Source organism: Kosakonia sp. LAM2021, assembly GCF_016620385.1.
GTDB lineage: Bacteria > Pseudomonadota > Gammaproteobacteria > Enterobacterales > Enterobacteriaceae > Kosakonia > Kosakonia sacchari.
The window spans coordinates 1-57,671 of record NZ_JAENHT010000005.1 but is presented as its reverse complement, the minus strand read 5'-3'; the positions used below and the strand labels follow the sequence as shown (position 1 = coordinate 57,671).

The following is a 57,671-nucleotide window of genomic DNA, read 5'->3' as shown; positions in this document are numbered from 1 at the left end:
ACAATGATCAAATCCGACGGCTGTAAACCCGCCGTTTTCTTATTAAGATCGTCATAGCCCGTATTCACACCGGTGACACCATCGTGCGGCTGCTGGAAAAGTTGTTCGATGCGCGAAACAGTCGCTTCAAGCACATCGGCGATGTTTTTTGGGCCTTCGTCTTTATTTGCGCGGCTTTCAGCGATTTTAAAAACGCGCGATTCGGCAAGATCGAGCAGATCTTCACTGCTGCGCCCCTGCGGATCAAAACCGGCGTTGGCGATTTCGTTCGCCACCGAAATCATTTCGCGCACTACCGCACGTTCGCGAACGATATCGGCATAAGCACTAATGTTTGCCGCACTTGGCGTATTTTTGGAAAGCTCCGCCAGGTAAGCAAAGCCGCCAACAATGTCCAGTTGCCCCTGGAGCTCCAGCGATTCTGCGAGCGTTATCAGATCGATGGGTTTGCCCATCTCCTGCAAGCGGTGCATCTCGGTAAAAATATGGCGGTGCGGGCGCGTATAAAAATCATCCGCCACGACGCGTTCGGCAACATCGTCCCAACGCTCGTTATCCAGCATTAAACCGCCCAACACCGACTGCTCCGCTTCAATAGAATGCGGAGGCACTTTCATCCCCTCGAGCTGCACGTCGCGGGTTTCAGTCTGTTTGTTGAAGGGTTTATTTCCTGCCATAGTGAATGGAGCTATCCGGGTAATGAATGGGTTGAGAGATTATCACATCAGGAGGAAGCATGGCGACGAGAATAGAATTTCAAAAGCATGGTGGGCCTGAGGTGCTTAAAGCGGTTGAGTTCACCCCCGCAGCGCCAGCGGAAAACGAAGTGCAGGTAGAAAATAAAGCCATCGGCATCAACTATATCGATACCTATATCCGTAGCGGGTTATATCCACCGCCAGCGTTACCCAGTGGACTGGGCACCGAAGCGGCAGGCGTGGTAAGCAAAGTGGGCAGCGGTGTTACGCAGGTGAAAGTGGGTGATCGCGTGGTGTATGCGCAATCGGGGCTGGGCGCGTACAGCTCGGTACACAACGTTTTAGCGGATAAAGTTGCGGTGCTACCGAACGCTATCTCCTTCGAGCAAGCGGCGGCGTCGTTCCTGAAGGGGCTGACGGTGTTTTATCTGCTGCGCAAAACCTACGAAATCAAGCCAGATGAAATGTTCCTGTTCCATGCTGCCGCCGGTGGTGTCGGGTTGATTGCCTGCCAGTGGGCAAAAGCGCTCGGCGCGAAGCTGATTGGTACCGTAGGTTCCGCGCAAAAAGCGCAGCGCGCATTACAGGCGGGCGCCTGGCAGGTGATCAACTACAGCGAAGAGAATGTGGTGGAACGTGTCAAAGAACTCACCGGCGGTAAAAAGGTGGCGGTGGTGTACGACTCTGTGGGGAAAGACACCTGGGAAACGTCGCTTGATTGTCTGCGACGTCGCGGATTGATGGTGAGCTTTGGCAACTCTTCCGGCCCGGTTACCGGTGTGAATCTGGGTATTCTTAACCAGAAAGGCTCGCTCTACGCCACACGCCCTTCCCTCAATGGCTATGTCACTAACCGGGAAGAGTTGCAGGAAGCCAGTAATGAGCTGTTTTCGCTGATTGCCAGTGGGGTTATTAAAGTGGATGTGGCCGACAGCCAGAAGTTCGCGCTGCAAGATGCACAGCGGGCGCATGAAGTACTGGAGAGCCGGGCGACGCAGGGCTCAAGCCTGTTGATCCCTTAAGCTAAATACCTGAAAGAATTAGGGCTTCCCGTGGGAAGCCCTTTCTTTTTTAGTTCGGCTGCATTGTAGGGTACAGCGCGATGAATTCGTTAACGTCGCGATAGTGACAGATTTAATAAGTAAATCCTATTCGGTTCTAAGCAATGTACCGGGAAAAGTCTTCGGTATGTGACGAACCACGCAATACTTTAGTAACGCCAACGGTTATTGCGTTGATAACGCGGGACCTTCGGTTCTTTCACGGCACGGATAATCCAGACAACGGCGACGGCCAGCAGCAGCCATGGCAATAGCTTGATCATCAATGCGAAAAGCCCGCCGAGAAACATGACAGCCGTTGCCACCAGCAGCGCCGCGATGATGCCGAGCAGCGAAACACCGGTCACCAGCAACATGATAAAAAAGCCCACGATAAACAGTAATTCCAGCATGATGGATCTCCCAAAGAGGTAACTCCGGCTGTTATTACAAGAATCATGCCAGGAAAAATCATCTTAGTTATCAATAAAAAAGCTCCGCAGCAGAAGGCGAAGCTTAGTGAATTTGACTACCTTTTGGTTAAATTTTAACGCCTTGACGCCACCAGATTGAGCGCGTGTTCCACCACCGCGATATCCGCACCGGCTTTATGCGCATTTTCACTCAGATAACGACGCCACTGGCGCGCGCCGGGAACGCCCTGAAACAGCCCCAGCATATGGCGTGTGATATGCCCGAGATACGCGCCCTGACTCAGCTCGCGCTCAATGTAGGGATACATGGCGCGCACCACGGCGACCGGATCGGCATCCGCCACGTCGGTGCCAAAGATCTCGCGGTCAACAGACGCCAGCATGCCAGGGTTCTGATACGCTTCGCGACCGACCATCACGCCATCCATATGCTCCAGATGCGCTTTGGCTTCTTCCAGCGATTTGATACCGCCGTTAATGGCCATTGTCAGGTGCGGAAAATCACGTTTCAGCTGATAAACGCGAGGGTAATCCAGCGGTGGAATTTCGCGGTTCTCTTTCGGGCTTAATCCTGAAAGCCACGCTTTGCGCGCATGGATGATAAAACTTTCACATTCGCCTTTTCCGGCCACGGTGCCAATAAAGTCGCAGAGAAATTCGTAGCTGTCCTGATCGTCAATGCCAATACGCGTTTTGACAGTGACCGGAATTGACACCACATCACGCATCGCTTTGATGCAATCCGCCACCAGTTGCGCTTCGCCCATCAGGCATGCGCCGAAACGGCCATTCTGCACGCGATCGGACGGACACCCGACGTTGAGGTTAATTTCATCATACCCGCGCGCTTCGGCCAGCTTCGCACAATGGGCAAGCTGCGCCGGATCGCTACCACCGAGCTGCAACGCCACCGGATGTTCTTCTTCGCTAAACGCCAGGTAATCGCCCTTGCCATGAATGATGGCACCGGTGGTGACCATTTCGGTGTAGAGCAACGTCTGGCGCGACAGCTGGCGCAAGAAGTAGCGGCAATGTCGGTCCGTCCAGTCGAGCATCGGCGCAATGGAGAAACGATGGGCAGGAAAAGTAGCGGACTGATTGTGTGGCAGCATGGCGAATATTTAAGCATCGAATGAAAAAGGGGCGCTACTATAGCACAGGCAAAACCGGAGGCGCAGCGCCTCCGGCTAAACCTTAAAATGTGACGCTCAGCTGCGCGCCTGCACCCCAGGTTTCATCTTCACCGACCAGCCCCATCAAATCGACATGGACACGGTTAAACGGTGCAAAACCGACACCGCCAGTGAAGACGTTTTTATCATCGCCTTTCACATCCGCACGGTAACCGGCACGCACCGCCAGCCAGCTAAGCGGGCGAACTTCCGCACCAACGCCCACGTACTGGGAGTTTTTCTCGCTCTTAAAGCCTTTGGTCTCGGTTAAATCCCCGTCGGCGCTTAATGTCACCAGATCGTTGTGCCAGGCCGCGCCAGCCGTCACCACCGGGCTGATCTGGTAGGTGTCTTTGTAATTGGTGACATCACCGGTTCTGCCATTGCGAATACGAATGTCCTGAGTATCGATATCGCGAGAGATCAGGTTGGTGCCGGTTAAGCCAACAGTAATGTTTTCACCAAAGTCTGCGGCGGCACCGACATCGATGTTAAAGCCAGTGTCATCGGTACGATAACGACTGTCTTTCAGGTCGCTGCTCTTATAGTCATAAATAGACGCGGTGTAGTTGTAGACCCACGTTTTTTGCAGCTTCGGCGTCACGCCAAGGGACAACGGCACGCCAGCGACTTCAAACTGGCGCGCCATGGCGATACCAAAGTCGGAGACAATTGCCGCACGGCCCGCTGCGGTAGAGTTAAGGTTTTTGGTGATCTCTTCGCTACCGTTTGGCGAAACCACCGCGCCTAACGCTTCGCCTACGGCAAAACCGGTGTTGTTCTGAATATTGCGCAGGTAATCAATATCCTGTTGATCGATATTCGAGCTTACGCGGGCGTGCGCATACGCTTTGGTAACGAAAGCCAGCGAGAGCACATCATTTGGAATGCTGACCGCAATGCCTGCGGCAGCTTTGGCCTGAGCGGTTTTGCCTTTCAGAAACACCAGTTCGTCGGCCAGATCTTTCGCCGCATTCTGGAACTGATTGACCGTGCCAATCGGGTTGGCAATGATCTGCGCAGCGGTCAGGTTATCGACCACATCCTTGTAACCATCAATTTTGTCATTGATGTTATCGATTTCATCGCGAAGGTTATCTTTGTCGGTAATTTGCGCCTGAACGCTCGGCAGGATAATCGTGACGTTATCTTCCGGCTTGGCTTTCGCCAGCAACGCCGGGTTGATGAGCGCCCCACTACCATAATTTGCCGATGCAACACCCGTTCCTCCCATTGCATCGTTACGTGCTTCTGCCCAGGTATTGGCTGCTCCTGCTTGATTTGCTGCAAAGAAGGAGACAGCGATAGCGACCACTGAAAGTTTACGTTTTTTATTCACAATATGTGTCTCGTAGCCAGATGAGTTTTTTTAAGCCTGTTTATTTTAAAAGAAACAGGAATTCACTATTGCTGCGAACAACGACCAAAAAAGAAGCTAAATCAAGTGAACGTACAGGATATATATGAACGTTATCGTTATTGAGGAAACTCTCAATATTTATAGAAGAGGAAATTCGTTTCGGGAAGGAAAGTGAGAAAAGGAGTTTACGGGCGGCGATCTCGGTGTTTTGGACAGGACATGGTAAAGTGTGCGTTTCTATTTCCCCGACCAGAGAGCGCAAATGGATAAGACCACTTCGCAAGAGATGTTAGTGCAGGCTGAAAAGCTGTGCGCGCAGCGCAATGTGCGCCTGACTCCCCAGCGCCTTGAAGTATTGCGATTGCTGAGCCTGCAACAAGGGGCAATTAGCGCCTATGATTTGCTTGATCTGCTGCGCGAAAGCGAGCCACAAGCAAAACCACCGACAGTTTATCGCGCGCTTGATTTTCTGCTGGAGCAAGGGTTCGTTCACAAAGTGGAGTCCACGAACAGTTATGTGCTGTGCCACCTTTTTGATCAGCCGACGCACACGTCAGCAATGTTTATTTGTGACCGCTGTGGTTCAGTGAAAGAAGAACAAGCCGAAGGCGTGGAAGATATTATGCATGCGCTGGCAGCGAAAATGGGTTTTGCCCTGCGCCATAATGTCATTGAAGCGCATGGCCTGTGTGCGGCTTGTGTGGAAGTGGAAGCCTGCCGCCATCACGGTCACTGCCAGCATGACCATAGCGTCCCGCTAAAGAAAAAACCGCGATAATAGTCTCTCGTTTTTTATCGGCTATTTATTACCTACGCCACAACCTGCCAGGTATCGCATTTTAACGGCGGCGAGCAAGCACATACTGCGGCAGTCCTAAGTCAGGCAAACCGTTGGTAAAACGAGATAGATAGAAAGAGGGATGCGATAAGAACGCAAAATTTGGAAGCTTGTAAGCCAAATCAATGCGTTTCGAGCTCATAAATGTGGAATCTGGAGGGGTGGTACATCCTTGTACCTTCGGGCAGGGTAGCCTTTCAGAGGGTTAACACATTTGAGGGGATGTGTTGGCTACCAACGGTAATCATTACGCGTTTCCCAGTCCGTCACTTCTTTTTCCGCCTGATCTTTCGCGTAACCGTAACGTTCCTGGATTTTACCCACCAACTGATCACGTTTACCTTCAATGATCGTCATATCGTCATCGGTGAGCTTGCCCCACTTCTCTTTCACAGTACCTTTAAACTGTTTCCAGTTACCGCCGACTTCGTCTTTATTCATCATGGACTCCTTATCGTTCGGTTTAAAATGACGTTCTCGCCGTGCTGAACGTAATGATTATTGTAGTCAGGGATTCCGCATTATGAATTTTATTCGGAATCTTTAACCATCTAAAAAGATAAAAGCAGCGTAAACGAGACGAGAAAAATCGTACACAACGATGAGGAATAAAGCGGGATCAACAATCTGTAGCAGCAAACCAACTGTTGTTGCGCCAGTGACGACGCCATATCAGCGCCAGCGTCAGCCCACGCAGAGCAAGGAACACAGCGAGCGACAACCACAAACCATGATTACCCAAAACAGGCACGGTGAGTAGCGTAACGGCAAACCCTGCTGCCGCCACCGCCATGCTGTTACGCATTTCGGTCGCGCGCGTTGCACCCACAAACATTCCGTCCAGCAGATAACACCACACTCCCACTAACGGTAAGATGACCTGCCAAATCAGATAATGCCCGGCAAGCTGTTGCAGGGCGGGTAGCGACGTTAACAACGCGATAATTTGCTGACCCGCCAGCGCATACACAACGGCAAAGAACAGCGCCACCAGACCGGCCTGCCGGCAAGCAGCCCGCCAGATATGCATCAATTGACTGCCGTCTCTGGCACCGTAAGCCTGCCCGGAGTGCGCCTCAACCGCGTAGGCGAAACCATCGAGCGCATAGGCGGTAAAGGTCAAAAACATCATCAGCACCGCGTTTGCCGCCACCGTCTCATCCCCGAGTCGGGCACCAAACACCGTTATCGAACCAAAGCAAAGTTGTAGCAGCAGCGAACGCAGCATGATATCGCGGTTCAGCGCCAGCAAACGCCGCACGCCGCCGCGCCATGCATTTTTCAGTGTCAGTAATGGAATGCCGCGCATCACCAGTACGTGTCGCACCATCCATAAACCAATGGCGAAAGTGGCATATTCCGCGATGACTGTGGCAAGCGCCGCACCTTGCACATTCATATGCAGCCCCATGACCAACCACAGATCGAGCATAATGTTGAGCAGATTCCCCACCACCAGCAAGATCACTGGTGCACGCGCATACTGCACGCCGAGCAACCAACCGAGCAACACCAGATTCCCCAGCGAAGCGGGTGCGCTCAACCAGCGAATATCCAGGAACCGTCGCGCCTGTTCCAGCACCGCCTCGCTACCGCCAGTGATATGCAGTGCCAGATCGATAAGTGGCGTGCGCAGCAGGGCAATCAACACACCGGCTCCAAGCGCCAGCAGCAAAGGCTGGACTAATGCACGTGCCAGCGCGGGCGCATTTTTCGCGCCGAACGCCTGAGCGGTCAGGCCGGTGGTGCTCATGCGCAAAAAAAGCAACAGCATAAAGAGGAAACTGGTCGCCGTTGCGCCAATCGCTACGCCGCCCAGGTAAACCGGGCTGTCCAGATGCCCCACTACCGCCGTATCCACCAGCCCCAGCAACGGGACGGTGATATTCGAGAAGATCATCGGCAGCGCAAGCCGCCAGAGCGCTTTGTCGGATGCGGTTAGCAGTGGCATGGTATGAATGTGAAAGTTAGTGAGGGAAAAGTAGAGATCGCTGCGGAACCTGACTCAGCCCCGCAGCAGAGCGAATGTGCGTTACAGCCATGCGCCATTACGAATGACACCGACCGCCAACCCTTCGATTGTGAAGTTTTGATCGCGCAAATCGACGACGATCGGCGAAAACTCGCTATTTTCCGGCAACAGTTCGACGGTATTCCCCTGTTTTTTCAAACGCTTGACCGTCACTTCATCTTCAATACGCGCAACAACAACCTGGCCGTTACGTACATCCTGCGTTTTGTGCACCGCCAGCAGATCGCCATCCATAATGCCGATGTCACGCATCGACATGCCACTAACGCGCAGCAGGAAATCTGCATGAGGTTTAAAGAGGCTCGGATCGACCTGGTAATGGCCTTCGATATGCTGCTGCGCCAGCAGCGGCTCACCCGCAGCGACGCGACCAATCAGCGGCAAGCCAATATCGTCCTCTTCTTCTTCAAGCAGCAGGCGAAGACCGCGTGATGCGCCAGATACGATTTCGATAACCCCTTTGCGCGCCAGCGCCTTGAGGTGTTCTTCCGCCGCATTTGGGGAACGGAACCCCAATTGCTGTGCGATTTCCGCACGCGTTGGTGGCATACCGGTTTGAGTGATGCGATCGCGAATAAGATCGAACACCTCTTGCTGCCTGGCCGTTAATGCTTTCATCCCGCCCCCTGGGTGTATATACAGTTATGCTGTGAGTATATACAGCTAAAGGCGATTTTGGAACCAAATTTAAGCAAAAAACCAGGGCGTTATCGAATTCTGGAAGCGTTATCGAAAATGTGACCAGAGTAATGCGATCCAGGTAAACATCGCCAGCAGGATGGACATCAGCACCGCCGCCGACCCCATATCCTTCGCCCGCCCGGAAAGTTCATGGAATTCTGCACCAATACGGTCTACCACGGCTTCGATGGCGCTGTTCAGAATTTCGACAATCATTACCAGCGTCACAGAACCAATCAGCATTACGCGCGTCATGGTGTCAATATCGAGCCAGCAAGCGATTATAATTGCCAGGATAACCGCAACGGCTTCCTGACGAAATGCCGCTTCATTAACCCAGGCGGCGCGAACGCCTTTCCAGGAATATCCAGCGGCTTTAATGATCCGGGTGAAACCGGTGGTATTATTAGCCATTTAAAAGAACCTTTTTATTAAATTGGCGTCAATGTCTCAGCAAGCACGCAGCGGTACAACAGAAATTATGTGCGCTTTCTGATATTCTTGCGGCGCAATGGCACTATTAACCAGAGGCTTTACATCCTTTATGTCCGGCTGGCCACGAATTTACTACAAATTACTGAATTTACCATTAAGCGTGCTGGTAAAAAGTAAATCGATCCCCGCAGAACCTGCACAGGAACTGGGTCTCGATACATCACGCCCCATCATGTACGTGCTGCCTTATAACTCAAAGGCAGACTTACTGACTTTACGTGCGCAGTGTCTGGCGCATGAGCTGCCTGATCCCCTTGAACCGCTGGAAATCGACGGCGCGTTGCTGCCGCGTTTCGTGTTTATCCACGGCGGCCCGCGCGTCTTCACCTATTACGCGCCGAAAGAAGAGTCGATCAAGCTGTTCCACGACTACCTGGATTTACACCGCAGCCATCCCGATTTGGATGTGCAAATGGTGCCGGTATCGGTGATGTTTGGCCGTTCTCCCGGACGAGAAAAAGGCGAAATTAACCCACCGCTGCGCATGCTGAACGGCATCCAGAAATTCTTTGCTGTTTCCTGGCTTGGCCGCGACAGCTTTGTGCGTTTCTCACCGCCGGTTTCGCTGCGCCGTATGGCGACGGAGCACGGCACCGATAAAATTATCGCGCAGAAACTGGCGCGCGTGGCGCGTATGCACTTTGCCCGCCAGCGTCTGGCCGCAGTAGGCCCACGCCTGCCGGCGCGTCAGGATTTGTTTAACAAATTGCTCTCTTCTAAAGCGATTGCCCGCGCCGTTGAAGATGAAGCGCGCAGCAAAAAAATCTCCCATGATAAGGCGCAGCAAAACGCCATCGCGCTGATGGAAGAGATTGCCGCGAACTTCTCCTACGAGATGATCCGCCTGACTGACCGCATTCTGGGTTTTACCTGGAACCGTCTCTACCAGGGCATTAATGTGCATAATGCCGAGCGCGTACGCCAGTTGGCGCACGACGGCCACGAAATTGTCTATGTGCCCTGCCATCGCAGCCATATGGACTACCTGCTGCTCTCCTATGTGCTCTATCACCAGGGGCTGGTGCCGCCGCATATCGCCGCCGGTATCAACCTGAATTTCTGGCCTGCCGGGCCGATTTTCCGCCGCCTGGGCGCTTTCTTTATTCGCCGGACATTTAAAGGCAACAAGCTTTATTCCACCGTGTTCCGCGAATATCTGGGAGAGCTGTTTAGCCGTGGTTATTCGGTGGAGTACTTCGTTGAAGGTGGACGTTCGCGCACCGGGCGTTTGCTGGATCCGAAAACCGGTACGCTGTCGATGACCATCCAGGCGATGCTGCGCGGCGGCACGCGTCCAATCACGCTGGTGCCGATTTACATCGGGTATGAACACGTGATGGAAGTGGGTACTTACGCCAAAGAGCTGCGTGGCGCGACGAAAGAGAAAGAGAGCTTGTTGCAGATGGTGCGTGGCTTAAGCAAGCTGCGTAACCTCGGTGAGGGTTATGTTAACTTCGGCGAACCGATCCCGCTGATGAACTACCTGAATCACCATGTTCCGGAGTGGCGCGAAGCCATCGATCCGATTGAATCTATCCGCCCGGCGTGGTTAACACCAACGGTGAACACCATTGCCGCTGACCTGATGGTGCGCATCAACAACGCCGGTGCGGCTAACGCCATGAACCTGTGCTGTACGGCGCTGCTGGCTTCCCGCCAGCGTTCGCTGACCCGCGAGCAACTGACCGAGCAGTTAAGCTGTTATCTTGAGCTGATGCGCAACGTGCCTTATTCCCCGGATTCGACCACGCCGTCGGCCAGCGCTAGCGAGCTTATCGACCACGCGCTGCAGATGAACAAGTTCGAAGTCGAGAAAGACACCATCGGCGATATCATCATTCTGCCGCGTGAGCAGGCGGTGTTGATGACGTACTACCGCAACAACATTGCGCATATGCTGATGCTGCCGTCGCTGCTGGCGGCGATTGTCACCCAGCACCGCGCGATCTCCCGTAGCGAGATCCTGCGCCACGTCGAGTTACTCTACCCGATGCTGAAAGCCGAGCTGTTCCTGCGCTGGGAAAAATCGGAGCTGGCACAAGTGCTGGAGAACCTGACGCAAGAACTGCTGCGCCAGGGCTTATTGACGGTAAAAGACGATCGTCTGAGCATCAATCCGGCGCACTCCCGCACCTTGCAACTGCTGGCGGCAGGCGCGCGCGAAACCTTACAGCGTTACGCCATTACTTTCTGGCTGCTGAGCGCCAATCCGGCGATGAACCGCAGCACGCTGGAAAAAGAGAGCCGCACGCTGGCGCAGCGCCTGTCGGTGCTGCACGGCATCAACGCGCCGGAGTTCTTCGATAAAGCGGTATTCAGTACGCTGGTGCTGACGCTGCGCGATGAAGGTTATATCAGCGATACCGGCGATGCGGATCCGGCACGTACCTTAAACGTGTACCAGATGCTGGCGGACTTGATAACGTCGGATGTGCGTCTGACGATTGAGAGCGCGACGCAAGCGGAAGCGTGACAGGAAATTTTCCCCTCTCTTCACGGAGAGGGGAAAAACTCAAGGCAAATGCAGATAACTCAACGCCAGCCCTAAAAACAGCACCAGCCCCACATAGTTATTGTTCATAAATGCTTTAAAACAGGCATCGCGGTCGCGACCAGCAATCAACGTTTGCTGGTAAACAAACAGCACACCGGCAATCAGCACCGTCCCGTAGTACGTCCAGCCCAGCCCATTCAGCCAGCCAATAGGCGTCATCAGCACCAGCACAGCCACCTGCAAAATCCCGATAATTAGCTTGTCGAAACGACCAAACAAGATAGCCGTCGACTTAATCCCAATCTTCACATCGTCATCACGGTCAACCATCGCATACTGCGTGTCATACGCGACCGCCCACAGGATATTGGCGAGAAACATAATCCAGCAGCTCAGCGGTACAGATTCACTCACAGCGGCAAACGCCATCGGAATCGACCAGCCGAACGCCGCGCCGAGCACCACCTGCGGCAGGTGCGTATAGCGCTTCATAAACGGGTAAACCCACGCCAGCGCCAGCGCCGCGACGGAGAGCAAAATGGTCATGACATTCAGCGTCAGCACCAGCGCGAAGGCCAACAGCACCAGCACCACAAACAGCACGCGCGCTTCGTTTTCCGTGACCGCGCCGCTTGGCAACGGGCGATTCGCCGTGCGTTTAACATGACCGTCGAATTTACGATCCGCATAATCATTGACGACACAACCGGCAGCGCGCATCAGCCAGACGCCCGCGACAAAAACCAGCAAAATCCACAGCGGTGGCACGCCCGGCGTCGCCACCCACAGCGCCCACAGCGTTGGCCACAGCAGCAGCAAAGCGCCAATTGGTTTGTCCGTACGCATAAGCCTGTGAAAGGCCAACAGCTTAGTCTGCGTGAGACTCCACTCCATTTTCTTTTCCTCTTAGTACAGCGGCGATGCAGGCAAAAACAGTTCGGTCAGCATCAGCGGTTTTCCGCCCAGGCGCAGACGGGAACGGCGTCCCCAGAGCTGCTCATGACGACCAATTTCAATAAAGTCACGCGTAAGCGTAGATGAGGTAAAGAGATATCGCCCAAGCGGCGTTTTACCCAGGGTTTGCAGCGCCAGTTCCGGGCCGCTCAGCGTAGATTCGGGCACCACGGTGCGTCCGGCGAGCCAGGGTTCCCCGTCGGCGCAGAGAATAATTTCCCGCAACCAGTAACGATCCTCCTTCGGCAGACTGCCGCGTTCTTCGGCGATCTCATCCACCGTCACAAAGCCTTCCCGAATCAGCGTAACGCTGACCGTCTTGCCTTGTTGCTCAAAACGTTTGGTCATCGAATCTTCCAGCAACAGCCACTCGAGCAGTTGCGGTTCAAGCGCGGGAATTGCGTCTACGTAGCGCAGCGCTCGCAGTTGCGTAAGCGCAGGGTGTGACATGCCTTACTCTCCGGTACATAACGTAGCGTTATTGTATCGCAGAACCGGCGCACGGGGCGGGGAAACTTCATTCAGTTTTCATCAGCGCAACAGATGCGCAACAGCGCGCATCTGCGCCGGAAAAAAAGGTGCGTCAGGCGACGCACCAGTTGCTGCAAATATCAGCATTGTGGGGAGAGATTACCCCTTGCCTTTTACACTGCTGATAAAAGTGGCACGGGCGGATTTCGACCCGAGGCGTTCTGCTTCATTCAATAATTTCAGCGCCTTATCAATATCACCTTTAGCAGCGGCTTGTTTGATGGCCTGGTTAAAGTAGCTCTCTGTATCGTTGAGCATCGGCTCGCTTTTCGCCACTGGCGCAGGAGCCGCAGCGGGCGCGGCGGCAGGCGCCGGTTGCGTGTTGTAAGCCGGTGCGGCGGTGTTGCCCACGGTAACGGAAGCCGGGCCAGAAGAGCCAAACAGCGGGCCGACTAATACACTGGAACCACTGCTATTTTTCACTTTCAGGTTTACCACTCCGTCGGCAATATGACGGGCAATCGGATCGGGGATATCAGGGATCGCGTTGCCCACGCCTTTAGCATAGGCTTTGGCCGGATCGAGCAGCGTGGTGGTTTTCTGCAAATCATTTTCGGTCGTAAACGCAAGGATATAAAGCTTCTGCTGGCCCAGCGCAGGTGTCAGGCGCATAACCCCTTCCAGTCGGTCAGCATTTAGAACTCCCGGTTCCTGGTAGGTAAAATAGCTACTGGGAAAATAGGCTGCAGGCGACATATTCTGATCAAATACCAGCACGTTTGGCGCAAAAACCCCGGTATTTTTATTAACATCGCTGGAAAGCGTTAGCGTGAGTTCACCAATATTGGCAGGCACGCTAAACGCCGCGACAGGGCCGGTTATGCCCGCGACGTTCAGATGCTGCCCGCCAGTTGCAAGCCGAACCGTCTGGCTTTTGGACGTATCGACAGGTGTCCAGGTGAGTTGTTGAAGTGCAGAGTTCGGAATCGACGGCGCTGCCGCGGTGTTCTGTGGGACGATATTCACATCAGCAAAACTGACACCCGGAGCGCCCGCCAGCAAACCCGCGGAGAGACACAGGGCGATGAGACTTTTTTTCATTTTCATTGTTATCACCTTCAGGATGCGAAACAGCGGTGGCCAGGCAATAGCGCGCTGTTTATCAGGAGTAGAGGGGCTTTCGCCCCTCTTTTGGTCATTACATGAGGGAAAAACTTACCACCAGATTTCCATCTGGGCACCGAAGCTCCATTCGTCGCTATCGCCACGACCGAAGCTTGAGCCGCCCGTACCATTGCGGGTTGCCAGGCCATAATTGGCATTCGTGCCTGGATTACCGCTGGTGTTGTAACCCCATTTTTCATCCCATTTCGCATAGGTTGCGAATACGCGGATTGCCGGACGAGACCAGATGCTGTCGCCTGCCTGCCACTGTTGCGCAAGGGTGATTTTGTACTGATTGTTGGTGTCGTTAGTGCGCTGGGATTTGACGTTGTCGTAACCGACTTCCAGCAAGGTGCTCATGATTGGTGTCCATTTGTACATTGGGCGCACGCCGACGGTCCACCATTTGGTACCATTCTGGTTATCCCAATCAATGTCCTGATACATACCGACGTACATCAGATCCCAATTATCACCCAGAGAAATTGCACCGTGGTCGAGGATACGCAGCAGGGAACCGTTGTTGTTGGCGCTATAAGGCAGTTTACTATTGCTCTCGATGCCAATACCGGAGCCTTGCGACAACCCTTTGCCCTGTGATGTCAGCGCATCGGTCGCGTATTGCACGACAAATTTGTTATAGCCTTTCAGCATGCTCTGAACGTGTTCAGCGGTGAACATCCAGCCATCTTTCGTTTCGGTATTATCGTATAAATGGTAACCGTCACGGGTATTGGCGCGGCCATAGTCAACGCCGAACTCTAATGTACCGCCCGGGTTGACTGCCATTTGTGCCAGACGCACGTCGAACACATCGTTAGCCGTTTTTTCGGTGTAATCATAAATACTGTTGCTGGCGAAGGTAGCGGAGCCGCCTGCTTCCGTCGAACGGGTCGCGGCCAGAGAGAGTTTACCAAAGCCGAGATCGACGTTTTCCAGACCAGCGCCCGGGCCGGAGATATCCCAGTAATAGAAGTCGATCATATGTACGTCATGACGCTGATAGAAGCGTTTACCTGCCCAGATCGTGGAGCCCGGCAGCGCATCAATCAGGTTTTTACCTTGTACGTTGGCTTCACGAAATGCTGGGTCAGTAGCTTCCCAGTCATTTTGCTGCGCGACTGAGTACGCAACGTTCGTGTCGAAGTAGAAGCTTTTATCGCCTTCTTTCCACACTTCCTGACCGAGTTTTAATTCTGCATAGGTTTCACATTCGTTACCGAGACGGTATTTGGAACCAGCACCGGTGGCCTGGAAGCATTGCTGCTCGCCGCCGCTGCCGGTCCAGCCAATCCCCGAACGGGCGTAACCTTTGAAATCAACAGCACCCGCCTGTGCAGACAGTACGCCTGCCGCGATGGCGAGAGCCAGTGGAAGTTTGCGCAGAGTAATCATCGTTCTATCTCCTGAGCTTGCTTTGCTTTTCTTTTTTTTACACATCCCCCTTCGCGCTATCTCTTTATTGGCTGCCGTCATGAATCCCGGCCTGGTACTGTTGTACGCTGCTGGAGAGTCATTACGTTGCCGCCTCGACATAATGCGAATGGCTTTGTGTAAACGCTTTGTGGGGTACGCTTAAACGCCCGGCTCTTTATGTAACCGGCGGCAGGCGGTGCCATCTTCACGGAACAGATGGCAACGCTCCGGCGGTAAGCCGATGGCGAATGTGGCACCCTCTTCTACCAGCACCACGTCAGTCTGGCGGTAGACCAGGTTCTGGCGTATTGCAGGGATCTGGATATGAATTTGTGTTTCGTGACCAAGCTGTTCGACGACCTGAACTTCGCCCTCCAGCGTGACATCGGCGATGTCGCTGGGCAGCAGATGTTCCGGGCGGATGCCCAAAGACATATTCGCGCCGACTTGCACATTGGCACTGTCCACCGGCAGCCACACGCGCTGGCGGTTAGGCAGCTCAACCTGCACCTGTTCAATGGCGGTGGCGGTCACTTTTACCGGCAGGAAGTTCATCTTCGGCGAGCCGATAAAACCGGCGACAAAACGGTCTGCCGGGTAGTGATACAGCTCCAGCGGTTTGCCCACTTGCGCTACGCGCCCGGCATCGAGTACCACGATTTTGTCGGCCAGCGTCATCGCTTCCACTTGATCGTGGGTGACGTAAATCATCGTGCGGCCAAGACGTTTGTGCAGACGGGAGATCTCAATACGCATCTGCACACGCAGGGCGGCATCAAGGTTGGAGAGAGGTTCATCAAGCAAGAAGACGCGGGGTTCAGCCACCAGCGTACGACCAATCGCCACGCGCTGACGCTGACCGCCAGAGAGCGCTTTCGGTTTGCGATCCAGTAAATGCGCCAGTTGCAGCACTTCCGCGACTTGCGTGACGCGCGATTTGATCATCTCTTTTTTCGCGCCCGCTAACTTCAGGCCGAAAGACATATTTTCCGCAACCGACAAATGTGGATAGAGCGCGTAGGACTGAAACACCATGCCAACGCCGCGTTCTGCGGGAGGAACCTCATTCATGCGGGTATCGCCAATCAGCAAATCCCCGCTGGTGATGGTTTCCAGCCCGGCAATCATGCGCAGCAGCGTCGATTTACCACAGCCTGACGGGCCGACAAACACCACGAATTCTCCTTCGTGGATGTCGAGACTGATGTCTTTCGACACCACCACATCGCCCCAGGCTTTCGTTACATTACGCAGCTGTACGCTCGCCATGCCCTTCTCCCTTCGTTACAACCTGTCACCAACAGAAACATTCAACGTGGGCTGACTATGGAGCATCGATTCAGCGGGCGAATCCTCCACCCCCTTGGTTTTTTATGGGGGAGGAGACGGGAGGATGAGAACAACGGCTCTGCCCCCTGGATGGGGGGGCGGTGGGCATTTTCGTGATGGACTCTGCAAAAATCGGCGCTTTTTTATGTGCGCTCACACACATAATGCAAATCTCTGTAACAGAGATCACACAAATCACCGCAGGGGCGTAGGGTCAAGGAGGATGAGAAGCGCTTGTCAAAAAAGGAGACTAATCCCGTCGAACTACCTTGAGCGTATCCACGAGCACATCACCTAAAGGACGGGATATATGAAAATCAAAACAGGCGCACGCATCCTCGCTTTGTCCGCAGTGGCGACGATGATGTTTTCCGCCTCTGCCCTCGCCAAAATCGAAGAAGGTAAGCTGGTCATTTGGATCAACGGCGATAAAGGCTATAACGGCCTTGCCGAAGTGGGTAAGAAATTTGAGAAAGACACCGGCATTAAAGTTACCGTAGAACACCCGGATAAGCTGGAAGAGAAATTCCCGCAGGTTGCGGCAACCGGCGACGGCCCGGACATTATTTTCTGGGCGCACGACCGCTTTGGCGGCTATGCGCAATCCGGTCTTCTGGCGGAAGTCACCCCGGATAAAGCCTTCCAGGACAAGCTGTTCCCCTTCACCTGGGACGCGGTGCGTTATAACGGCAAGCTGATTGCCTACCCAATTGCTGTCGAATCTTTATCACTGATTTACAACAAAGACCTCGTGCCGAACCCGCCAAAAACCTGGGAAGAGATCCCGGCGCTGGATAAACAGCTGAAAGCGAAAGGTAAGAGCGCGTTGATGTTCAACCTGCAAGAACCGTACTTCACCTGGCCGCTGATTGCCGCCGACGGCGGTTACGCCTTCAAGTTTGAAAACGGCAAATATGACGTGAAAGATGTCGGCGTCGATAACGCAGGCGCGAAAGCCGGTCTTAGCTTCCTTGTGAAGCTGATTAAAGACAAACACATGAATGCCGACACGGATTACTCGATTGCAGAAGCGGCGTTCAACAAAGGTGAAACCGCGATGACCATCAATGGTCCGTGGGCGTGGGCCAACATTGATAAGAGTAAAATCAACTACGGCGTCGCGCTGCTGCCAACCTTTAAAGGCAAGCCTTCTAAACCATTCGTTGGCGTGCTGAGCGCAGGCATCAACGCCGCCAGCCCGAACAAAGAGCTGGCGAAAGAGTTCCTCGAAAACTACCTGCTGACCGATCAAGGTCTGGCAGACGTTAACAAGGACAAACCGCTGGGTGCGGTCGCGCTGAAATCCTATCAGGATCAGTTAGCGAAAGACCCGCGCATCGCCGCGACCATGGATAACGCGAAAACCGGTGAAATCATGCCGAACATCCCGCAAATGGCCGCCTTCTGGTACGCCACACGCACCGCGGTTATCAATGCCGTTAGCGATCGCCAGACCGTCGACGCCGCGCTGAAAGACGCCCAGGGTCGTATTACCAAGTAAAAATGTGAATGCCTTATCCCCGGATGGGGATAAGGCGAATTGGATATGTTGTATACGCGGCATCCTTCGCGTGCATCACGGCGGCAACGATGTGTACCCCGGAGCGCTTACAAATGTAAGCGACCAGCGTGCGGAACCGCGGCCAACAAAGCGGCAGCGTGAAGGGTGTCGAGTAGAGAGGAAATCCCCATGGATGTAAGAAGAAAACGCCACTGGTGGCAAAGCCCGCAACTCGCATGGGCGGCCATCACCGTTGTTGGCCTGTTGGTGGCTTACCTTGTCGTTATGATGTATGCCCAGGGGGAATACCTTTTCGCCATTACCACGCTCGTCCTCAGCTCGGCGGGCCTCTATATTTTCGCCAATCGCAAGGCATACGCCTGGCGCTATGTTTACCCCGGCGTGGCCGGTATGGGGCTGTTTGTCCTGTTCCCGCTGATTTGTACCATCGCCATCGCGTTTACCAACTACAGCAGCACCAACCAGCTCACTCAGGAGCGTGCGCAGCAGGTGCTGCTCGATCGTTCCTACCAGGCAGGCAAAGCGTATAACTTTGGGCTTTACCCGGAAGGTGACGCGTGGCGACTGGCGCTGACCGACGGCGACAGCGGCAAAAATTACGTTTCCGATGCGTTCAAACCCGGCGGCGAGCAACAACTGACATTAAAAGAGGCTGACGCCGTGCCCGCTGGCGAGCGCGCCAATCTGCGCATCATCACGCAAAACCGCCAGGCGCTGAACCAACTGACTGCCCTCCTGCCGGATGGCAGCAAAGTGGCAATGAGTTCGCTGCGTCAGTTCTCCGGTACGCGCCCGCTGTATCAGCTTGAACAGGACGGCACGCTGCTCAACAACCAGAGCGGCGTGAAATACCGCCCGAACAACGATATCGGCTACTTCCAGGCGATTAACGCCGACGGCAGTTGGGGTAGCGAAAAGCTCAGCCCCGGTTATACCGTGACCATCGGCTGGGATAACTTCACTCGCGTCTTTACCGATGAAGGCATTCAAAAACCGTTCATTGAGATCTTTATCTGGACGGTGGTGTTCTCGGTGCTGACCGTGGTTCTGACCGTTGCCGTAGGCATGGTGCTGGCCTGCGTCGTGCAGTGGGAATCCCTCAAAGGCAAAGCGATTTATCGCGTGCTGTTAATTCTGCCGTATGCCGTACCGTCGTTTATCTCCATTTTGATCTTCAAGGGGCTGTTTAATCAGAGCTTTGGTGAGATCAACATGATGCTGAGCGCGCTGTTTGGCATTAAACCGGCGTGGTTTAGCGATCCCGCAACCGCTCGCTCGATGATCGTGATCGTCAACACCTGGCTCGGTTACCCGTACATGATGATCCTGTGCATGGGGCTGTTGAAAGCGATCCCCGACGATCTGTATGAAGCATCGGCCATGGACGGTGCCGGGCCGCTGCAAAACTTTTTCCGCATCACCTTCCCGCTGCTGATCAAGCCGCTGACGCCGCTGATGATTGCCAGTTTTGCGTTTAACTTTAACAACTTCGTGCTGATCCAACTGCTGACCAACGGCGGCCCGGATCGCATCGGCACCACCACGCCTGCCGGTTATACCGATTTGCTGGTGAGCTACACCTATCGCATCGCCTTTGAAGGCGGCGGTGGTCAGGACTTTGGGCTCGCTGCCGCTATCGCCACGCTGATTTTCCTGCTGGTGGGTGCGTTGGCTATCGTCAACCTGAAAGCTACGCGCATGAAATTCGATTAAGGAGGACGAAAATTATGGCTATGGTGCAGGCGAAATCGCAAAAGCTGCGGCTGTTTATCACCCATTTGTTATTGCTGGTGTTTATTGCCGCGATTATGTTCCCGCTGCTGATGGTGGTCGCCATTTCGCTGCGTGAAGGTAACTTCGCCACCGGCAGTTTAATTCCGGAAAATATCTCGTGGGAGCACTGGCGCCTCGCGCTGGGCTTTAGCGTCGAACACGCCGATGGCCGCGTCACGCCGCCGCCGTTCCCGGTGCTGCTGTGGCTGTGGAACTCGGTGAAAATCGCCGTGATCACCGCGATCGGCATTGTGGCGCTCTCCACCACTTCTGCGTACGCCTTTGCCCGCATGCGCTTTCGCGGCAAAGCGACATTGCTGAAAGGGATGCTGATTTTCCAGATGTTCCCGGCGGTGCTGTCGCTGGTGGCGCTGTACGCGTTGTTTGACCGGCTCGGCCAGTACGTGCCGTTTATCGGCCTGAATACTCACGGCGGGGTGATCTTCGCTTACATGGGCGGGATCGCGCTGCATGTGTGGACGATCAAAGGTTATTTCGAAACGATCGACGGTTCGCTGGAAGAGGCCGCCTCGCTGGATGGCGCAACACCGTGGCAGGCGTTCCGCCTGGTGCTGCTGCCGCTTTCGGTGCCGATTCTGGCGGTGGTGTTTATTCTGTCGTTTATCGCCGCCATTACCGAAGTACCGGTTGCCTCGCTGCTGCTGCGCGATGTCAACAGTTACACGCTGGCGGTCGGGATGCAGCAATATCTCAACCCGCAAAACTACCTGTGGGGCGATTTTGCCGCGGCGGCGGTGCTGTCCGCGATCCCCATTACGGTTGTCTTCCTGCTTGCGCAGCGTTGGCTGGTTAACGGCCTGACCGCAGGCGGTGTGAAAGGTTAATTTTCATTGTTGTTATTACGCCCTAAATAGTTCGGATGAGAGCACGGCGGCAACTATATGAATCCCCGGGAGCTGACTGACGTCAGTGACCGGGGTGAGTAAAGGAAGCCAACGCAGCGATCACCTGAAAGATGACCGGCGTTGCCACTGCACCCTCAACTTGTATCACCCAACTTGTGAAGACATTGGCGATCCTCGGATCGCCCTTTTTTTATTCGCGCCTCAGTCGTTGCGAGTTACACAACCACAGTGTGATCACCAGCAACAGGATCGCCGCCGAGTAGATCAACACATCCATTGGCGACTGGTGATCGACAATGATCAACCGCACAATCGCGGTAATGCCGATGTAGATAAAGTAGCGCAGCGGGAAGTGAAACCCGGACTGAAAGTACTTCACAATCAGGGCGATAAATTCGAAATAGAGAAAGTAAACCACCAGCCCTTCCACCAGCTCATATTTGCTGGTTTGCACCGGCGCGAACAGCACATCCGCCAGATGCAGTGTCTCTTTGCCCAGAAAGACAATCAAAATCAGACCGAGGCTCAACAGACCAAGATTCAGCACGGTCTGCAATATGGTCGAAATAAACTCAACGCGAGGACGAGTTAACGATGTCATAGCGGCACCTCATTGCTGGTGAACAACACTTTGTATATCGCAAAAATGTGATCTGGATCTACATTATTTGCTTATATTTTGTGACACCGCGTGATGACATGTTGCACAGACATGTCCACGCAGGAGACGAAAAAGAGCATGCTTATCGTACGTAAGGCTGAAATCGCGGACGCCGCGTTATTGAGTGAAATGGGCTACGCCAGTTATCGTCATCATTTTGCCCCTCTGTGGCGCGAACCGGCCGAACTGGAGGCATTTCTTCGCCAGGAGTATTCCCCGGCAGTAATCGAGCAGAGCCTGCAAAGCGAAGCGGGCGGCTGGTTTATCGCGCAGAATGCCGCGCCTGTCGGTTTCGCCAAAGTCTCCTGGCACAGCGAGGTTGACGAACATGGCCCGGCGGGTACGCTGCTGCATAAACTCTATCTTCTTCCGGGCGAAACGCGTAAAGGCTACGGCGAGCAACTGCTGGCAGAAATAGAACGCCTGGCGCAACAGCGCGGAGAGAGGTTTATCTGGCTGGAAGTGCTGGACGCCAACCCGAACGCGCAGCGCTTTTATCTCCGGCAGGGATTCACGCATCTCAAGGACACAATATTCAGTACCGCGTCGCAGCAAAGTACGCTGCATATTCTGGGCAAATCGCTTTAAGGAGGGATGATGACAAGCGCTTCTTTGCGCCAAACCGCCGTACGCAATGTAACCTGCGGCGACAACGTGGTGATTTATGAACCCGCCAATTTATACGACTGCACGCTGGCGGACGATGTGTTTGTCGGCCCGTTTGTCGAAATTCAGGGGCATACCCAGATCGGTAAAGGTTCGAAAATCCAGTCACATAGCTTTATTTGCGAATATGTCACCATCGGTGAGCGCTGCTTTATCGGTCACGGCGTGATGTTTGCCAACGATATGTTTCGCGATGGCAAACCGGACCCGGACAGCAACAACTGGGGGCGCATCGTGATTGGTAATGACGTGTCGATTGGCAGCGGCGCGACGATTCTGGCAGTGACCATTACTGATGGCTGCGTGATAGGCGCGGGCAGCGTGGTGACCAAATCGATCCGCGAGAAAGGGGTGTATGCGGGAAATCCGGCGCGGCTGCTGCGCCGGTTGTGAATGCAACTTTCTCTCCCCACACGAGGAGAGAAATATGACTGATGGTGAAAACAGACAGGCCTTGCGGCAATTCTCTCCCCAAACGGGGGAGAGCAATATGGCTGATGGTAAAAACAGACAGGACTTGCAGCAGTTCTCTCCCCACACAAAGAGAAATGTGGCCGATGGTGAAAACAGGCAGACCTTGCAGCAGTTCTCTCCCCAGACGGGGAGAGAAAAGGTTTACTGGAAGTTGACCGTCTTATCGTTGGTCATGTTGTAAAGCTCAAACTTACGGCCCAGTTTCTGGCCACCGTCACGCGTCAGCGGCGTCCAGCCAATGCCAGCGCGGCTGCGGGTCGGACCGGTGCTGAACAGATCCAGCGGAACCGAAATGTAGACCCCTTTGGTGAAGTCCCCTTCCCCGTACTGCGCAGCTGAAACGTTGGTTTTGGTGGCATACGCGCCCACCACAATCCCGCTGTCAAAGTGCTTCGACACATCCAGCGTGACACCTTTATCGCCCGCCAGATATTGACCAACACTGGCTTTCACCAACACATTTTCGGCGAACCACGGCGTCCAGTAAGCGGTGAAGTGGCCGGTTTTCACGCTGTAATCGGTGAATTTCATCATGTCCTGCGCACTGCGCCAGTCACGCTGTTTCACGTAGTTGCCATCAATACCAAACGCCCAGTGGCTATCAACCGGACGCCACAACAGCTCGGCACCGGCACCGCCGTACATGGTTTCCAGATACCCGGCATACACCTGGCCATAGAAGTTATTGCCCAGATACTGGAAGTAGTTCGCCTGCATGTTGTTGACGTAAATATCGTTCTGCACATATTCACGCACACGGGTACGCACACGCGGCAGGGCGGTGTCTTTCGGCGGGTTGGTGTAGTTAAACTTGTCGTAGTTATTGGTCAGGTTGCCAAACAGGCTACCGGTGGTCAGCAGGTGATCCGTTAGCCACCAGTCGGCAGTCGCCATCACACCAAGCTGGTACATGTAGAAAGCTTCCGGCCCGCCGAATGACTGGTTAAGCACCGGATCGATGTGGAAATCGAACGAGGATTTATCGATATACCAACCCTGCTCCGGTTTGTCCGGCACGATAGGCGTTTCGCGTTTTTGCACCAGTTCCGTATCCTGCCCCAGCGGCTCGCCTTCAAGGTGGCGCTTCAGGCTGGCAACATCCGTCTCGGTGGTGACGACCGGCATATTGAGACGGTTTTCCGTCACGCGGATAGTGCGAATGCCGTCCGGCAAGTCATTCATCACAATGCGATTCGCGCGCTCAACCCCTTCCTGGGTATTGCGGTATTTCACCTGCTCGCCGGTGACATACAGCGTGTCACCTTTCACCTGAATTTGCGGATCGGTAAGCCCGGCGTTGTATTTCAGTAAGGTCAGCTGATTCGCCACCACCGAATGCTGGAGGATCGCATCTTGCGGCTGTGGCTGATATTTTGGCCGCGCGTTGTCGTTATACGACGGGCGCAAGTCGTTGAAGTTGTTACGCAGGGTAAAGCCGAACATCCAGGTATTCCCGCGCTCATAGCTCAGGTTGATGTCCGCCCAGTCGGTGACGCGGTAAATCGCGCCAACGTTGACCTTGCTGCGCTGCGGCAGTTTACCGGCGAAGTCCTGCTGGTAGTTGTTCCCTTCATACTCAAGCTTCAGGCGCAGCGGGTTCCACGGCGTCTGGTATTCCACCCCGCCAAACAACGCGGTCGGGCCACGGAACATCTGGCTGGTATCCGTGGAGCCTGCGGCTTTGTAACTGGTATCACGCGTACAATATTTCTCGTCATAGGAGCAGAGCGGGTTTTTGATATTGCCGCTGGTGCCAAGGTAGCCCCAACCGATACCCAGCGAGAAATCGAACGGCCCCCAGGCTTTGCTCGCCACCAGATATTCGCCGTCAAACAACCCGGTACCGCCAATATCGCGCGCGCCCACGGAAACTTCCGGCAGCCAGTAACCTTCTTGCCACAGGCGCAGTTTTAAATCGAAGGCTTTATCTTTGTAGGACTGATTGCCCGAGAAGGCTTCTACCGAACTGTATTTCCGCGTCCGCACATCGGTGTAGCGCAGCGTTGTTTCCAGCCATGGGAAAAGCTGCACCGAACCGGAGTAGTAGCGGTACTGATTGTTATCGCGGTAGTTGAAACTCAGTTCACCCTCACGCGACATACGCGCAGTGGGCGTTTGCAGCAGGCCGACGCCGCCGAAGTCCGACTGCGATGGGCCAATCGGTTCCGGGTACGATTCTGCGTGACAGGCGGCGCTAATCCCCAGCGCCAACAGGCTAATGACAAACGATTTTTTCATTATTATTCCGGTATCCGATGCGTCAGGGACTGAAGAATGTCGGCATTCAGCTCGTCATACTCGTTGCTCCACAAACCCGGTGCGAAACCGACAAAAATCACGCTGCCGGGCATCGGCTCCACATGGCGTCGGTTCCAGTAGCCAACCGGTACCTTTTGGATTTTGCCGTTGGGGTAAATCACCCAGGCATAGCTGCGTTCCGCGCCACTCAGCAGGCTCATCTCATCCAGGTAGCTCACCACATCGCGTCCCGGCGTGAACACTTTTTTGCCCGGGCTGCTGATAAGACCAACCACGGTGATGGTGGTCGGCTGCGAGCCAACCCATAAAGTGTATTGCCCTTCTAAAGGTCGGTTGGCGAGGCGGTGGGTACGCAGGTAATCCGGATCCAGCTCAACGATTTGTCGGCCGGTGACCTTTATCGCCTGCAACTGCTGACGCAGCGCGTTGATCGCCGCAGCGCTGTTGCCGCTCTCGTCGGCGGCAAGCGCGGCAAGCCGCGCAAGAAGTGCCTGATGGCGTGCCTGCTCCGCAACCGTCGCCTGACGTTCGCTGACCACAGCACCAGGCCACCAGCTATTCGCCAGACGGGGCTGCCCGACCAGATCCACCAGGTGTTCGGCGTTGGTTAAGGTTTTCGGCTTGCTATCGCCCTCGGTGTAGACATCAACCGTGCCGACGGCGAACGCCAGCGGGGAAGCGAGGCTGGCTAACAGCGGAAGAAGAGCGCGTTTTTTCATTATTTCGCCGCCTTAATCAGGGTGGTTTTCACCGGGAACCAGTCCGCGCCAAGATACTGCTCGGATTGCCGGATAACCCCTTGTTCATCCACCCAATAGCGGTTGCGCCAGCGTTTCTGATCGGTAGTGACCTCTTCATCGAGAATACGTACTGCGGTTTCGTCGCTCGCCAGTTTCACCGTGTCGGTGCCATTCCAGTGGAAGACAGAACGGGCGGTGGCGTAGCGCACCTGTTTGTGTTCCGTCCAGCCCATTAAGCGTGTCCAGCTCGCACCCTCCACCACCTGGCTCGGTTTGGCCAGCGGATCTGCCGCCAGGTTATTAACATCCAGCAGGTTGTCGCCAGGCAAATGCGTTTTCACAATGCGATAGTTTTGCGTGACGATCGTGGACTGATCCTGCGTCACCCATTTCTGCTGCCCGTTTTCGGCGAAAGCGAGCACCACAAACAGTTGTGGGCCGTTGTTGAGCTGCATGTACTGGCTGGCGTACGGCATATTGAGGATGTCTTCATCCGTGAGCTGCACGCCCGGCGTGCCAAATACGCTGTTCCAGAGTGAATTCCCGAGGCCTTTGATGGGGCCTGAACATGCCTGAAGGAGCAGGCAAATCAAGATGATACCAGGTCGCTTCACGACTCTTCTCCGAAAGGGGCGGAATAACCACACCGAAGTGTGGTTATAGTTAATGTACCCGCTATTACTGGGTACTTGTGGTCGTGGTGGTCGTGGTTCCCGTGTTGGAGCCATCACCGCCACCGGTTGCCGCCAGCGCGACACCCACCGCAGACCCTACGGTGCTAACGCTCGTTGCTGCGGAGCTACCCGCAGAAACAGAGGTCGCTGCCGACCCTGCCGCTTCACCAATTTGCACCGGTGCAGCAAAAGCAGAAGTCGCCGCAAGCGCGGATATGGCAAAAATGCCATACAGGACTTTTTTCATATCAATTTCCCTTCATTGAATGAATGGAGATTTACCTGAAAGAATTCAGGCGATATCGAGTATACACAACTAAAGCAGAGGGTTTACGCATCGGGAAATAGCGGGGAACGTTTTCGGAAAATTGGTATCAGGCATTTAAAAAAAGAAGGTAAAACTAAAAAATTAGATATATTTCAAATAATTAAATAATTGAAAAATATTGACACAATAAGGCTAGTCCTAAAATTTATAGCAACCGCTTATCCGCCTGTCGCGTTTTTCAGATAAACCTGATGATAGATATAGAAACAGCGAACCAGGAATAATCCCCGTAATTTAGCTTTAAAATATCGATATCGGAATTGCTTATATATATCGGGCGAAACCCTCGCGCAATATATGCATACTGGAATAAATATAATCGGTAAAAAAAAGCGCCGCCGAAGCGACGCTTATGTGGCTTAACCGCGCCAGGATTTGTAGCGGTTGATCAGACCATTAGTTGAGCTGTCGTGGCTGGAGATGGATTTGTCATCGCCTAGTTCCGGCAGAATGCGGTTCGCCAGCTGTTTACCCAGCTCCACGCCCCACTGATCGAAAGTGAAGATGTTAAGGATTGCGCCCTGGGTGAAGATTTTGTGCTCGTACAGCGCAATCAGCGCGCCCAGGCTAAACGGGGTGATTTCGCGCAGCAGAATAGAGTTAGTCGGGCGGTTGCCTTCAAACACTTTGAACGGCACAACATGGTTAAGCGTTGCCGGGTCTTTACCCTGATCGCGATATTCCTGCTCGACCACCTCGCGGGATTTACCGAACGCCAGCGCTTCAGTTTGCGCAAAGAAGTTCGACAGCAGTTTCTGGTGGTGATCGGAAAGCGCGTTATGGGTGATAGCCGGCGCGATGAAATCACACGGAACCATTTTGGTACCCTGGTGAATCAGCTGGTAGAACGCGTGCTGACCGTTGGTGCCCGGCTCACCCCAGATGATCGGGCCAGTCTGGTAATCCACCGCGTTGCCGTTACGGTCAACGTATTTACCGTTGGACTCCATGTTGCCCTGCTGGAAGTAAGCGGCAAAACGGTGCATGTACTGGTCGTACGGCAGAATCGCTTCGGTTTCAGCGCCGAAGAAGTTGTTGTACCAGATACCGATCAGCGCCAGCAGCACCGGCAGGTTTTTATCAAGCTCGGTGGTGGAGAAGTGCTTGTCCATCGCGTGCGCGCCGGAGAGCAGCTCAACAAAGTTGTCGTAACCGACGGAGAGGATGATAGACAGGCCAATCGCCGACCACAGCGAGTAGCGGCCGCCAACCCAATCCCAGAACTCAAACATGTTAGCGGTGTCGATGCCGAACTCGCCCACCGCTTTCGCGTTGGTAGAGAGCGCCGCGAAGTGTTTCGCCACGTGTTTGTTGTCACCGGCGGTTTTCAGGAACCAGTCGCGCGCGCTGTGGGCGTTGGTCATGGTTTCCTGGGTGGTGAAGGTTTTGGATGCCACGAGGAACAGCGTGGTTTCCGGGTTCACTTTTTTCAGCACTTCGGCGATGTGCGTACCATCGACGTTAGAGACGAAATGCATGTTCAGATGGTTTTTGTACGGACGCAGCGCTTCAGTCACCATAAACGGGCCGAGGTCGGAACCGCCGATACCGATGTTCACCACGTCGGTAATCGGTTTTCCGGTGTACCCTTTCCAGCTACCTGAGATGATCGCTTCAGAGAAGGCTTTCATCTTCTCCAGCACCGCATTGACTTCCGGCATCACATCTTTGCCATCCACCACAATCGGCGTATTGCTACGGTTACGCAGCGCGACATGCAGCACGGCGCGATCTTCGGTACGGTTGATTTTTTCGCCAGAGAACATGGATTTGATCGCACCCGCCAGATCGGTCTCTTTGGCCAGCGCCAGCAGTTTGTCCAGCGTCTCTTGCGTGATGCGGTTTTTGGAGAAGTCCACCAGCATCAGGTCGTCGAAGGTTGCGGAGAATTTGCTAAAGCGGTCGCCCTCTTTCGCGAACAGTTCCGCGATAGTGACGTCCTTCATGTCAGCGTAGTGTTTCTGTAATGCCTGCCAGGCAGATGTCTGCGTTGGATTGATGTTTTTCATAGCAATACTCTTCTGATTTGAGAATTGTGACTGCCGTCGATTGTAGCGCCTGCCGGCGAAAATTGTGATGGTTTTTGTGCCGGCTCGCCGTACACGCGGGCGAATAACGACCAAAAATCGCCGAATTTGAGCACAACATAAGTCATTTTACTGACGACCAATGCAGCATGAAAAATCCGCATAATCCCGGCGTTGACAGCATGCCCGCTAACCCTTTATTTATAAACGCACTACCCGCGCATGCGCGGGTTTGATTACCAGAGCTTTTCGCGTTGCAGCAAGGCGGCAACTGAGCGCATCCCCGGGAGCTTACACAAGTAAGTGACCGGGGTAAGTGAAGGCAGCCAACACCGCTGCAGCGTGAAAGGCGAAGGTAAACATTGCCAGAAGAGGCGCGTTACCCAGGCACACGGTGTTCGAAGCGCCAGGCTGATGAAAACACCTGAGGGGGAGTAACGCCGAGATAACAAAACGCCTGGCAGCGTGCGTTATCGGCTACAGGGGCTGAATCCCCTGGGTTGTCACCAGAAGCGTTCGCAGTCGAACGTTTCATGTCCGCAGACGTTACGCAAAGCGGGCAGACAAGGTGGAGCACTTCTGGGGAAATCGTAGCTGTTTATTGCTCTGCGCCCACCCCGTTTTTCGCTCTTTCCTTGTGCCATGGCTGAATAGAGAATCCCCTGACACGAGGTTGTTATGACTAGTTTCGTTGTCGCCAAATTTGGCGGCACCAGCGTTGCCGATTTTGATGCCATGAACCGCAGTGCGGACGTGGTGCTTTCCGATACCAGCGTCCGTCTGGTGGTGCTTTCCGCTTCCGCAGGGGTAACCAATTTGCTGGTTGCGCTGGCCGAAGGGCTGGAAGCCAGCGAGCGTTTCGTCAAGCTCGACGCTATCCGCAAAATTCAGTTCGATATTCTGGAACGCCTGGCGAACCCGGCGGTGATCCGCGAAGAAATTGAACGCCTGCTGGAAAATATCACCACGCTTGCCGAAGCCGCATCGCTGGCGACATCCACTGCGCTGACCGACGAACTGGTCAGCCACGGCGAGCTGATGTCGACGCTGCTGTTTGTGGAAGTGCTGCGCGAACGCAGCGTACAGGCGCAGTGGTTTGATGTGCGCAAAGTGATGCGCACCAGTGACCGTTTTGGCCGCGCTGAGCCGGATGTCGCCGCGCTGGCGGAACTTGCCGGGCAGCAACTCGCGCCGCGCCTGAATGAAGGGTTAGTGATAACCCAGGGTTTTATCGGTAGCGAAGCCAAAGGCCGCACCACCACGCTTGGCCGCGGCGGCAGCGATTATACCGCCGCGCTGCTGGGCGAAGCGCTGCACGCTTCCCGCGTGGATATCTGGACCGATGTTCCGGGCATTTACACCACCGACCCGCGCGTGGTGCCCGCCGCGAAACGCATTGATGAGATAGCCTTTGAAGAAGCGGCAGAGATGGCGACATTCGGCGCGAAAGTGCTGCACCCCGCCACGCTGTTGCCCGCAGTACGCAGCGACATTCCGGTTTTTGTCGGCTCCAGCAAAGATCCGAAAGCCGGTGGCACGCTGGTGTGCAATAACACCAGCAATCCGCCACTGTTCCGCGCACTGGCGCTGCGCCGCAAGCAGACCCTGCTCACGCTGCACAGCCTGAACATGCTGCACTCACGCGGTTTTCTTGCGGAAGTGTTTGGCATCCTGGCACGTCACAGTATCTCGGTTGATTTGATCACCACCTCAGAAGTGAGCGTGGCGCTGACGCTGGACACCACCGGTTCAACGTCAACCGGCGACACCTTATTAACCCAGGCACTGCTGACCGAGCTTTCTTCTCTGTGCCGGGTGGAAGTGGAAGAAGATTTAGCGCTGGTGGCGATTATCGGCAACGATTTGTCGAAAGCCTGCGGCGTGGGTAAAGAGGTGTTTGGCGTGCTGGATCCATTTAACATCCGCATGATTTGTTACGGCGCATCCAGCCATAACCTCTGCTTCCTTGTACCCGGAAAAGAGGCCGAACAGGTGGTGCAAAAACTGCATCACAACTTGTTTGAGTAATCCTCCCCTTTTACGGATGAAAGCAAAAAGCCCGGTGAATTACCGGGCTTTTTTTATGACATCACCGTCTGGAACAGCAACGCGTCGAGATCGCTGACCTTGCCGCTGCGGCTTTCCGGCAGCGCATCCGCGATTTCGCCGCGCGCCAGTTCATCACCGATAAACGCGTGCAGCAGCGGACGTTGCGCACCGTACTGTGCTTCGCCGGCACGCTGTTTTAACATCAGCAGTTCATCGATTTCTGCCCGTAATGGCGCGTCGAGATCGCTGCCTGCCAGCAACGTAGCGAAACGCATTGGCGGCATCCCTTTGCCCGCCTCTATCCAGCGCACCGCCAGCAGCGGACGTAGCACGTAAAAGTACTTTTTCAGCCGTACCTGTTCACCCTGCAAATAGCCGCGAAAGTTCTTTTTCGCCATCGAATAGTAGTGCCAGCGCGCTCTGACCGGCGAAAACCAGTGCGGCACCTGCACGCGCAACGCGGCGAGCGTGGCGTCATCCTGCTGGTAAACGATCGGGGAATCTAACCATTCGATTAAGGCCGGGTTAGCGCTTTTCAGCAACCCCAGCGCTTTGCGCCACTCCCACCCGCAAACGTCCAGCTCATCGTCTATCGGCAGTTCTATCACATCACGCTGCGGCTCGACGCGCAGATACCAGTCCGGTTGATGCACATACAGAAAGCGCACATCGTAATCGCTGTCCGGTGAAGCGAAACCCCAGCCGCGACTGCCGGACTCGCAGGCGTAAAGCACTTTCACGCCGTAGGTTTGTTCCACATCGTATAACACCTGCCGCACACGCCCACGCATGGCGACATCAACGCCTAAAGATTCCATTATGACTATCCTTCTTATCCTTTCACACACACCACCTGGCGCAGGGTATGCACCACTTCTACCAGCGAGTCCTGCGCGGCCATCACCGCATCGATATCTTTGTAAGCCATCGGGATCTCATCGATCCCTTCGCTGTCTTTTCGGCACTCCACATGCGCGGTAGCGCGAATTTGATCTTCCACGGTAAAGCGTTTTTTCGCCGCCGTACGGCTCATGGTTCGCCCTGCTCCGTGGCTACATGAGCAGAAGCTCTCTTCATTTCCCAGCCCACGCACGATAAAACTTTTCGCGCCCATCGAGCCGGGAATAATCCCCATCTGCCCTTTTTGCGCGGAAACCGCGCCTTTACGCGTCACCAGCACCTCTTCACCAAAGTGCGTCTCTTTTTGCACATAGTTATGATGGCAATTCACCGCTTCCTGCTGGGTGATAAACGGTTTGGTCACAATGCGCGACAGCGCCGCCAGTACGCGCGACATCATCACTTCACGGTTATGGCGGGCGAAATCCTGCGCCCACTCGACCGCTTCCAGATAGTCGTCGTAGTGCTTGCTGCCTTCCCGGAAGTAGGCCAGGTTTCGGTCCGGCAAATTGGCGATATGCTGCCGCATATCCTGCTGCGCCAGGGTGATAAACACGTTACCGATGGCGTTACCCACGCCGCGCGAACCGCTGTGCAACATCACCCACACGCGCTGCTGCTCATCCAGACACACTTCAATAAAGTGGTTGCCGGTTCCCAACGTTCCCAAATGTTGATGGTTGTTGGTTTGCAACAAGCGCGGGTATTTATCCGTCAGACGCTTAAAGCGCGGCACAAGCAATGCCCAGTGGCTATCCACCTCTTGCGGCGGGTTTTCCCACGCGCCCTTATCACGTTTCGACCGGTTCACCGAACGTCCGTGCGGCACCGCCTGCTCAATGGCATTGCGCAGCCCACCGAGGTTATCCGGCAAATCTGCCGCCAGCAGCGAGGTGCGCACGGCAATCATGCCGCAGCCGATATCCACGCCAACCGCCGCCGGGATAATCGCCCCTTTGGTTGGGATCACGCTGCCGATGGTTGAGCCTTTCCCCAGATGGACATCTGGCATCACCGCCAGGTGCCTGAAGATAAACGGCATTTTTGCTGTGTTCAGCAACTGCTCACGCGCTTCGGGTTCCACCGGCACGCCGTGCGTCCACATTTTCACCGGCGCGCTGTTCTCCTGCGCCAGCAGTTGATAGTCGTTATGCTGCATCATGACTTCCTTTGATGTTAACAAGGCCGTGCAATACCTGGTCGAGGCCACCAAAGACCGAGATCTTATCGATGCGCTCCGCCACACGCTCCAGCGTTTCTAACTCTTTAAGCCGCAACGCCACCGGGTTGCTCTCCATCACTTTTGCCGTGTTCAGCAACGAACGGGTCGCGGCGGTCTCTTCACGACGGCGGATGACATTGGCCTGCGCCGATTTTTCCGCTTCCACTAAGCGCGACAGAATGGTTTTCATCTCACCCGGCAAAATGATGTCTTTCACCCCCAGCGACGCCACTTCAATACCAAACGCCGCCATGCGATTCGCCACCTGCACGCTCACTAACTCATCAATAACCTGTTTCTCTTCCAGCAGCTCATCCAGCGTGCGCGTCCCCACCGCTTCGCGCAGGGCAAACTGCAATTCGCGGTAGAGGTGATCCAGCGGTTTGCTCAGTTGGGCAAAGGCGCTTAACACATCGGTGTAACGCCAGTTTGCCGCAAGGTTCAGCCGCAAGGTGACTTTATCTTTGGTCAGGATCTCCTGGCCGCTTACTTCCAGCACTTGCAGGCGTAAGTCCACCACTTCGGCTTCCACCAGATGGTTTACTTTCCAGTAGCCGCTCAATCCTGCCGGTAACAGCGCCTGCGTCACGCCATCCACTTTTAAAACACCCGCGTGCCAGGCCGGAACCTGCACCGCCAGAATCGCGTCGCGACCTTTTACCGCCACGCCGCGTTTGGGTTGCGCCACGGCGTTCAGGATCTCCGTGGGAACCCGCACATCGCGAGTGTCCATGCGTACCAGTTTCAGTGCGTCATCCGCTTGCCAGTACAGGCGGCGAGTTGAAGGCGCCAGGATCTCCAGCAGCATGCCGTTGAGATAAAGCGCACCGGCTTCGTTATCTGACATATCGGCCACCAGGCAATAACGCTCCACCCACTCTGGCTGGAAGCGGCGCAAATACTCCGCCAGACCGGCAGCCACTTCGCTGCCATCAGTATTCACCATCAGCACGTCGGGTTTGTTGAACCACGGCAGACGGTGCTCACCGGTTTCCAGAACCTGGAAGTAATCACCCTCTTTTGCCAGTAAACCTAATTGACCTTTACGTATTGTGATTTTGTTGGTCATGACTTTCTCCTTAAATTGTTAGCCTTAACGACCGCGGATGCAGGGGCGAAACCGCAGGGGAAACACCGTTTTGCCTGCCGTCCGGCGCCGTTACCGGCGGTCGTTGGGAGGTAATCGTCAACAGCCCGACTACCGGGGTACTGCCTGTTTATCTCCATAGATAAGGTGGCGAATCCGGGATTCGAACCCGAAAAAGAACCGACTTTTCGCAAATGTCTTTCCACTGACGGAACGCCCCCCGGAAAACGTCTCGTGCCGTTCCTGGTGCGCCGGCGGGGTGCGTAACCCCTGCTAACTCAGCGTGCTGACGTAATAGTTATTGCCAGAAGCGTGCCAGAATCAGAAACAAGCAAATAAAATTCTTATTTATCTGAAAAATAACAATTTTATTTTTAAAGCGATCGATGGCGTTGCGGCGGCGATGATTATTTTTTATCTTTTAATATCGATATTTATCTTATGGGATAAACATGAAGCGTCGGGTGGTGATTGGTGTACTGGGAACGGTGCTGGATAAACGTGGTAAACGGCAAAACCGCTTTCGCAAATGGCGGCCCACCGTAGGGTTGTGCCAGCAACCGGATTTCGCTGTCGACAGGCTTGAACTGCTGCACCAGCCACGCGATGAAGGTCTAGCGCAACAGACGGCGGAGGACATTGCCCTCGTCTCGCCACATACCGAGGTACGCAAACATGCAGTGACGATTAAAGATCCGTGGGATTTTGAAGAGGTGTATGCCGCGTTTCTCGATTTCGCTACCCGTTACCCGTTCGATACGGAAAATGAAGAGTACCTGGTGCATATCACCACCGGGACGCACGTCGCGCAGATCTGCTGGTTCCTGCTGACCGAAGCCCGTTATCTGCCCGCCAGCCTGTTGCAGACCGGCCCAGCGGCGAAAGGCGCTGCTGACGAAGCAATAGCTGCCGGCGTCTGTTCGGTTATCGATCTGGATTTAAGCCGTTACGCCACGCTGACCAGCCGTTTTCAGCGCGAACAGCAGCAGTCGGTGTCGTTTCTGAAATCCGGCATTGATACGCGTAATGCCACCTTTAACCGCTTAATCGAGCAAATCGAACGCGTATCGCTGCGCTCGACTGCGCCCATTCTGCTGACCGGGCCAACCGGTGCGGGAAAATCGTTTCTGGCAAAACGCATCTTTCAGTTACGCCAGTCCCGACATCTGGTGCAGGGGCGTCTGGTGGCGGTGAACTGCGCCACGCTGCGCGGTGATAATGCCATGTCGACACTATTTGGCCATGTGAAAGGTGCATTCACCGGCGCACAACAGGCGCGTACCGGACTGCTGCGCGAAGCCGATGGCGGCGTGCTGTTCCTCGATGAGATTGCCGAGCTGGGGCTGGATGAGCAGGCGATGCTGCTGAAAGCGATTGAAGAGAAGACTTTTTTCCCCTTTGGCTCCGATAAAGAAGTGCACAGTGATTTTCAACTGATTGCGGGCACGCACCGGAATATGCAGCAGTGGGTGGCGGAAGGACGTTTCAGGGAAGATCTCTTTGCGCGTATCAATATGTGGACGTTCACACTGCCGGGTCTGGCGGAGCGGCGGGAAGATATCGCCCCGAACATTGAATATGAACTCCAGCGTTTTTCACAGCAGCAGCAGACGCAAATCCGCTTTGATAAGGGCGCACGCGAGCGCTATCTGGCCTTCGCCTGTTCTCCCCACGCGGCGTGGCGCGGCAACTTTCGCGAACTGAGCACGTCAATCGCGCGAATGGCAACGCTGGCGGAACAGGGGCGGATTAACGACGCGTTAGTCGAAGAGGAGGTGCAGCGTTTAGCGCATCACTGGCGTGGGGAATCAGCATTGCCTGACCTGCCGGTGGATATCAGCAAGCTGGATCTGTTCGATCAACGCCAGTTAGAAACAGTGATTGCCGTCTGTCGGCGCAGCCAGACACTTTCGGAAGCGGGGCGTGAATTGTTCGCCATTTCCCGGCAGAAAAAGGCCAACCCGAATGATGCGGATCGCCTGCGTAAATACCTGGCCCGCTTCGGGCTGAACTGGGAAAGCGTACGCGGCGCAACATAAAAGATCTTCATCATAATTTGTTTGAATAATATTCCTTAGCGCGATAAACAATACCAATGGTCGGGCTCGATCCCCTCCTTAAATACCCTCATTCATTCGGGTTGCAGAACCGTTGCGAACAGCGCTCATCCCTGCGGTGAGACTGCCGGGTTACCGGCGCAGAAATTACGGACGCTATTAGCCAGGGCCAGCGCACCTGTAGCCTGAAGAGTGAAGGGTAATAAAAACACAACACAACAATCGCAAGGAATCCCCACATGCTCGCAATTTTCACGCGGCTTTTCCCGTTATGGGCGCTGCTGCTCTCGGTATTCGCCTATTATTTCCCGCCAACGTTTATCGCCATTGGCCCATGGGTCACCACGCTGCTGATGCTGATTATGTTTGGCATGGGCGTGCACTTAAAAATTGATGACTTCAAACGCGTCCTGTCTCGCCCGGCTCCGGTTGCCGCCGGTATTTTCCTGCACTATCTGGTGATGCCGCTGGCGGCATGGCTACTGGCGCTAATTTTTAAGATGCCGCCGGATCTCTCCGCCGGAATGGTATTGGTGGGCAGCGTCGCCAGCGGAACGGCATCAAACGTGATGATTTATCTGGCAAAAGGTGATGTCGCGCTGTCGGTCACCATCTCCTCGGTTTCTACGCTGGTGGGCGTTATCGCCACGCCGCTGCTGACGCGTTTGTATGTCGATGCGCATATTCAGGTCGATGTGATGGGCATGCTACTCAGTATTCTGCAAATTGTGGTGATCCCGATTGCGTTGGGGCTGGTTGTGCACCACCTGTTCCCGCGCGTAGTTAACGCGCTGGAGCCCTGGCTGCCCGCGTTTTCCATGGTTTGTATTCTGGCGATCATTAGCGCCGTGGTCGCCGGTTCCGCGAACTATATCGCCTCTGTTGGCCTGGTGGTGATTATCGCGGTGATCCTGCACAACAGCATTGGTCTGCTCGGTGGTTACTGGGGCGGTCGTCTGTTCGGCTTTGATGAATCCACCTGCCGTACGCTGGCGATTGAAGTGGGTATGCAGAACTCCGGCCTTGCCGCGGCGTTGGGTAAAATCTACTTCTCGCCGCTCGCCGCGCTGCCGGGCGCACTGTTCTCCGTGTGGCACAACCTTTCCGGTTCGCTGCTGGCGGGCTACTGGTCGGGCAAACCGGTCGACGGAAGCAAAACGCAAGCGGTGAAAGAGGGTTAACTTTACAAGAAATGGCTGCCGCCACAGCCATTTCACTCACCCCGCGATGTGATGGGCTGGCTCAATAAACACGTCGGTCGACACATTAAAGCGTTTCGCCAGCGCCCGGATATGGTCGACAGTCAGATTGCGCTCGCCATTAAGAATGCGGCTCACCAGCGAGCGCTGGCCGATTTCATCCCGAAACGAGGACTGATTTAACCCGTGCTGATCCATCAAAACCCGTAAGGCGGCAACGCCGCGTGGCAGTGCCGCGATACGCGCGTTAAATGCTGCCAGTTCCGGGTCGTTATTTTCATAGTGCTCTATCTGTGCGGTAAGCAGCGCGACCAGTGAGCTATCCGGCGCATGCATGAGCAATCGTTCAATCATCTCCAGCGCTTGCTCATAATCCTCTTTGCCGGGGTTATTTCCCAAAAAAGGCACCAGTTTCACCAGCTCGTCAGCGGCCTTGATCGCATCCTCAATCATTCTTTGGTCTCCCGGTAATGTCTTATCAGCTTGTCATATTCGGCATGGGTCACGATATGTTTGACAAATATCTTTGCTAATTCAAAATCTGCGAAAAACAGCACTCTCAAATGGTTGCCACCGACATTGATGACCCACCATTTATCCCTGTGTTTCATCTTATCCAGGCTTGGGAACTCTTCTCGCAACTCGTCTGGATTCTTGTAAACAGTGCTTTTCAGGATTTTGTAAACCGCGTCCAGCGCCAGCGTATGGTTTGGAAAATCTTTAGCCGCGTTATCGAACGGCCTCCTTGATATAACGTGCATCGCTCCCTCACACGTTCCATTATGGAAACATCATAACTGTTGTTGATAATCTTGACAAGATGGAAACACTCGTCGTTTTTACCGACTTAAACCTCTTACCGTAAGTGCGTCACCCTACAGGGCAGTACAGGAAAGTCATCCGCTCAAAAACAAATCTGCGAAGCGCCTTCCGGGGTTTATGCATCACCACGCAGACATGCCCCTTTACATCGCGTAGACTCGATGCACTTCCCAAGGAGAACGCTTTATGGCCCTGACCAGACTGACGCAAAAAGAGATGACGGAGAGTGAACAGCGGGAGCTGAAAACGCTGCTGGATCGCGCCCGTATCGCGCACGGACGCCCGCTCAGCAACGCTGAAGCTAATCATGTGAAGAAGGAGTACATCGATAAACTGATGGCGCAGCGCGAAGCGGCAGCGAAAAAAGCCCGCCAGATGAAGAAACAGCAGGCTTATAAACCGGATGAGAATGCCACGTTTTCCTGGTCGGCAAACACCTCAACGCGTGGCAAGCGCTAACTAGCGTCCTTTCTTTTTCCTGCCCGGCTGGGTAAAGCGTTTTCCCGCCGGTTTCGCCCGGCTTTTCTCTTCGGGCTTCGCCACTTTTACTGCGGGCTTTTTCACCGCTTGCGGTTTCGCTTTTGCTTTCGGCTTCGCTTCTGACGATGAGTTCTCAATCAGCTTAAACAGCGCAATCAGCTCGTCGTCGGTCAGGTCACGCCACTCCCCCGGCGGCAAGCCAGTGAGACTGACGTTCATAATACGCGTGCGTTCAAGTTTGGTGACTTCATAACCAAAGTACTCGCACATACGGCGGATTTGGCGGTTCAGCCCCTGAACCAGCGTAATGCGGAAGGTAAACGGCGCTTCTCTTTTTACTTTGCACTTTTTGGTTTTGGTGCCGAGGATCGGCACGCCCGCGCTCATACCCTGCACGAATTCGTCGGTGACAGGCTTATTGACGGTCACCAGATACTCTTTCTCGTGATCGTTGCCGGCACGCAGGATTTTATTCACTAAATCGCCATGATTAGTGAGAAAAATCAGCCCCTGCGAATCTTTGTCCAGACGACCGATGGGAAAGATACGGCTGCTGTGATTAACGAAATCAACAATATTGTCTTTTTCACCATCTTCGGTGGTACTGACAATACCAACGGGTTTATTCAACGCGATAAACACCAGATCTTCGTCGTTTCTCGGCTCGATAAGTTGACCGTTCACTTTCACAACGTCTCCGGCAACCACCTGATCGCCTATCCCGGCGCGCTTGCCGTTGATAAAGACGTTGCCTTGCTCAATGTAACGGTCAGCCTCGCGGCGTGAGCAAATCCCGCTTTCGCTGATGTATTTGTTTAAACGTGTTGATTGGGCTGGCAGCATAAATTCTCCTGTAAAAGCGGAATATAACTGGCTTCGCCGGGAGAGAAAACCGGATTTTCGCCGCACCAAATCGAATTTGTGCAGTTACGCAGTAAAAGTGGGGGTTTTAGCTACCGTGCCCGCAGGCACGGTACGGGTTAAGCGTCGTCGCGCTCGTCGTCTTCATCCGGCTGCTCCAGCACGCTGTAGGCTACCGAGCAGAACAGGGAGTTAAGACGTTTCATGTCGCCCAGCAAACCGAGGTGCAGCGAGCTGGTTTCAATGCTTTGCACGTTTTGTTGATGCAGGCGGTCAACGTGCGCATGTGAATAACGACGGTTCATTATGCGGAAACGGTGCTTGCTGCGGCGTAAACGCCGGGCGCTGGTCACGTCACTGGAGAAAAATACCGACATCGCCAGCTTCAGATTCCCCACCAGCCGTTCATGCAGCGCATCAAGTTCCTGCAAGCCTTCAACAGAGAAAGCGCGTCGCGCCGCCAGGGATTTATCGGCGATTTCGCTGCCCATGCGCTCGACAATATCGGAGGCCTGCTCCAGGTTCAGCGACATCTCGATAATTTCTGCCCAGCGTTTCGACTCCTCTTCCGCCAGTTCCTCTTTCGGCATCCGCGCCAGATAGAGCTTAATGGCCGTGTACAGCACGTTGATATCATCGGCTTGTTTGCGCAGTTCCTTCTCCTGACGAGGCTGGCCGTGCATCACTTTATGTAGCCCTTCGAGCATCAACTCCATCGCATCGCCCATGCGCAAGGTTTCCCGTGCAGCATTGGCCAGCGCCAGCGTTGGCGTATCCAGGGCTGAACTGTCGAGATGCTTTGGCTTCAGCCGCGTATCCAGCTCTGGCTCTTCACGAATGATCCGCTTACAAAACTGCGCCATTGGCCCGGCAAACGGCACCATCGCCAGGCAGCGGATCAGGTTGTAGAACACATGGAAATAGATAACCAGTTCCGCTTCCGGCAGGGGAAGTTTCTGCATTGACGTGGCAAGCACATGCACAAACGGCAGGATAATCAGGCTGCCCACCAGCTTGAACAGCAAACTGCCAAGCGCCACACGACGGGCGGCAGCATTAGCGGCGCTGTTATTGAGCATTGCCAACAGGCCAGAACCGAGGTTGGCACCAATCACCAGACACAGCGCGACCGGGAAAGAGATAATCCCTGCCGTCACCAGCGTTGCTGTCAGCAGCACTGCCGCCAGGCTGGAGTAACTGATAATGGCGAACACCGCGCCAATCAGCGCATCGAGCATAATGTCGCCGGTCAGCGAGGCGAAAATCACCTGCACGCCATTGGCCTGGGTGATCGGCGTAACCGCCTGCACAATCAGCTCCAGCGCCAGAAGAATCAACCCAAGGCCGATGCTGACGCGCCCAAGCTGGCCTTCGCGCGTCTGTTTACGCCCGAGGAAGAAAATGACACCAAGAAAAATCAGCAGCGGCGATAACCAGGAGAGATCGAACGTCAAAATGCGCGCCATCAGTGCTGTTCCGACATCTGCACCCAGCACAATCACCAACGCCGGGGTGAGCGCCACTAAATCCTGGGCGACAAACGAGGTCACCAGCATGGTGGTGGCGTTACTGCTTTGCACCAGCGCAGTCACGCCGATACCCGCGCAGAAGGCGAGCGGTTTCCTTTCGACGCTACGGCTAAGAACGGTACGCAAACGTGCGCCAAAAACACGCATCACACCGGTACGTACAATGTGTGTGCCCCACACCAGCAGAGCCACGGCAGAAAGCAGATGAAGCAAAGTCAGCACAGAATCAGGTTCTCCTTATCGTTATGCGTTGCTCGTTACCAGGAAGGTAACGTCAACATTATGAAGTAAGTATAAGGCGTCAATGCGAAGAAAAGCGCAGGGTGCCGGTTAAGCCCCCTGAGAGTTGTAAACAAAAATGACGGTTTTGTGACAGAAGCGAGGGTTTGTCGGTTAGCGGGAAACGGCAGGCGCCGTTTGCGGGTTGCCCTGGCGTTTAGCCCACACAACCGAAGCAATTTTGAGCACTTCCGAGAGGATAAACAGCAAAATTGCCCCCCACGCAGCGGTAAAACCAGCGAAATGCATAAACAGTGGAATCAACGCCACTGAGCATTTTAGCGACAGCACGCGGGCTATTTCCTGCACAATAAAGAAAATAGTATGGATGTCTTTTTTAACGAAAAAAGACCAGGCAGAAAAAACCAGCGAGATAATCAACGCGATATTAATAAAGAACATCGTCTGGATAATTACGCCCATCAATCCATTCACACCCAGCCGTGAATAATTGGTATAAAAGCCGCTAATGTCGGAATAAAAAGGAACGTTACCGCCTTGCAGCGAAAAAAATAAATAACTGGCCAGCGCCAGTACGTCCATAATACCCCAAAAAGCAAAAATCTTATTTCTTAAATTCATAATCCTCATCCCTTACGCCTGGAATCCATTGCCATGATTTCCCCGATTGCGTCCAGGCATCATCACCCTCAAGGTATTTCTGATAAACGGTACGCTTTTCACCATAACGCCGGATCACCGAGCGATTATAGAGGATTTCTCGGGTATCCGACGAGACGCTTTCCGGTATTGGCGTCCATAGCTGAATTTTGTCTCGCGAGGTGTTCATATAATCTTTACCGTCGGAGCCAAATACACGCCCTTGATCGCCCATACTGGTCGCCCGGTTGAGCATCATTACCGCGGCATTTTTGACGCCGTGGAAGTCTGTTTCGCTGGTTTTCCAGTAACCTGGACCAAACTCAGGCGTCACCGGTACAAAGGTGCTTCGGGTCGGGGCGGGTCGACCATGCATCGCCACGCTGTCTTTAAACCCGTTCAAAATAGTTCTGATAAACACCGCGTTAAACGACAAGCCTTGCACGCAAAACAGTTCGGCGTTTTCCGCGATAAAGAACGGGTAATAGAAGCGGTTACGCGTGCTAACGTTCGGGCGCACGACTACCACCACGCCTTTATCCACCAGGCTATCAATATGTTTTTCTTTTTGATGACCAAGCGGATCGTGCGGTAAGCCATATTTAAAACCGTGATGCCGCTTAATCGTGTAACCATCGATGCTGCCCAAAATATTATTCGGGCTGTTCTCGATGAAATATTCCTTTTTAATAATATTCTTCGCGATATCTGGCGCCAGGATATTCTCGTAATCCTTCGGCAATAGATTTCTTTTTCTTATATCATAAATATCCATTTCATAATACCTAAGTTAAATTTATGACAATTAAATGAACCGCAAAAGAGTAAGCAATCTTGCCGTATAGTCGGTGTCCATCATACGCATGAAGGGGAAGAAGGGTCTAAGAAAATATCCACTTTTAAGAATGTTCTTAGTTTCAATCTGTATTATGTCTGCTTCACGATAGTTTCGCGAAAATGAAATGGCAAAAAACCAGGGCATTTAAAAAATGCCCTGTTGCCATTAATCTGCGTCGTAACCTAAATTAGATGCCAGCCAGCGCTCAACTTCCGCCACCGACATGCCTTTTCGCCGCGCGTAATCTTCCACCTGGTCGCGCTGAATTTGCGCTACCGCGAAATATTTACTGTCCGGGTGGCTGAAATACCAACCTGAAACCGATGCCCCTGGCCACATCGCGTAGGATTCGGTCAGTTTCATCCCGGTATGTTTTTCAACGTCCAGCAACTGCCAGATGGTGCCTTTTTCCGTGTGCTCCGGGCAGGCCGGGTAACCCGGTGCCGGGCGAATGCCCTGATAATTTTCGCGGATCAACTCATCGTTGCTGAGGTTCTCGTTCGGCGCGTAACCCCAGTACACTTTGCGCACCCGCTCATGCAGGTATTCCGCAAAGGCTTCCGCCAGGCGGTCGGCTACCGCTTTCACCATGATTTTATTGTAATCATCGTGCGCGGCGTCATACGCTTGTGCTAACGCGTCCTCTTCAAGACCGCCCGTCACTGCGAATGCGCCGATGTAGTCCGCTTTACCGCTCTGTTTGGGGGCGACAAAATCCGCCAGGCAGTAGTTGGCAAAACCGACTTTTTCCGTTTGCTGGCGCAGATGGCAACCTACTGTCAGCACTTGCGTGCGGGTTTCGTCACGGTAGATCTCTACATCGTCGCCAACGCGGTTAGCCGGGAAAAGCCCGACCACACCGCGCGGGTTGAGCAGCTTTTCCGCGCTCAATTTATCCAGCATCTCGTTGGCATCGGCAAACAGACGTTTCGCCTCTTCTCCCACCACCTCATCTTCAAGGATGCGCGGATATTTCCCGGCCAGCGACCAGGTCATAAAGAATGGCGTCCAGTCGATGTAATTGCGCAGCGTCTCGATGCTGGCAGTAACTTCCTGCACGCCCAGGCGATGTGCGACCGGCGGAGTATAACTTTCCCAGTCAAAGGCGAGATCGTTTTCCCGTGCGGCCTGCAACGTGACTGGCGGGGTACGCGGTTTTTTACGCGCATGCTGGATACGCACGGTTTCATACTCTTTGCGGGTACGGGCAACGAACTCATCGTGCTGCGTATCCGAAAGCAGGGCCGACACCACACCCACGGTACGCGAGGCGTTTTGCACGTATACCGTCGGCCCGCTGTAGTTCTGCTCAATTTTCACCGCAGTGTGCGCTTTCGATGTGGTCGCACCGCCAATCAACAGCGGAATGGTGAACCCCTGGCGTTCCATCTCTTTTGCCACGTTGACCATTTCGTCAAGCGACGGCGTAATCAATCCGGAAAGACCAATCAGGTCAGCATTCACTTCGCGGGCAGTTTTCAGGATCTTATCGGCGGGCACCATCACGCCGAGATCGATAATTTCGTAGTTGTTACACTGAAGTACCACGCCAACGATATTTTTGCCGATATCGTGGACATCGCCTTTCACGGTGGCGATCACCATTTTACCGTTGCTGCTGCCCTTCTCTTTGCTGGCCTCGATATACGGTTCCAGATAAGCCACGGCCTGTTTCATCACGCGGGCCGATTTCACCACCTGCGGCAGGAACATTTTGCCTTCGCCAAACAGATCGCCAACCACGTTCATGCCGTCCATTAACGGCCCTTCAATCACTTCAATCGGGCGTGCGGCCTGCTGACGCGCCTCTTCGGTATCGAATTCGATAAATTCGGTGATACCTTTTACCAGCGAATATTCGAGACGTTTTTTCACATCCCAGTTGCGCCACTCCGCCTGCTGCGCGTTCGCCCCTTCATCGGCGGCTTTGCTGCCGCGGTATTTTTCCGCCAGATCCAGCATGCGCTCGGTCGCATCATCGCGGCGGTTAAGGATCACGTCTTCAACGCCGTCGCGCAACTCAGCAGGCAAATCATCGTAAATAGCCAGTTGCCCGGCGTTAACGATGCCCATGTCCATGCCGTTACGAATGGCGTAATAAAGGAACACGGCGTGGATCGCTTCACGCACCGGGTCGTTACCGCGAAACGAGAACGAGACATTGGAAACACCACCAGAAATCAGCGCATGCGGCAGTTCGCGTTTGATATCTTCACACGCGCCGATAAAGTCCTGCGCGTAGTTGTTGTGCTCTTCAATACCCGTTGCTACGGCGAAGATGTTCGGATCGAAGATAATGTCTTCCGGCGGGAAACCCACCTCTTCGGTAAGAATCTTATAAGCGCGGCGGCAAATTTCGATTTTCCGCGCGCGCGTATCTGCCTGACCGATTTCGTCAAAGGCCATTACCACCACGGCTGCGCCATAACGACGCACCAGCTTCGCGTGGTGAATAAATGGCTCAACGCCCTCTTTCATCGAAATCGAGTTGACGATGCCTTTGCCCTGGATACATTTCAGCCCCTTTTCGATCACCTCCCATTTTGAGGAGTCGATCATGATAGGCACACGGGCAATGTCTGGTTCACCGGCAATCAGGTTGAGGAAACGCACCATCGCCGCTTCGGCATCGAGCATCCCTTCATCCATATTGATGTCGATAATCTGCGCGCCGCTTTCTACCTGCTGGCGCGCTACGTCCAGCGCTTCGGCGTACTTCTCTTCTTTGATCAGGCGTTTAAATTTGGCGGAACCGGTGACGTTGGTACGTTCGCCGACGTTCACAAACAGGCTGTCATCGCCGATGTTGAGCGGCTCCAGACCCGCGAGGCGGCAAGCAACCGGTACATCCGGCAACTGACGCGGCGGCACGCCGTCGACCGCGCGGCTCATGGCGGCGATATGTTCTGGCGTGGTACCACAGCAGCCGCCGACAATATTCAGGAAACCGGCTTGCGCCCATTCGCCGATTTGCGCCGCCATGGTGTCGGCATCGAGATCATATTCCCCAAAAGCGTTGGGCAGACCGGCGTTCGGGTGCGCAGTGACATAGCATTCGGCGATACGGGAAAGTTCCTGCACATACTGACGCAGTTCATCCGGCCCCAGCGCACAGTTCAGGCCGAAGGTGAGCGCATCGGCGTGGCGCAGGGAGTTATAAAACGCTTCGGTGGTCTGCCCGGAGAGCGTACGCCCGGAGGCGTCGGTAATGGTGCCGGAAATCATGATCGGCAGCTCAACGCCCAGCGCGTCAAACTCCGCTTTTACCGCAAAGATCGCCGCTTTGGCGTTAAGCGTATCGAACACGGTTTCGATCAGGATCAGATCCGATCCGCCTTCCACCAGCGCTTTGGTGGATTCGCGATAAGCGGTGACCAGTTGATCGAAAGTGATATTGCGAAACGCCGGGTCGTTAACGTCCGGGGAGATTGAGGCAGTGCGGTTGGTCGGGCCGAGCACACCCGCGACATAACGCGGTTTATCCGGCGTTTGCGCCGTCCATTTGTCGGCGCTGGCACGCGCCAGTTTGGCAGCAGCGAAGTTGATTTCCGCCGACAGGGATTCCATCTGGTAATCCGCCATGGCGATTGTCGTTGAGTTAAAGGTGTTGGTTTCGATGATATCCGCGCCCGCCGCAAAGTAGGCGTCATGGATCGCGCTTATCACCTCCGGCTTGCTGAGCACCAGCAAGTCGTTGTTGCCTTTAAGATCGCAGGGCCAGTCGGCGAAACGTTCGCCGCGAAAATCCTGCTCACTCAGACGATAGCTCTGGATCATGGTGCCCATGCCCCCATCCAGAACCAGAATTCTTTTGCTTAACTGCTGCTTCAGTTGCTCAACTTTGCTGCTCACACGTGCTCCCGACAATGCTCAACCAGGCCAAAAGGCCAGCAGGACATACTGGCATAAAGTGACAGAGCGGAAAAGCGACGCGGGGTGAACATGAGAGATGCTCACGTAACGCCCGTAAGACTGATGGCTGCGCCAACTCGTTACCTTTTCAGGGCGATGACTTTTCAAGTTTTCAGGCCAGCGTGCCGATGTACGCTGAAACCTTCTGCCCTCTTACAGGCGCACCTACTTACGGAACGGATTATGTCGTTTTTGACGTCTCTTTTTGGTCATAAGAAGCCTCGCCTCACCGACCTGCAACTCAACATTGCCGGGTGGCAACTGCATGAGAGCCATGACACCAGCATGGCATGGTCCACTCCGGAACAAAGCGCGGTGCGCCTTCAGCTCCACGCCCCTGTGCAGTGGCCCTTTGCCTTACACGATATTGCCGCCGCCACACATTATTGGCGGCAAGAAACGGCAAAGATTGGCGGCGCGTTACTGGAGCTCACCGCGCTCAATATTCAGGGAATGGCGGCGTTGCAGGGCACGTTTAAATATCGCGATCCCACACCGGGTTCGCTCGGTATGTATTTTGTCGCGATTATCTGGCTCCCCGTAAAACACGGGCTCTTTCAGATCAATGTTGAAGCGGTAGAAAAAGGGAACACCGGCTTTCGCGAAGCGGTGGTAATGGATTTACAACTTAAGCAGGGCAATATACCGCCCGCTAACGACAACCCCGAATTTATCGGGTCTGCCGACGCGCTCTTCGTCAAATTGCGGGAAAGTGAGCTGCGTTGCCTGCCGAGCGACGATCGTCAATATGATGAGATGTTTCCAGAACATCCACTGAGCCAGGTAAGACGAACCATTGCGCTTTGTGCTCAACATACGCAGTTGGCGAAACACGTGCGTCAATAAATAGACTGGATCCGGCATTTTCGTTCTATTTTGCGCGAACTCATCCGATCAGTCTGGCAGGGAGTTGCGTTATACTCAATGAAAACGAAAATAATTTCCACGATACAGAAAAAGGAGCCAGTCATGGCCACTTCCGTTCCCGCTAAACGAGGCAGAAAAGCTACAGCCCCGGCCGCTCCGGCGGGTGGGCAAGTCCAGTCATTGACCCGCGGCCTGAAACTACTGGAATGGATTGCCGAGTCTCATGGCAGCGTCGCCTTAACCGAACTGGCGCAACAGGCCGGTTTGCCGAACTCAACCACCCACCGCTTACTCACGACCATGCAGCAGCTAGGGTTTGTCCGCCAGGTAGGTGAGCTGGGTCACTGGTCAGTAGGCGCACATGCGTTTATCGTCGGTAGCAGTTTTTTGCAAAGCCGTAACCTGATGGCGATTGTTCACCCGATCCTGCGCAACTTAATGGAAGCATCCGGCGAAACCGTGAATCTCGCGGTGCTGGATAAGAGCGACCATCAGGCAATTATTATCGATCAGGTGCAGTGTACGCAGTTAATGCGCATGTCCGCGCCGATTGGCGGCAAGCTGCCGATGCATGCCTCTGGCGCGGGAAAAGCGTTTTTGTCGCGTCTGAGCGATGAGCAGGTTGGCAGCTTGCTGCACCGCCAGGGGTTGCATGCGTACACCCATGCCACGCTGGTATCGCCGGTACACCTGAAAGAAGACCTCGCCCAGAGCCGCAAACGCGGCTACTCCTTTGACGACGAAGAGCACGCACTGGGTTTGCGCTGCGTAGCGGCGTGTATTTTTGACGAACACGGCGAACCCTTCGCCGCGATTTCCATCTCCGGGCCTATCTCACGCATCACCGATGACCGCGTGACAGAACTCGGCGCGATGGTTATCCGTGGCGCGAAAGAAGTGACGCTGGCTTACGGTGGAATTCGTTAACTTCCAAAAGGTTATATAGTGGGCGTCCAATTTTCATCCACTCACCGGAATGACATATATGACCAAGGATGTTCACGATCGCCGTCCTGTAAAGACGCGCAATTCCGCCTGGGCGGCTTCGGCTGCCCGTTATCTGCGCCAAAAAGGCTACACGCCCAACACCATTTCTTTATTCAGTATTTTTTTTGCCCTTCTCGCTGGTCTCTGTTTTCTTACCGTCTGGCACAGTGACAATACGCTGCTGCAACGCGGCCTGCTGCTATTAGCTATTGTCGGTATTCAGGGGCGGCTTATCTGTAATTTGCTCGATGGCATGGTAGCCGTAGAGGGCGGTCTGCGCAGCCCGGCGGGTGCTGTCTTTAACGAACTACCGGATCGCATTTCTGACAGCGTGCTGTTCCTTGGCGCGGGTTACGGTCTGGTACAAGTGACTGGTGGAGTTGAGCTGGGCTGGGCAGCGTCTTTATTTGCGCTCTTTACCGCTTATGTCCGCTTGCTTGGTGGCACCTGCGGCCTGGCGCAACAATTTAGCGGCCCGATGGCCAAACAACACCGAATGGCGCTGCTGACTGCAGCGACGGTTATCGCCATCATCCTGCCGCAGTGGGGGGAGTTGCTGCTGCTCTGCGCACTGGCGTTAATTGCCCTTGGCGCAGCCTGGACAACGGTGCGCCGTACCCGTCAAATCATCTCTACATTGAAGCAGGAGAAGGCTTCATGAAGCTGCATTTTTCTGTCGATAAGACCATTGTCAGAGCTTTTTTCGTTACGCTTTGCCGCCTCTTGACCGGCGTGAAAGCTTTTTGGCACACCTTGCCACAGCCGGATCACACCACCATTTATTACGCTAACCATAGCAGCCACCTCGATGGTCTGGTTATTTGGGCGAGCTTTCCACGTGCGTTGCGCAATAGCGTACATCCGGTCGCTGCGGCGGATTACTGGAACAAAACAGCGCTTCGTCGCTACCTTGCCACGCGCATTTTTAACGCCATTCTGGTTGAACGGAGCAGCCCGGCTTCAGCCGCCAAAGAGACGGTAAAACAGCGCGATCCGCTACAACCGCTGATGGAAAAGCTGGAACAGGGCCATTCGTTGATCTTCTTTCCCGAAGGTACACGCGGCTCCGGTGATGAAGTCGCCAGTTTTAAAAGCGGGCTTTATCACTTAACACAGCGCCTGCCAGCAGTGCAGCTGATCCCGGTGTGGCTGGAAAATATGAATCGTGTGCTGCCGAAAGGTTCACGTCTGGTGGTGCCGATTATCTGTACGGCAACGTTTGGCGAGCCATTGCCAGCGGTCACGGACGACGAAACGAAAAAGGAATTTTTAGACCGCGCCAAATGTGCGCTGGAGGCGCTAGCCCATGATTAATGTCGATTCCGATCTGCGCTTGCTGCTGAGCGGGCTTTTTGGTCTGCTGGTCGTCGCCAGTGTTATTGGTTTTTTGCTATCGCGCCGCTATCAAAACGCCACGATAGCTAACCTTAACGCGCGGATCCGCGCCTGGTGGTTGATGTGTACCGTTTCAGTCATCGCCATGCTGGTTGGCCCCATCGGTTCAGTTGTGCTGTTTGCGTTGATGTCGTTCTTCGCGCTACGCGAATGTATCACCCTGATGCCCACCCGCCGGGGCGATCATGAAGCACTGTTTTGGTGTTTCTTTATCATTCTTCCGGTGCAATACGTATTGGTTGGCATCCAGTGGTATTCGGTGTTTGTGATTTTTATCCCGGTCTATGCCTTCTTGTTTATTCCGGCACGAGTGGCTATCGCGGGTGATACACAGCACTTTCTTGAACGCAGCGCAAAAATCCAGTGGAGCCTGATGATGGCGGTCTACTGTGTGAGCCATGCACCTGCGCTGTTGATGTTGTCCATTCCGGGGTATAGCGGTGAAAACATCAAGCTGGTGCTGTTTATGATGATTGTTGTGCAGATTTCCGACGTGCTGCAATACGTCTTCGGTAAGCTGTGCGGCAAGCGCCCTATTGTGCCGAAACTCAGCCCGAACAAAACGGTAGAAGGCTTTGTGGGCGGTATTCTCAGCGCCAGTCTGGTCGGCGCGGGGCTGTGGTGGATCACACCGTTTAACCCGTGGCAGGCGTTTGTTATTTCCCTGCTGATTACGCTGCTCGGTTTCCTCGGCGGTTTGTGTATGTCGGCGATTAAACGCGATCGCGGCGTGAAGGATTTCGGCGCGATGCTCGAAGGGCACGGCGGCATGATGGACAGGATTGATTCTCTCTGCTTTGCCGCCCCGATCTTCTTCCATGTGGTGAGATATTACTTCACCTGATTTACCCCGCCTGCCGCAGCGCGCCTGCGCCAAAGCGTACGCTGAAACGCTGGCGTTTGCGGTAGGCATAAACATCTTCGACATGCCCTTCGCGGATGCGCGCCTGCAATCCGCGCCAGTAATCGGCACGCAGTAGATCGGCATGCATCTCTTCGAACAGCGGACCGATTTCCGGGTCGGCGCATAACCAGTGACGAAACTCCTGCGGAAAAACATCGCCCGGCGACACGCTGTACCACGGTTCGGCGCTCAGCTCATCTTCGGGGTAACGCGGCGCGGGAATGTCGCGGAAATTCACTTCGGTCATATAACAAATTTCGTCGTAATCGTAGAACACCACGCGCCCATGGCGGGTGACGCCAAAGTTCTTGAACAGCATGTCGCCGGGAAAAATATTGGCGGCGGCCAGCTGGCGAATGGCGTTGCCATACTCCTCTACCGCGTCGCGCAGTTGCTGACCTTTAACCTGCTCGAACCACAAATTGAGCGGCACCATACGCCGCTCAATATAGAGATGGCTGATGGCGATGCGATCGCCGAGATCGGTGATTTTGCCTGGCGCTTGTTCCAGCAAAAGCGCCATGAGCGCCGGAGCAATCTGTCGTTTTTCCAGCACAAAGTTTTCAAACTCTTGTGTATCGGCCATACGCCCCACGCGGTCATGCTCTTTGACCAGTTGATAGCAGGCACGAACGTGCGCGGCGCTCATCTCTTTTTGCGGGGGAAAGACATCTTTTATCACCTTAAATACCCGGTCAAAACCGGGCAGCGTAAACACCAGCATCACCATGCCGCGAATGCCTGGCGCTTCAATAAACTGCTCGTCGCTGGCGTTGATGTAATTTAAATATTCGCGATAGCTTTCCGTTTTGCCATGTTTCTGGCAACCAATCGCCATATACAGTTCAGCGGTGGTTTTACCGGGCAGGATCTCACGCAGCCACTCGACTGTCGCGGCGGGCAACGGGGCGTAAACCATAAAATAGGAGCGGGCAAAACCAAACACGATGCTGGCTTCCGCCGATGTAGTAAGGCAGGTATCGACAAACAGCTCACCCTCATCGCTGCGGTGGAGCGGCAACAAAAACGGCAGTGTAGCCGACGGAGTAATAAGCTTGCCAACCAGCCAGGCGGCTTTGTTGCGGTAAAACAACTCGTTCGCCACCTGCAAGTGAGACTGAGCAAGGGTTTCGCTGCCAAACGCCTCCTGCAAATGTGCGGTGATATAACTCACATCGCGCGCTTTATCCTGCCACGGCAGGCGCAGCGGCAAATCCGACAGCACTTTGGTCAGCAGCGCTTCCCAGCCGCGTTCCGGCCAGAACGCTTTGGCTAACGGGCGCGGGATGGTGCGAAAGCGGCGCTCCGGCTGTGAGCTAAAGATAAACAACCGTTCTGGCGTGAGAGAACGGTGATCGAATAACCGACAATAGACTGAATTAAAGAAGCTTTCGGCAATTTCAAAGCGGGGATAATCCGGCAGCAGTTGCGTGTAGTGCTCTTTGACGCGCAGCAAAAATGCGGCGTCCGGGCTTTGGCTGTCGGTGATGCAACGCAGTTGCTCGACGACTAGGCCAACATGGTGATCATAAAGATGAATGCGCTGCTTCATCGCCTGCTGAACGGCGTGCCAGTCGGCTTGTTCAAAGCGCTGTTGCGCGCCGGACGTCACTTCCAGAAAACGACCATACTGGGCATCAAAGCCTTGCAGAATAGTTTGGGCAATCAGCAGTTCCAGACCACGCGACATCGTATTCCCCAGGCATTAGCCCGGTAGGCAAATCGCTACCGGGCAGGTTGACGATTAGAACTGTGCTTCTTCCGTTGAACCCGTCAACGCCGTGACTGACGAGGCGCCGCCCTGAATGATGGTGGTGACTTTGTCGAAGTAACCGGTACCCACTTCCTGCTGGTGAGAAACGAAGGTGTAGCCCTCTTTGCCCGCAGCGAACTCTGGCTGCTGCACTTTTTCGACGTAGTGCTTCATCCCTTCGCCCTGCGCATACGCATGGGCTAAATCGAACATGTTGAACCACATGCTATGGATGCCCGCGAGGGTGATGAACTGGAACTTGTACCCCATATCTGACAGCTCCTGCTGGAAGCGGGAGATGGTGTTGTCATCAAGGTTCTTTTTCCAGTTAAACGACGGCGAGCAGTTGTACGCCAGCAGTTTGCCCGGGTATTTCGCGTGGATTGCATCGGCGAAACGGCGCGCCAGGTTCAGGTCTGGCGTGGAGGTTTCACACCACACCAGATCGGCATACGGCGCGTAAGCCAGACCGCGGCTGATCGCCTGTTCAATGCCCGCATGGGTGCGGTAAAACCCTTCGCTGGTGCGTTCGCCAGTGATAAACGCGCTGTCATACGGGTCGCAATCTGAGGTAATCAGATCGGCGGCATCGGCATCGGTGCGCGCCACCAACAGTGTCGGAACGCCCAGTACATCCGCCGCCAGACGCGCCGCCACCAGTTTCTGCACCGCTTCTTGCGTAGGGACTAACACTTTGCCGCCCATATGGCCGCATTTTTTCACCGACGCGAGCTGATCTTCGAAATGCACTGCCGCCGCACCGGCTTCAATCATCGATTTCATCAGCTCAAAGGCATTCAATACGCCACCAAAGCCAGCTTCGGCATCTGCGACGATCGGCAGGAAATAATCGACAAAGCGCGGGTCGCCCGGCTCAATACCGGAAGACCACTGAATTTGATCGGCGCGACGAAACGTATTATTGATGCGCTCGACCACCGATGGCACGGAGTTTGCCGGGTAGAGCGACTGGTCCGGGTACATGCTGGCGGCGAGGTTGGCATCCGCCGCTACCTGCCAGCCGGAAAGATACACCGCTTCGATTCCCGCTTTCGCCTGCTGCAACGCCTGCCCACCGGTCAGCGCGCCGAGACTATTGATGTACCCTTTTTTCGATTCGCCATGCAGCAAGCGCCACATTTTCGCCGCGCCCAGTTGCGCCAGCGTGCATTCCGGATTGACCGAGCCGCGTAACTTCACCACATCTTCCGCGCTATAAGGGCGGCGAATGCCTTCCCAGCGCGGCTGCGTCCACTCTTTTTGTAATTCTTCGATTTGTTGGGTACGGGTTTTCATATACAGATGCTCCATATTCTTCTCCTGGCTCGCCAGGCGTTATTGGTGAAGGCAGTTTGGCCACGACCAGCGCACGAAAACCGCAACGCACTTGTAGAACATAAGGTCTTGCGCACTGGCTGGAGCCAAATTGGCGAACAAAATAGCCCGGGCGATTACGCCAGCAGGCGGTAGCCTGGTAACGTTAAGAAGTCGATCAGCTCATCCGAGGTGGTGATCTGCTCCATCAGGCGCGCGGCATCGTTAAAACGCCCGCTGCTGAAACGGTGCTCGCCCAACTCCTCCTGAATAACCAGCATCTCTTCAGCCAGCATCTGGCGGAACAGCGCTTTAGTGACCGGCTTGCCGTTGCTCAGCGTTTTTTCGTGATGGATCCATTGCCAGATTGAGGTACGGGAAATTTCCGCCGTGGCGGCATCTTCCATCAGCCCGTAAATCGGCACGCAGCCATTGCCGGAGATCCACGCTTCGATGTACTGCACCGCGACGCGGATATTGGCGCGCATGCCCTCTTCGGTGCGCTCGCCTTCACAAGGTGCCAGCAGATCTTCTGCGGTGATCGGCGCATCGTCCTCACGACTGACAAAGAGTTGGTTTTTGTGTTCGCCCAGCGCCGCGTTAAACACCTCCATTACCGTATCGCCAAGACCCGGATGCGCGATCCAGGTGCCATCGTGACCGTTATTCGCTTCGAGCTGTTTATCGGCTTTCACTTTGTTCAGCACCCAGTTGTTACGCTCGGTGTCTTTGCTGGGGATAAACGCCGCCATACCGCCCATCGCGAAAGCGCCACGACGATGGCAGGTTTTGATCAGCAGACGCGAATAAGCACTGAGGAACGGTTTATCCATCGTCACTACCTGGCGGTCAGGCAGCACGCGATCCGGGTAGTTTTTCAGCGTCTTGATGTAGCTGAAGATGTAATCCCAGCGTCCGCAGTTCAGACCCACAATGTGGTCGCGCAGCGCGTGCAGGATCTCATCCATCTGGAATACCGCAGGCAAGGTTTCAATCAGCAGCGTGGCTTTGATGGTGCCGCGCGGCAGATTGAAACGATCCTCGGTAAAGCTGAAGACCTCGCTCCACCATGCAGCTTCTTGCCATGACTGCGTTTTCGGCAGGTAGAAATAGGGTCCGCTACCTTTGGCGAGCAGATTTTTGTGGTTGTGGAAAAAGTAGAGTGCGAAATCGAACAGGCTGCCCGGAATAGCCTCTTCGCGCCAGGTGACGTGTTTTTCCGGCAGGTGTAAACCACGCACACGGCAAACCAGCACCGCCGGGTTTGGCTTCAGTTGGTAGATTTTGCCCGCTTCATTGGTGTAGCTGATGGTGCCGTTGACCGCATCGCGCAGGTTGATCTGCCCGTCGATCACTTTGTCCCAGTTTGGTGCCAGCGAATCTTCAAAGTCCGCCATGAATACTTTCACGTTGGCATTCAGCGCGTTGATCACCATTTTGCGCTCAACCGGTCCGGTGATTTCAACGCGGCGGTCTAACAGATCGTCGGGGATTCCCCGGATCGTCCAGTCACTTTCACGAATGGAAGCTGTTTCCGAAATAAAACAAGGCAACGTACCGGCATCGATTTGTTGCTGCTGATGCACGCGCGCGGCCAGCAGTTGATTGCGCTTTGGCGTAAAGCGGGTGACCAGCTCGCTCAGGAATTCCACGGCTGCCGGGGTGAGAATCTGCTTCTCTTGTTCACCGTGCGGTCGCGTAAAGGCCAGTTCATCGGTTGTTGTCGCCTGTTGTGTCATGGTGCGATTCCTCTTTTTTGCAGCAAAGGCATTTCCCAATGCTAACGAAGATCGGGTGTGCAGTTTTCGTTCAGCAGGATCAATCCTGGCTAATAACTTTTCCAAAATCAAAAACAATTTCCATTTTTAAATTAAAATTAAAATAAGCCTTTGATAAAAAAGAGGTTATAGTTTAATTACGTTGAGAAGTTGTTTTCGCAAATAAAAAAGGCACCCGAAGGTGCCTGTAATAAGGGGCTGAAACGCTTAATCCAGCGTGGGATTCATATGACTCAGATCGTATGGCGTGATCTGGTAGACGTAGTAGTTGAGCCAGTTGATGAACAGCAAATTGCCGTGGCTGCGCCAGGATGCACGCGGTTTATTCTGCGGATCGTCCTGAGGAAAATAGTTGTGCGGCAGCTCGGGGCTTAAACCCGCATCCACATCGCGAAAGTACTCACTTGCTAGTGTGTTAGCATCATATTCCGGATGACCGGTAACAAAGGCGATACGTTTGTCTTTGCTGGCGAACAGGTAGGCGTCGCCCTCTTCCGTTTGGGCGAGGATCTCTAAATCGGTGTAGTCGCGGATCAATGCAGCCGGGAAATCGGCGTAACGCGAGTGCGGCGCCAGAAAAACATCATCAAAACCACGCGTCAGCAACGCGTGAGGATGAAGGATGTGGTGTTCGTATACGCCGGAGAGTTTTTCGGTGCGGGTCTGTTTGGGGATACCATAAAGGATGTTTAGCGCGGCTTGTACCGCCCAACAGACAAACAGGGTTGAGGTGACATGATCTTTTGCCCACTCCAGAACCTGCTCGATTTGCGGCCAGTAGGCTACGTCGTTAAATTCAACTAAGCCTAATGGCGCACCGGTGACGATCAGGCCATCGTAGTTTTCATCACGGATCTCATCGAAGTTACAGTAAAAGGTGTTGAGGTGTTCAGCCGGTGTGTTGCGTGATTCACGCGAGTCGATACGCAGCAGGCGCACATCAACTTGTAGCGGTGAGTTCGACAGCAGACGCAGGAACTGGTTTTCCGTCTCAATCTTCTTTGGCATCAGATTGAGGATCAGCACCTTCAGCGGGCGGATTTCCTGCACTGTTGCGCGTGATGTCGTCATCACAAAGACGTTCTCATCACGCAAGAAATTGACGGCTGGCAGCTCGTCCTGCACCCGAATCGGCATATCTTATACCCTCACTGCATACGTTTAAACGTTTAGACATCCAGACAGCCGAAGATACCCGGGAATCGGCAAAATGTCGAGTCCGCAAGTGAAAGGTGAGAAAGTTTCACGTCGCGGCCTGTGTAGCATTGATATTAGCTAATGATTTTCGGTTTGTTATCGCGCTGAGAGGGGGCATTTTCGATTGGCTCAGTGCTGCCAGTACGTGTTGATCGCTAAGCGGTGTCTGACTGGCAACGCCCTGCGGGTAACGGCATCGGCCTTGCGAAGCGCCAAAAGTCATTTCAAGAATGGCACGCTCTTCTACGGGCGATAAGCCGCCTTCATTCATTTCCAGCGCATGCGCGAGGATCGCTAAACGCCCCATGCCAGGAAGCATGTGCCAGAACTGACGCGGTGCGACTTGCAGAATCAGATCGTGTAATAGCTTTTCCGCCGGGAAGAAGTCTGCGATGAGTATTCGCTGGTTGCTGAAGGTTTGGCTACCCGAAACCTGCTGCTGAGTCTGGAGGTTACGCACAACCATGCGATTTTTATAAAGCTGGGCGTACAGAACGATCATGGAGATGTCCTTTAGCGATAAATGGAGCTGAAACAATAGCAAAAAAGCCCCGTGCTTTCGCATGAGGCTTTGTTCCGGGCAGGCAGTCATGCCTGTTGTGCGCTGGATTAGGCAAGTGGGTTAGTTTCCTGATACTCACTGCCTGTTTCATATGAAGCGTTCTGGCCGGGAACTTAAAAACAAAAACTGGCATCGCTGGGCGGGAGTTTAACTGCATACAAACGCAAAAAGGCCATCCGTCAGGATGGCCTCTTCACTTGTTTGATGCCTGGCAGTTCCCTACTCTCGCATGGGGAGACCCCACACTACCATCGGCGCTACGGCGTTTCACTTCTGAGTTCGGCATGGGGTCAGGTGGGACCACCGCGCTAGTGCCGCCAGGCAAATTCTGTCTATCAGACCGTTCTCACGTTCTGATGTAATCTGTATCAGGCTGAATATCTTCTCTCTCACGCCAAAACATCTTCGGCGTTGTAAGGTTAAGCCTCACGGTTCATTAGTACCGGTTAGCTCAACGCATCGCTGCGCTTACACACCCGGCCTATCAACGTCGTCGTCTTCAACGTTCCTT

At 54.3% G+C, this 57,671-nt stretch carries 52 protein-coding genes, 2 rRNA genes and 1 riboswitch (1 of these 55 running past the window's edge); of the genes, 18 read left to right on the top strand and 36 right to left on the bottom strand.

All coding sequences use genetic code 11. The features are described 5' to 3' along the window. Positions 1–677, bottom strand: the start of a protein-coding gene (gene dnaB, locus JKP81_RS12655; protein ID WP_017459445.1) for a replicative DNA helicase. It extends 730 nt beyond the left edge of the window; only the first 677 of its 1,407 coding nucleotides appear in the window; the start codon lies at positions 675–677; its stop codon lies beyond the left edge, outside the window. A 59-nt stretch (positions 678–736) separates the two neighbouring features. Here dnaB and JKP81_RS12650 point away from each other — a divergent pair, with 59 nt between their 5' ends. Then, positions 737–1,720 carry a quinone oxidoreductase gene (locus JKP81_RS12650; protein ID WP_086873916.1) on the top strand — a complete coding sequence of 328 codons (984 nt, stop codon included), beginning with the start codon at positions 737–739 and terminating at the stop codon, positions 1,718–1,720. Between the two features lie 188 nt (positions 1,721–1,908). Here JKP81_RS12650 and pspG read toward each other — a convergent pair whose 3' ends face one another. The 3 genes from pspG to traF form a co-directional block, all read right to left on the bottom strand. Further along, positions 1,909–2,151 (bottom strand): envelope stress response protein PspG, encoded by a 243-nt coding sequence (gene pspG / locus JKP81_RS12645; protein ID WP_086873915.1) that lies wholly within the window; start codon positions 2,149–2,151, stop codon positions 1,909–1,911. Positions 2,152–2,285: 134 nt separating this feature from the next. Continuing rightward, positions 2,286–3,284: a tRNA dihydrouridine(20/20a) synthase DusA gene (dusA, locus tag JKP81_RS12640; RefSeq protein ID WP_200552028.1), complete on the bottom strand. Its 999-nt coding sequence runs from the start codon at positions 3,282–3,284 to the stop codon at positions 2,286–2,288. Between the two features lie 82 nt (positions 3,285–3,366). Then, the gene (gene traF / locus JKP81_RS12635; protein ID WP_200552027.1) at positions 3,367–4,683 is read right to left on the bottom strand and encodes a conjugal transfer protein TraF; all 1,317 of its coding nucleotides are present in this window, start codon (positions 4,681–4,683) and stop codon (positions 3,367–3,369) included. 283 nt (positions 4,684–4,966) lie between these two features. On the opposite strand from traF, the gene zur reads away from it, so the two are divergent. Further along, complete coding sequence (zur, locus tag JKP81_RS12630; RefSeq protein ID WP_200552026.1) at positions 4,967–5,482, top strand: zinc uptake transcriptional repressor Zur; 516 nt, start codon at positions 4,967–4,969, stop codon at positions 5,480–5,482. Between the two features lie 291 nt (positions 5,483–5,773). Here the strand turns inward: zur and JKP81_RS12625 are convergent, their stop codons facing one another. From JKP81_RS12625 to JKP81_RS12610, 4 genes are all read right to left on the bottom strand, one after another. Continuing rightward, positions 5,774–5,983, bottom strand: coding sequence for a CsbD family protein (locus JKP81_RS12625; RefSeq protein WP_007372427.1), 210 nt, complete (start codon positions 5,981–5,983; stop codon positions 5,774–5,776). Positions 5,984–6,161: 178 nt separating this feature from the next. Then, positions 6,162–7,493, bottom strand: coding sequence for an MATE family efflux transporter DinF (gene dinF / locus JKP81_RS12620; RefSeq protein WP_200552025.1), 1,332 nt, complete (start codon positions 7,491–7,493; stop codon positions 6,162–6,164). Between the two features lie 81 nt (positions 7,494–7,574). Beyond that, a complete protein-coding gene (gene lexA, locus JKP81_RS12615) occupies positions 7,575–8,192 on the bottom strand; it encodes a transcriptional repressor LexA (RefSeq protein WP_017459437.1) in 618 nt (205 codons plus the stop codon). 108 nt (positions 8,193–8,300) lie between these two features. Continuing rightward, a complete protein-coding gene (locus tag JKP81_RS12610) occupies positions 8,301–8,669 on the bottom strand; it encodes a diacylglycerol kinase (protein WP_200552024.1) in 369 nt (122 codons plus the stop codon). A gap of 130 nt (positions 8,670–8,799) precedes the next feature. On the opposite strand from JKP81_RS12610, the gene plsB reads away from it, so the two are divergent. Continuing rightward, the gene (gene plsB / locus JKP81_RS12605; protein WP_200552023.1) at positions 8,800–11,223 is read left to right on the top strand and encodes a glycerol-3-phosphate 1-O-acyltransferase PlsB; all 2,424 of its coding nucleotides are present in this window, start codon (positions 8,800–8,802) and stop codon (positions 11,221–11,223) included. A gap of 39 nt (positions 11,224–11,262) precedes the next feature. Here the strand turns inward: plsB and ubiA are convergent, their stop codons facing one another. The 5 genes from ubiA to malK form a co-directional block, all read right to left on the bottom strand. Continuing rightward, positions 11,263–12,138: a 4-hydroxybenzoate octaprenyltransferase gene (ubiA, locus tag JKP81_RS12600; protein ID WP_200552022.1), complete on the bottom strand. Its 876-nt coding sequence runs from the start codon at positions 12,136–12,138 to the stop codon at positions 11,263–11,265. 12 nt (positions 12,139–12,150) lie between these two features. Further along, positions 12,151–12,648 (bottom strand): chorismate lyase, encoded by a 498-nt coding sequence (gene ubiC, locus JKP81_RS12595; protein ID WP_200552021.1) that lies wholly within the window; start codon positions 12,646–12,648, stop codon positions 12,151–12,153. A gap of 180 nt (positions 12,649–12,828) precedes the next feature. Further along, positions 12,829–13,776, bottom strand: a complete 948-nt coding sequence (malM, locus tag JKP81_RS12590; protein WP_200552020.1) for a maltose operon protein MalM — start codon at positions 13,774–13,776, stop codon at positions 12,829–12,831. 108 nt (positions 13,777–13,884) lie between these two features. Further along, complete coding sequence (locus JKP81_RS12585) at positions 13,885–15,228, bottom strand: maltoporin (protein WP_200552019.1); 1,344 nt, start codon at positions 15,226–15,228, stop codon at positions 13,885–13,887. 180 nt (positions 15,229–15,408) lie between these two features. Next, positions 15,409–16,518: a maltose/maltodextrin ABC transporter ATP-binding protein MalK gene (gene malK / locus JKP81_RS12580; protein ID WP_017459430.1), complete on the bottom strand. Its 1,110-nt coding sequence runs from the start codon at positions 16,516–16,518 to the stop codon at positions 15,409–15,411. 370 nt (positions 16,519–16,888) lie between these two features. Between malK and malE the strand changes: the two genes are divergently transcribed. From malE to malG, 3 genes are all read left to right on the top strand, one after another. Beyond that, positions 16,889–18,079: a maltose/maltodextrin ABC transporter substrate-binding protein MalE gene (gene malE / locus JKP81_RS12575; protein WP_200552018.1), complete on the top strand. Its 1,191-nt coding sequence runs from the start codon at positions 16,889–16,891 to the stop codon at positions 18,077–18,079. 189 nt (positions 18,080–18,268) lie between these two features. Continuing rightward, positions 18,269–19,813 (top strand): maltose ABC transporter permease MalF, encoded by a 1,545-nt coding sequence (gene malF, locus JKP81_RS12570; RefSeq protein WP_200552017.1) that lies wholly within the window; start codon positions 18,269–18,271, stop codon positions 19,811–19,813. A gap of 14 nt (positions 19,814–19,827) precedes the next feature. Next, a complete protein-coding gene (gene malG, locus JKP81_RS12565) occupies positions 19,828–20,718 on the top strand; it encodes a maltose ABC transporter permease MalG (RefSeq protein ID WP_200552016.1) in 891 nt (296 codons plus the stop codon). Between the two features lie 211 nt (positions 20,719–20,929). On the opposite strand, the gene psiE is transcribed toward malG, so the two are convergent. Further along, complete coding sequence (gene psiE / locus JKP81_RS12560; protein ID WP_017459426.1) at positions 20,930–21,340, bottom strand: phosphate-starvation-inducible protein PsiE; 411 nt, start codon at positions 21,338–21,340, stop codon at positions 20,930–20,932. A gap of 138 nt (positions 21,341–21,478) precedes the next feature. Between psiE and JKP81_RS12555 the strand changes: the two genes are divergently transcribed. Genes JKP81_RS12555 through JKP81_RS12545 form a run of 3 tightly spaced genes read left to right on the top strand, consistent with a single transcriptional unit; the run spans position 21,479 to position 22,721 of the window. Continuing rightward, the gene (locus tag JKP81_RS12555) at positions 21,479–21,988 is read left to right on the top strand and encodes a GNAT family N-acetyltransferase (RefSeq protein ID WP_200552015.1); all 510 of its coding nucleotides are present in this window, start codon (positions 21,479–21,481) and stop codon (positions 21,986–21,988) included. Between the two features lie 9 nt (positions 21,989–21,997). After that, a complete protein-coding gene (locus JKP81_RS12550; protein ID WP_200552014.1) occupies positions 21,998–22,459 on the top strand; it encodes an acyltransferase in 462 nt (153 codons plus the stop codon). Positions 22,460–22,493: 34 nt separating this feature from the next. Next, positions 22,494–22,721 (top strand): hypothetical protein, encoded by a 228-nt coding sequence (locus tag JKP81_RS12545; RefSeq protein ID WP_200552013.1) that lies wholly within the window; start codon positions 22,494–22,496, stop codon positions 22,719–22,721. Here JKP81_RS12545 and JKP81_RS12540 read toward each other — a convergent pair. The 5 genes from JKP81_RS12540 to pgi all read right to left on the bottom strand — a co-directional run bounded on the left by JKP81_RS12540 (position 22,682) and on the right by pgi (position 28,550). Continuing rightward, positions 22,682–24,778, bottom strand: coding sequence for a YjbH domain-containing protein (locus tag JKP81_RS12540; RefSeq protein WP_200552012.1), 2,097 nt, complete (start codon positions 24,776–24,778; stop codon positions 22,682–22,684). The genes JKP81_RS12545 and JKP81_RS12540 overlap by 40 nt on opposite strands. Before the next feature lie 2 nt (positions 24,779–24,780). Then, entirely contained in the window at positions 24,781–25,518 is a 738-nt protein-coding gene (locus JKP81_RS12535) for a capsule biosynthesis GfcC D2 domain-containing protein (RefSeq protein ID WP_200552011.1), read from the bottom strand. Beyond that, positions 25,518–26,153 carry a YjbF family lipoprotein gene (locus JKP81_RS12530; protein WP_200552010.1) on the bottom strand — a complete coding sequence of 212 codons (636 nt, stop codon included), beginning with the start codon at positions 26,151–26,153 and terminating at the stop codon, positions 25,518–25,520. The genes JKP81_RS12535 and JKP81_RS12530 overlap by 1 nt, the downstream gene beginning before the upstream one ends. A 64-nt stretch (positions 26,154–26,217) precedes the next feature. Further along, entirely contained in the window at positions 26,218–26,460 is a 243-nt protein-coding gene (gene yjbE / locus JKP81_RS12525; protein ID WP_007372406.1) for an exopolysaccharide production protein YjbE, read from the bottom strand. 440 nt (positions 26,461–26,900) lie between these two features. Next, complete coding sequence (gene pgi, locus JKP81_RS12520) at positions 26,901–28,550, bottom strand: glucose-6-phosphate isomerase (RefSeq protein ID WP_086873896.1); 1,650 nt, start codon at positions 28,548–28,550, stop codon at positions 26,901–26,903. 379 nt (positions 28,551–28,929) lie between these two features. Next, a riboswitch (Lysine riboswitch) is annotated at positions 28,930–29,155 on the top strand. Positions 29,156–29,246: 91 nt separating this feature from the next. Here pgi and lysC point away from each other — a divergent pair. Then, entirely contained in the window at positions 29,247–30,596 is a 1,350-nt protein-coding gene (gene lysC / locus JKP81_RS12515) for a lysine-sensitive aspartokinase 3 (RefSeq protein WP_200552009.1), read from the top strand. 53 nt (positions 30,597–30,649) lie between these two features. On the opposite strand, the gene JKP81_RS12510 is transcribed toward lysC, so the two are convergent. From JKP81_RS12510 to JKP81_RS12500, 3 genes are read right to left on the bottom strand one after another with little or no spacing between them, the layout of a single operon-like run. Then, positions 30,650–31,435: a nucleotidyltransferase domain-containing protein gene (locus JKP81_RS12510; protein WP_200552008.1), complete on the bottom strand. Its 786-nt coding sequence runs from the start codon at positions 31,433–31,435 to the stop codon at positions 30,650–30,652. A gap of 14 nt (positions 31,436–31,449) precedes the next feature. Then, positions 31,450–32,676 carry an RtcB family protein gene (locus JKP81_RS12505; protein WP_200552201.1) on the bottom strand — a complete coding sequence of 409 codons (1,227 nt, stop codon included), beginning with the start codon at positions 32,674–32,676 and terminating at the stop codon, positions 31,450–31,452. Further along, positions 32,666–33,808, bottom strand: coding sequence for a slipin family protein (locus JKP81_RS12500; protein WP_200552007.1), 1,143 nt, complete (start codon positions 33,806–33,808; stop codon positions 32,666–32,668). Before JKP81_RS12500 ends, JKP81_RS12505 begins: the two co-directional genes overlap by 11 nt. A 470-nt stretch (positions 33,809–34,278) precedes the next feature. Between JKP81_RS12500 and rtcR the strand changes: the two genes are divergently transcribed. Together rtcR and panS are read left to right on the top strand one after the other, a co-directional pair. Continuing rightward, positions 34,279–35,865, top strand: a complete 1,587-nt coding sequence (gene rtcR, locus JKP81_RS12495) for an RNA repair transcriptional activator RtcR (protein ID WP_200552006.1) — start codon at positions 34,279–34,281, stop codon at positions 35,863–35,865. Between the two features lie 257 nt (positions 35,866–36,122). Further along, positions 36,123–37,064, top strand: coding sequence for a ketopantoate/pantoate/pantothenate transporter PanS (gene panS, locus JKP81_RS12490; protein WP_200552005.1), 942 nt, complete (start codon positions 36,123–36,125; stop codon positions 37,062–37,064). A 36-nt stretch (positions 37,065–37,100) separates the two neighbouring features. Here panS and JKP81_RS12485 read toward each other — a convergent pair whose 3' ends face one another. Together JKP81_RS12485 and JKP81_RS12480 are read right to left on the bottom strand one after the other, a co-directional pair. Beyond that, a complete protein-coding gene (locus tag JKP81_RS12485; RefSeq protein WP_200552004.1) occupies positions 37,101–37,535 on the bottom strand; it encodes a type II toxin-antitoxin system HigA family antitoxin in 435 nt (144 codons plus the stop codon). Next, positions 37,532–37,843, bottom strand: coding sequence for a type II toxin-antitoxin system HigB family toxin (locus JKP81_RS12480; RefSeq protein WP_200552003.1), 312 nt, complete (start codon positions 37,841–37,843; stop codon positions 37,532–37,534). The genes JKP81_RS12485 and JKP81_RS12480 overlap by 4 nt, the downstream gene beginning before the upstream one ends. A gap of 247 nt (positions 37,844–38,090) precedes the next feature. Here JKP81_RS12480 and JKP81_RS12475 point away from each other — a divergent pair, with 247 nt between their 5' ends. Continuing rightward, on the top strand, positions 38,091–38,363 hold the full coding sequence (locus JKP81_RS12475) for a DUF3811 domain-containing protein (RefSeq protein WP_017459411.1): 273 nt from the start codon (positions 38,091–38,093) through the stop codon (positions 38,361–38,363). Here the strand turns inward: JKP81_RS12475 and rluF are convergent, their stop codons facing one another. The 5 genes from rluF to metH all read right to left on the bottom strand — a co-directional run bounded on the left by rluF (position 38,364) and on the right by metH (position 46,343). Continuing rightward, positions 38,364–39,227, bottom strand: coding sequence for a 23S rRNA pseudouridine(2604) synthase RluF (gene rluF / locus JKP81_RS12470; RefSeq protein WP_200552002.1), 864 nt, complete (start codon positions 39,225–39,227; stop codon positions 38,364–38,366). Between the two features lie 137 nt (positions 39,228–39,364). Next, positions 39,365–40,996 (bottom strand): Na/Pi cotransporter family protein, encoded by a 1,632-nt coding sequence (locus JKP81_RS12465; RefSeq protein ID WP_175274431.1) that lies wholly within the window; start codon positions 40,994–40,996, stop codon positions 39,365–39,367. Positions 40,997–41,167: 171 nt separating this feature from the next. After that, positions 41,168–41,635 carry a hypothetical protein gene (locus tag JKP81_RS12460; RefSeq protein ID WP_200552001.1) on the bottom strand — a complete coding sequence of 156 codons (468 nt, stop codon included), beginning with the start codon at positions 41,633–41,635 and terminating at the stop codon, positions 41,168–41,170. Further along, the gene (locus tag JKP81_RS12455) at positions 41,619–42,395 is read right to left on the bottom strand and encodes a hypothetical protein (protein ID WP_200552000.1); all 777 of its coding nucleotides are present in this window, start codon (positions 42,393–42,395) and stop codon (positions 41,619–41,621) included. The genes JKP81_RS12460 and JKP81_RS12455 overlap by 17 nt, the downstream gene beginning before the upstream one ends. A 261-nt stretch (positions 42,396–42,656) precedes the next feature. Further along, positions 42,657–46,343: a methionine synthase gene (metH, locus tag JKP81_RS12450; RefSeq protein ID WP_200551999.1), complete on the bottom strand. Its 3,687-nt coding sequence runs from the start codon at positions 46,341–46,343 to the stop codon at positions 42,657–42,659. Between the two features lie 243 nt (positions 46,344–46,586). Here metH and JKP81_RS12445 point away from each other — a divergent pair, with 243 nt between their 5' ends. The 5 genes from JKP81_RS12445 to JKP81_RS12425 all read left to right on the top strand — a co-directional run bounded on the left by JKP81_RS12445 (position 46,587) and on the right by JKP81_RS12425 (position 50,496). Further along, a complete protein-coding gene (locus JKP81_RS12445) occupies positions 46,587–47,249 on the top strand; it encodes a hypothetical protein (RefSeq protein WP_200551998.1) in 663 nt (220 codons plus the stop codon). A gap of 123 nt (positions 47,250–47,372) precedes the next feature. Continuing rightward, a complete protein-coding gene (iclR, locus tag JKP81_RS12440; protein WP_200551997.1) occupies positions 47,373–48,197 on the top strand; it encodes a glyoxylate bypass operon transcriptional repressor IclR in 825 nt (274 codons plus the stop codon). Positions 48,198–48,255: 58 nt separating this feature from the next. Further along, positions 48,256–48,918 carry a CDP-alcohol phosphatidyltransferase family protein gene (locus tag JKP81_RS12435; protein ID WP_200551996.1) on the top strand — a complete coding sequence of 221 codons (663 nt, stop codon included), beginning with the start codon at positions 48,256–48,258 and terminating at the stop codon, positions 48,916–48,918. Beyond that, positions 48,915–49,571 (top strand): 1-acyl-sn-glycerol-3-phosphate acyltransferase, encoded by a 657-nt coding sequence (locus JKP81_RS12430; protein WP_200551995.1) that lies wholly within the window; start codon positions 48,915–48,917, stop codon positions 49,569–49,571. The genes JKP81_RS12435 and JKP81_RS12430 overlap by 4 nt, the downstream gene beginning before the upstream one ends. Further along, positions 49,564–50,496, top strand: a complete 933-nt coding sequence (locus JKP81_RS12425) for a phosphatidate cytidylyltransferase (RefSeq protein WP_200551994.1) — start codon at positions 49,564–49,566, stop codon at positions 50,494–50,496. The genes JKP81_RS12430 and JKP81_RS12425 overlap by 8 nt, the downstream gene beginning before the upstream one ends. A 1-nt stretch (position 50,497) precedes the next feature. Here JKP81_RS12425 and aceK read toward each other — a convergent pair whose 3' ends face one another. The 7 genes from aceK to JKP81_RS12390 form a co-directional block, all read right to left on the bottom strand. Beyond that, positions 50,498–52,246, bottom strand: a complete 1,749-nt coding sequence (aceK, locus tag JKP81_RS12420; protein WP_200551993.1) for a bifunctional isocitrate dehydrogenase kinase/phosphatase — start codon at positions 52,244–52,246, stop codon at positions 50,498–50,500. 54 nt (positions 52,247–52,300) lie between these two features. Beyond that, complete coding sequence (gene aceA / locus JKP81_RS12415) at positions 52,301–53,605, bottom strand: isocitrate lyase (RefSeq protein ID WP_025263767.1); 1,305 nt, start codon at positions 53,603–53,605, stop codon at positions 52,301–52,303. A gap of 155 nt (positions 53,606–53,760) precedes the next feature. Beyond that, positions 53,761–55,362 (bottom strand): malate synthase A, encoded by a 1,602-nt coding sequence (gene aceB / locus JKP81_RS12410; RefSeq protein WP_200551992.1) that lies wholly within the window; start codon positions 55,360–55,362, stop codon positions 53,761–53,763. Between the two features lie 246 nt (positions 55,363–55,608). Further along, a complete protein-coding gene (gene metA / locus JKP81_RS12405) occupies positions 55,609–56,538 on the bottom strand; it encodes a homoserine O-succinyltransferase (protein ID WP_017459399.1) in 930 nt (309 codons plus the stop codon). A 106-nt stretch (positions 56,539–56,644) separates the two neighbouring features. Continuing rightward, positions 56,645–57,100 carry a YjaA family stress response protein gene (locus JKP81_RS12400; RefSeq protein WP_234455625.1) on the bottom strand — a complete coding sequence of 152 codons (456 nt, stop codon included), beginning with the start codon at positions 57,098–57,100 and terminating at the stop codon, positions 56,645–56,647. A 266-nt stretch (positions 57,101–57,366) separates the two neighbouring features. Next, a 5S ribosomal RNA gene (rrf, locus tag JKP81_RS12395) occupies positions 57,367–57,482 on the bottom strand. 93 nt (positions 57,483–57,575) lie between these two features. Then, positions 57,576–57,671, bottom strand: a 23S ribosomal RNA gene (locus JKP81_RS12390); the annotation flags it as partial.

Excerpts from the sequence above, each read along its gene's own strand:
- JKP81_RS12650 (WP_086873916.1), top strand. The coding sequence starts at position 737 with ATGGCGACGAGAATAGAATTTCAAAAGCATGGTGGGCCTGAGGTGCTT.
- pspG (WP_086873915.1), bottom strand. The coding sequence starts at position 2,151 with ATGCTGGAATTACTGTTTATCGTGGGCTTTTTTATCATGTTGCTGGTG.
- dusA (WP_200552028.1), bottom strand. The coding sequence starts at position 3,284 with ATGCTGCCACACAATCAGTCCGCTACTTTTCCTGCCCATCGTTTCTCC.
- zur (WP_200552026.1), top strand. The coding sequence starts at position 4,967 with ATGGATAAGACCACTTCGCAAGAGATGTTAGTGCAGGCTGAAAAGCTG.
- JKP81_RS12625 (WP_007372427.1), bottom strand. The coding sequence starts at position 5,983 with ATGAATAAAGACGAAGTCGGCGGTAACTGGAAACAGTTTAAAGGTACT.
- dinF (WP_200552025.1), bottom strand. The coding sequence starts at position 7,493 with ATGCCACTGCTAACCGCATCCGACAAAGCGCTCTGGCGGCTTGCGCTG.
- lexA (WP_017459437.1), bottom strand. The coding sequence starts at position 8,192 with ATGAAAGCATTAACGGCCAGGCAGCAAGAGGTGTTCGATCTTATTCGC.
- JKP81_RS12610 (WP_200552024.1), bottom strand. The coding sequence starts at position 8,669 with ATGGCTAATAATACCACCGGTTTCACCCGGATCATTAAAGCCGCTGGA.
- plsB (WP_200552023.1), top strand. The coding sequence starts at position 8,800 with ATGTCCGGCTGGCCACGAATTTACTACAAATTACTGAATTTACCATTA.
- ubiA (WP_200552022.1), bottom strand. The coding sequence starts at position 12,138 with ATGGAGTGGAGTCTCACGCAGACTAAGCTGTTGGCCTTTCACAGGCTT.
- ubiC (WP_200552021.1), bottom strand. The coding sequence starts at position 12,648 with ATGTCACACCCTGCGCTTACGCAACTGCGAGCGCTGCGCTACGTAGAC.
- malM (WP_200552020.1), bottom strand. The coding sequence starts at position 13,776 with ATGAAAATGAAAAAAAGTCTCATCGCCCTGTGTCTCTCCGCGGGTTTG.
- JKP81_RS12585 (WP_200552019.1), bottom strand. The coding sequence starts at position 15,228 with ATGATTACTCTGCGCAAACTTCCACTGGCTCTCGCCATCGCGGCAGGC.
- malK (WP_017459430.1), bottom strand. The coding sequence starts at position 16,518 with ATGGCGAGCGTACAGCTGCGTAATGTAACGAAAGCCTGGGGCGATGTG.
- malE (WP_200552018.1), top strand. The coding sequence starts at position 16,889 with ATGAAAATCAAAACAGGCGCACGCATCCTCGCTTTGTCCGCAGTGGCG.
- malF (WP_200552017.1), top strand. The coding sequence starts at position 18,269 with ATGGATGTAAGAAGAAAACGCCACTGGTGGCAAAGCCCGCAACTCGCA.
- malG (WP_200552016.1), top strand. The coding sequence starts at position 19,828 with ATGGCTATGGTGCAGGCGAAATCGCAAAAGCTGCGGCTGTTTATCACC.
- psiE (WP_017459426.1), bottom strand. The coding sequence starts at position 21,340 with ATGACATCGTTAACTCGTCCTCGCGTTGAGTTTATTTCGACCATATTG.
- JKP81_RS12555 (WP_200552015.1), top strand. The coding sequence starts at position 21,479 with ATGCTTATCGTACGTAAGGCTGAAATCGCGGACGCCGCGTTATTGAGT.
- JKP81_RS12550 (WP_200552014.1), top strand. The coding sequence starts at position 21,998 with ATGACAAGCGCTTCTTTGCGCCAAACCGCCGTACGCAATGTAACCTGC.
- JKP81_RS12545 (WP_200552013.1), top strand. The coding sequence starts at position 22,494 with ATGACTGATGGTGAAAACAGACAGGCCTTGCGGCAATTCTCTCCCCAA.
- JKP81_RS12540 (WP_200552012.1), bottom strand. The coding sequence starts at position 24,778 with ATGAAAAAATCGTTTGTCATTAGCCTGTTGGCGCTGGGGATTAGCGCC.
- JKP81_RS12535 (WP_200552011.1), bottom strand. The coding sequence starts at position 25,518 with ATGAAAAAACGCGCTCTTCTTCCGCTGTTAGCCAGCCTCGCTTCCCCG.
- yjbE (WP_007372406.1), bottom strand. The coding sequence starts at position 26,460 with ATGAAAAAAGTCCTGTATGGCATTTTTGCCATATCCGCGCTTGCGGCG.
- pgi (WP_086873896.1), bottom strand. The coding sequence starts at position 28,550 with ATGAAAAACATCAATCCAACGCAGACATCTGCCTGGCAGGCATTACAG.
- lysC (WP_200552009.1), top strand. The coding sequence starts at position 29,247 with ATGACTAGTTTCGTTGTCGCCAAATTTGGCGGCACCAGCGTTGCCGAT.
- JKP81_RS12510 (WP_200552008.1), bottom strand. The coding sequence starts at position 31,435 with ATGGAATCTTTAGGCGTTGATGTCGCCATGCGTGGGCGTGTGCGGCAG.
- JKP81_RS12505 (WP_200552201.1), bottom strand. The coding sequence starts at position 32,676 with ATGCAGCATAACGACTATCAACTGCTGGCGCAGGAGAACAGCGCGCCG.
- JKP81_RS12500 (WP_200552007.1), bottom strand. The coding sequence starts at position 33,808 with ATGACCAACAAAATCACAATACGTAAAGGTCAATTAGGTTTACTGGCA.
- rtcR (WP_200552006.1), top strand. The coding sequence starts at position 34,279 with ATGAAGCGTCGGGTGGTGATTGGTGTACTGGGAACGGTGCTGGATAAA.
- panS (WP_200552005.1), top strand. The coding sequence starts at position 36,123 with ATGCTCGCAATTTTCACGCGGCTTTTCCCGTTATGGGCGCTGCTGCTC.
- JKP81_RS12485 (WP_200552004.1), bottom strand. The coding sequence starts at position 37,535 with ATGATTGAGGATGCGATCAAGGCCGCTGACGAGCTGGTGAAACTGGTG.
- JKP81_RS12480 (WP_200552003.1), bottom strand. The coding sequence starts at position 37,843 with ATGCACGTTATATCAAGGAGGCCGTTCGATAACGCGGCTAAAGATTTT.
- JKP81_RS12475 (WP_017459411.1), top strand. The coding sequence starts at position 38,091 with ATGGCCCTGACCAGACTGACGCAAAAAGAGATGACGGAGAGTGAACAG.
- rluF (WP_200552002.1), bottom strand. The coding sequence starts at position 39,227 with ATGCTGCCAGCCCAATCAACACGTTTAAACAAATACATCAGCGAAAGC.
- JKP81_RS12460 (WP_200552001.1), bottom strand. The coding sequence starts at position 41,635 with ATGAATTTAAGAAATAAGATTTTTGCTTTTTGGGGTATTATGGACGTA.
- JKP81_RS12445 (WP_200551998.1), top strand. The coding sequence starts at position 46,587 with ATGTCGTTTTTGACGTCTCTTTTTGGTCATAAGAAGCCTCGCCTCACC.
- iclR (WP_200551997.1), top strand. The coding sequence starts at position 47,373 with ATGGCCACTTCCGTTCCCGCTAAACGAGGCAGAAAAGCTACAGCCCCG.
- JKP81_RS12435 (WP_200551996.1), top strand. The coding sequence starts at position 48,256 with ATGACCAAGGATGTTCACGATCGCCGTCCTGTAAAGACGCGCAATTCC.
- JKP81_RS12430 (WP_200551995.1), top strand. The coding sequence starts at position 48,915 with ATGAAGCTGCATTTTTCTGTCGATAAGACCATTGTCAGAGCTTTTTTC.
- JKP81_RS12425 (WP_200551994.1), top strand. The coding sequence starts at position 49,564 with ATGATTAATGTCGATTCCGATCTGCGCTTGCTGCTGAGCGGGCTTTTT.
- aceK (WP_200551993.1), bottom strand. The coding sequence starts at position 52,246 with ATGTCGCGTGGTCTGGAACTGCTGATTGCCCAAACTATTCTGCAAGGC.
- aceA (WP_025263767.1), bottom strand. The coding sequence starts at position 53,605 with ATGAAAACCCGTACCCAACAAATCGAAGAATTACAAAAAGAGTGGACG.
- aceB (WP_200551992.1), bottom strand. The coding sequence starts at position 55,362 with ATGACACAACAGGCGACAACAACCGATGAACTGGCCTTTACGCGACCG.
- metA (WP_017459399.1), bottom strand. The coding sequence starts at position 56,538 with ATGCCGATTCGGGTGCAGGACGAGCTGCCAGCCGTCAATTTCTTGCGT.
- JKP81_RS12400 (WP_234455625.1), bottom strand. The coding sequence starts at position 57,100 with ATGATCGTTCTGTACGCCCAGCTTTATAAAAATCGCATGGTTGTGCGT.